Annotated in this window: 46 protein-coding genes (2 of these 46 running past the window's edge); 37 read left to right on the top strand and 9 right to left on the bottom strand. The window is 53.1% G+C overall.

Annotated features, from left to right (window positions below; translation table 11 throughout):
- A protein-coding gene (locus ACFPOF_RS17835) for a hypothetical protein (RefSeq protein WP_378135036.1) crosses the window boundary here: on the bottom strand, positions 1-107 show its beginning. The gene continues 337 nt to the left of window position 1, outside the view; 107 of the gene's 444 nt are visible here — the first part of the coding sequence; it begins with the start codon at positions 105-107; its stop codon lies beyond the left edge, outside the window.
- 49 nt (positions 108-156) lie between these two features.
- Here ACFPOF_RS17835 and purS point away from each other — a divergent pair, with 49 nt between their 5' ends.
- The 9 genes from purS to purD all read left to right on the top strand — a co-directional run bounded on the left by purS (position 157) and on the right by purD (position 10,374).
- Positions 157-399, top strand: a complete 243-nt coding sequence (purS, locus tag ACFPOF_RS17840) for a phosphoribosylformylglycinamidine synthase subunit PurS (protein ID WP_209747905.1) — start codon at positions 157-159, stop codon at positions 397-399.
- Positions 400-406: 7 nt separating this feature from the next.
- Positions 407-1,099: a phosphoribosylformylglycinamidine synthase subunit PurQ gene (purQ, locus tag ACFPOF_RS17845; protein WP_378135038.1), complete on the top strand. Its 693-nt coding sequence runs from the start codon at positions 407-409 to the stop codon at positions 1,097-1,099.
- Entirely contained in the window at positions 1,077-3,332 is a 2,256-nt protein-coding gene (gene purL / locus ACFPOF_RS17850; protein ID WP_378135040.1) for a phosphoribosylformylglycinamidine synthase subunit PurL, read from the top strand. The genes purQ and purL overlap by 23 nt, the downstream gene beginning before the upstream one ends.
- Positions 3,329-4,837: an amidophosphoribosyltransferase gene (purF, locus tag ACFPOF_RS17855; protein ID WP_378136038.1), complete on the top strand. Its 1,509-nt coding sequence runs from the start codon at positions 3,329-3,331 to the stop codon at positions 4,835-4,837. The genes purL and purF overlap by 4 nt, the downstream gene beginning before the upstream one ends.
- Positions 4,838-5,419: 582 nt before the next feature.
- Entirely contained in the window at positions 5,420-6,466 is a 1,047-nt protein-coding gene (purM, locus tag ACFPOF_RS17860) for a phosphoribosylformylglycinamidine cyclo-ligase (RefSeq protein ID WP_378135042.1), read from the top strand.
- Entirely contained in the window at positions 6,463-7,104 is a 642-nt protein-coding gene (gene purN, locus ACFPOF_RS17865) for a phosphoribosylglycinamide formyltransferase (RefSeq protein WP_378135044.1), read from the top strand. The genes purM and purN overlap by 4 nt, the downstream gene beginning before the upstream one ends.
- Positions 7,105-7,145: 41 nt before the next feature.
- Complete coding sequence (locus ACFPOF_RS17870; protein ID WP_378135046.1) at positions 7,146-8,339, top strand: phosphoribosylaminoimidazolecarboxamide formyltransferase; 1,194 nt, start codon at positions 7,146-7,148, stop codon at positions 8,337-8,339.
- A 20-nt stretch (positions 8,340-8,359) separates the two neighbouring features.
- Positions 8,360-9,106, top strand: coding sequence for an IMP cyclohydrolase (locus tag ACFPOF_RS17875; protein ID WP_378135048.1), 747 nt, complete (start codon positions 8,360-8,362; stop codon positions 9,104-9,106).
- A 2-nt stretch (positions 9,107-9,108) separates the two neighbouring features.
- Positions 9,109-10,374 carry a phosphoribosylamine--glycine ligase gene (purD, locus tag ACFPOF_RS17880; RefSeq protein ID WP_378135050.1) on the top strand — a complete coding sequence of 422 codons (1,266 nt, stop codon included), beginning with the start codon at positions 9,109-9,111 and terminating at the stop codon, positions 10,372-10,374.
- A 228-nt stretch (positions 10,375-10,602) separates the two neighbouring features.
- Here the strand turns inward: purD and ACFPOF_RS17885 are convergent, their stop codons facing one another.
- Positions 10,603-11,196, bottom strand: a complete 594-nt coding sequence (locus ACFPOF_RS17885; RefSeq protein WP_378135052.1) for a Uma2 family endonuclease — start codon at positions 11,194-11,196, stop codon at positions 10,603-10,605.
- Between the two features lie 244 nt (positions 11,197-11,440).
- Between ACFPOF_RS17885 and ACFPOF_RS17890 the strand changes: the two genes are divergently transcribed.
- The 4 genes from ACFPOF_RS17890 (at position 11,441) to ACFPOF_RS17905 (ending at position 15,168) form a co-directional block, all read left to right on the top strand.
- On the top strand, positions 11,441-12,262 hold the full coding sequence (locus tag ACFPOF_RS17890) for an alpha/beta hydrolase family protein (RefSeq protein ID WP_378135054.1): 822 nt from the start codon (positions 11,441-11,443) through the stop codon (positions 12,260-12,262).
- 77 nt (positions 12,263-12,339) lie between these two features.
- Positions 12,340-13,170 carry a class I SAM-dependent methyltransferase gene (locus ACFPOF_RS17895; RefSeq protein WP_378135056.1) on the top strand — a complete coding sequence of 277 codons (831 nt, stop codon included), beginning with the start codon at positions 12,340-12,342 and terminating at the stop codon, positions 13,168-13,170.
- A 121-nt stretch (positions 13,171-13,291) separates the two neighbouring features.
- Positions 13,292-13,999: a tyrosine-protein phosphatase gene (locus ACFPOF_RS17900; RefSeq protein WP_378135058.1), complete on the top strand. Its 708-nt coding sequence runs from the start codon at positions 13,292-13,294 to the stop codon at positions 13,997-13,999.
- Positions 14,000-14,067: 68 nt separating this feature from the next.
- Positions 14,068-15,168 (top strand): DUF3048 domain-containing protein, encoded by a 1,101-nt coding sequence (locus ACFPOF_RS17905; protein ID WP_378135060.1) that lies wholly within the window; start codon positions 14,068-14,070, stop codon positions 15,166-15,168.
- Positions 15,169-15,233: 65 nt separating this feature from the next.
- Here ACFPOF_RS17905 and ACFPOF_RS17910 read toward each other — a convergent pair whose 3' ends face one another.
- On the bottom strand, positions 15,234-17,489 hold the full coding sequence (locus ACFPOF_RS17910) for a helix-turn-helix domain-containing protein (RefSeq protein WP_378135062.1): 2,256 nt from the start codon (positions 17,487-17,489) through the stop codon (positions 15,234-15,236).
- Between the two features lie 325 nt (positions 17,490-17,814).
- On the opposite strand from ACFPOF_RS17910, the gene ACFPOF_RS17915 reads away from it, so the two are divergent.
- The 5 genes from ACFPOF_RS17915 (at position 17,815) to ACFPOF_RS17935 (ending at position 26,257) form a co-directional block, all read left to right on the top strand.
- On the top strand, positions 17,815-18,735 hold the full coding sequence (locus ACFPOF_RS17915) for an ABC transporter permease (protein ID WP_378135064.1): 921 nt from the start codon (positions 17,815-17,817) through the stop codon (positions 18,733-18,735).
- An 11-nt stretch (positions 18,736-18,746) separates the two neighbouring features.
- Complete coding sequence (locus tag ACFPOF_RS17920; protein WP_378135066.1) at positions 18,747-19,634, top strand: carbohydrate ABC transporter permease; 888 nt, start codon at positions 18,747-18,749, stop codon at positions 19,632-19,634.
- Between the two features lie 60 nt (positions 19,635-19,694).
- Positions 19,695-21,290, top strand: coding sequence for an ABC transporter substrate-binding protein (locus tag ACFPOF_RS17925; RefSeq protein WP_378135068.1), 1,596 nt, complete (start codon positions 19,695-19,697; stop codon positions 21,288-21,290).
- 84 nt (positions 21,291-21,374) lie between these two features.
- Positions 21,375-25,148, top strand: coding sequence for a discoidin domain-containing protein (locus ACFPOF_RS17930; protein WP_378135070.1), 3,774 nt, complete (start codon positions 21,375-21,377; stop codon positions 25,146-25,148).
- Positions 25,149-25,171: 23 nt separating this feature from the next.
- Positions 25,172-26,257, top strand: coding sequence for a Gfo/Idh/MocA family protein (locus ACFPOF_RS17935; protein ID WP_378135072.1), 1,086 nt, complete (start codon positions 25,172-25,174; stop codon positions 26,255-26,257).
- Positions 26,258-26,379: 122 nt separating this feature from the next.
- On the opposite strand, the gene ACFPOF_RS17940 is transcribed toward ACFPOF_RS17935, so the two are convergent.
- Together ACFPOF_RS17940 and ACFPOF_RS17945 are read right to left on the bottom strand one after the other, a co-directional pair.
- Entirely contained in the window at positions 26,380-26,964 is a 585-nt protein-coding gene (locus ACFPOF_RS17940) for a TetR/AcrR family transcriptional regulator (protein ID WP_378135074.1), read from the bottom strand.
- A 151-nt stretch (positions 26,965-27,115) separates the two neighbouring features.
- Positions 27,116-28,678, bottom strand: a complete 1,563-nt coding sequence (locus ACFPOF_RS17945) for a cellulase family glycosylhydrolase (RefSeq protein WP_378135076.1) — start codon at positions 28,676-28,678, stop codon at positions 27,116-27,118.
- A 286-nt stretch (positions 28,679-28,964) separates the two neighbouring features.
- Between ACFPOF_RS17945 and ACFPOF_RS17950 the strand changes: the two genes are divergently transcribed.
- The 3 genes from ACFPOF_RS17950 to ACFPOF_RS17960 all read left to right on the top strand — a co-directional run bounded on the left by ACFPOF_RS17950 (position 28,965) and on the right by ACFPOF_RS17960 (position 32,667).
- Positions 28,965-29,264: a hypothetical protein gene (locus tag ACFPOF_RS17950; protein WP_378135078.1), complete on the top strand. Its 300-nt coding sequence runs from the start codon at positions 28,965-28,967 to the stop codon at positions 29,262-29,264.
- A 261-nt stretch (positions 29,265-29,525) separates the two neighbouring features.
- Complete coding sequence (locus ACFPOF_RS17955; protein WP_378135080.1) at positions 29,526-31,754, top strand: glycosyl hydrolase family 95 catalytic domain-containing protein; 2,229 nt, start codon at positions 29,526-29,528, stop codon at positions 31,752-31,754.
- Between the two features lie 19 nt (positions 31,755-31,773).
- The gene (locus tag ACFPOF_RS17960; RefSeq protein WP_378135082.1) at positions 31,774-32,667 is read left to right on the top strand and encodes a metallophosphoesterase family protein; all 894 of its coding nucleotides are present in this window, start codon (positions 31,774-31,776) and stop codon (positions 32,665-32,667) included.
- A 681-nt stretch (positions 32,668-33,348) separates the two neighbouring features.
- Here ACFPOF_RS17960 and ACFPOF_RS17965 read toward each other — a convergent pair.
- Complete coding sequence (locus ACFPOF_RS17965) at positions 33,349-34,911, bottom strand: response regulator (protein WP_378135084.1); 1,563 nt, start codon at positions 34,909-34,911, stop codon at positions 33,349-33,351.
- On the bottom strand, positions 34,904-36,742 hold the full coding sequence (locus ACFPOF_RS17970) for a cache domain-containing sensor histidine kinase (RefSeq protein ID WP_378135086.1): 1,839 nt from the start codon (positions 36,740-36,742) through the stop codon (positions 34,904-34,906). Before ACFPOF_RS17970 ends, ACFPOF_RS17965 begins: the two co-directional genes overlap by 8 nt.
- Before the next feature lie 173 nt (positions 36,743-36,915).
- Between ACFPOF_RS17970 and ACFPOF_RS17975 the strand changes: the two genes are divergently transcribed.
- The 5 genes from ACFPOF_RS17975 to ACFPOF_RS17995 all read left to right on the top strand — a co-directional run bounded on the left by ACFPOF_RS17975 (position 36,916) and on the right by ACFPOF_RS17995 (position 43,012).
- Positions 36,916-38,280, top strand: coding sequence for an ABC transporter substrate-binding protein (locus tag ACFPOF_RS17975; RefSeq protein WP_378135088.1), 1,365 nt, complete (start codon positions 36,916-36,918; stop codon positions 38,278-38,280).
- Between the two features lie 122 nt (positions 38,281-38,402).
- Positions 38,403-39,275, top strand: coding sequence for a carbohydrate ABC transporter permease (locus tag ACFPOF_RS17980; RefSeq protein ID WP_378135090.1), 873 nt, complete (start codon positions 38,403-38,405; stop codon positions 39,273-39,275).
- Positions 39,275-40,099, top strand: coding sequence for a carbohydrate ABC transporter permease (locus ACFPOF_RS17985; protein ID WP_378135092.1), 825 nt, complete (start codon positions 39,275-39,277; stop codon positions 40,097-40,099). The genes ACFPOF_RS17980 and ACFPOF_RS17985 overlap by 1 nt, the downstream gene beginning before the upstream one ends.
- Before the next feature lie 17 nt (positions 40,100-40,116).
- Positions 40,117-42,240, top strand: coding sequence for an alpha-galactosidase (locus tag ACFPOF_RS17990; RefSeq protein WP_378135094.1), 2,124 nt, complete (start codon positions 40,117-40,119; stop codon positions 42,238-42,240).
- 142 nt (positions 42,241-42,382) lie between these two features.
- Positions 42,383-43,012, top strand: coding sequence for a trimeric intracellular cation channel family protein (locus ACFPOF_RS17995; RefSeq protein WP_378135096.1), 630 nt, complete (start codon positions 42,383-42,385; stop codon positions 43,010-43,012).
- Positions 43,013-43,387: 375 nt separating this feature from the next.
- Here the strand turns inward: ACFPOF_RS17995 and ACFPOF_RS18000 are convergent, their stop codons facing one another.
- Positions 43,388-44,884 carry a DHA2 family efflux MFS transporter permease subunit gene (locus ACFPOF_RS18000; protein WP_378135098.1) on the bottom strand — a complete coding sequence of 499 codons (1,497 nt, stop codon included), beginning with the start codon at positions 44,882-44,884 and terminating at the stop codon, positions 43,388-43,390.
- Between the two features lie 187 nt (positions 44,885-45,071).
- Between ACFPOF_RS18000 and ACFPOF_RS18005 the strand changes: the two genes are divergently transcribed.
- The 4 genes from ACFPOF_RS18005 (at position 45,072) to ACFPOF_RS18020 (ending at position 48,821) form a co-directional block, all read left to right on the top strand.
- Positions 45,072-45,932, top strand: coding sequence for a TetR/AcrR family transcriptional regulator (locus tag ACFPOF_RS18005; protein WP_378135100.1), 861 nt, complete (start codon positions 45,072-45,074; stop codon positions 45,930-45,932).
- A 213-nt stretch (positions 45,933-46,145) separates the two neighbouring features.
- Positions 46,146-46,760 carry a DUF47 domain-containing protein gene (locus ACFPOF_RS18010; protein ID WP_378135102.1) on the top strand — a complete coding sequence of 205 codons (615 nt, stop codon included), beginning with the start codon at positions 46,146-46,148 and terminating at the stop codon, positions 46,758-46,760.
- A 31-nt stretch (positions 46,761-46,791) separates the two neighbouring features.
- Positions 46,792-47,793: an inorganic phosphate transporter gene (locus tag ACFPOF_RS18015; RefSeq protein WP_378135104.1), complete on the top strand. Its 1,002-nt coding sequence runs from the start codon at positions 46,792-46,794 to the stop codon at positions 47,791-47,793.
- 68 nt (positions 47,794-47,861) lie between these two features.
- Positions 47,862-48,821, top strand: a complete 960-nt coding sequence (locus ACFPOF_RS18020) for a DUF1861 family protein (protein ID WP_378135106.1) — start codon at positions 47,862-47,864, stop codon at positions 48,819-48,821.
- Between the two features lie 99 nt (positions 48,822-48,920).
- Here ACFPOF_RS18020 and ACFPOF_RS18025 read toward each other — a convergent pair whose 3' ends face one another.
- Positions 48,921-49,421 (bottom strand): hypothetical protein, encoded by a 501-nt coding sequence (locus ACFPOF_RS18025; protein ID WP_378135108.1) that lies wholly within the window; start codon positions 49,419-49,421, stop codon positions 48,921-48,923.
- Between the two features lie 173 nt (positions 49,422-49,594).
- On the opposite strand from ACFPOF_RS18025, the gene ACFPOF_RS18030 reads away from it, so the two are divergent.
- The 7 genes from ACFPOF_RS18030 to ACFPOF_RS18060 all read left to right on the top strand — a co-directional run.
- Entirely contained in the window at positions 49,595-49,915 is a 321-nt protein-coding gene (locus tag ACFPOF_RS18030) for a YerC/YecD family TrpR-related protein (RefSeq protein ID WP_378135110.1), read from the top strand.
- A 252-nt stretch (positions 49,916-50,167) separates the two neighbouring features.
- Positions 50,168-51,955, top strand: coding sequence for a sensor histidine kinase (locus tag ACFPOF_RS18035; RefSeq protein ID WP_378135112.1), 1,788 nt, complete (start codon positions 50,168-50,170; stop codon positions 51,953-51,955).
- Positions 51,956-51,981: 26 nt separating this feature from the next.
- Positions 51,982-53,601: a response regulator gene (locus ACFPOF_RS18040; protein WP_378135114.1), complete on the top strand. Its 1,620-nt coding sequence runs from the start codon at positions 51,982-51,984 to the stop codon at positions 53,599-53,601.
- 189 nt (positions 53,602-53,790) lie between these two features.
- Positions 53,791-54,777 (top strand): ABC transporter permease, encoded by a 987-nt coding sequence (locus ACFPOF_RS18045; RefSeq protein WP_378135116.1) that lies wholly within the window; start codon positions 53,791-53,793, stop codon positions 54,775-54,777.
- A 13-nt stretch (positions 54,778-54,790) separates the two neighbouring features.
- Positions 54,791-55,717 carry a carbohydrate ABC transporter permease gene (locus ACFPOF_RS18050; RefSeq protein ID WP_378135118.1) on the top strand — a complete coding sequence of 309 codons (927 nt, stop codon included), beginning with the start codon at positions 54,791-54,793 and terminating at the stop codon, positions 55,715-55,717.
- A gap of 93 nt (positions 55,718-55,810) precedes the next feature.
- A complete protein-coding gene (locus ACFPOF_RS18055) occupies positions 55,811-57,310 on the top strand; it encodes an ABC transporter substrate-binding protein (protein ID WP_378135120.1) in 1,500 nt (499 codons plus the stop codon).
- 214 nt (positions 57,311-57,524) lie between these two features.
- Positions 57,525-57,671, top strand: partial view of a sirohydrochlorin chelatase gene (locus tag ACFPOF_RS18060; protein WP_378135122.1) — the start only. 690 nt of this gene lie beyond the right edge of the window; only the first 147 of its 837 coding nucleotides appear in the window; it begins with the start codon at positions 57,525-57,527; its stop codon lies off the right edge, out of view.

Genomic DNA, 57,671 nt, shown 5'->3' on the forward strand with positions numbered 1-57,671 from the left:
TCGGCGTCCGGCTGTGGAGCCAGCGAACTTCGCACAAGTCGCGCCAAGCTCGCACTCGATCGCAACCGTCCCACGTACTGCATCAACAAACAGTTAACAAGCTTCATTTTCCAATAGCAACACCACCAACACCCATAATCAGGAGGCTCATCCCCCATGAAAGCTAAGGTATACGTGACGATCAAGCAGAACGTGCTCGACCCGCAAGGAAATGCGGTACAAGGCGCGCTCCATACGCTCGGTTTCGGAGAAGTCGGCAAAGTGAGAATCGGCAAATATCTCGAAATCGAACTCGACACGAACGATCGCGCGCAAGCGGAAGCGAACCTCAAGACGATGTGCGAGAAATTGCTGGCGAACACGGTCGTCGAAGACTACCGCTTCGAATTGGAGGGCTGAGGCGCTCATGAAATTCGCTGTCCTCGTATTCCCTGCTTCCAACTGCGACATTGACTGCTACAAGGCTGTAGAAGACACGATCGGAGAGTCCGTCGATTACGTGTTCCACACCGCGACCGACTTGTCCGCATACGACGCGATTCTCGTGCCGGGCGGCTTCTCCTATGGGGACTACCTGCGCTGCGGCGCCATCGCCCAATTCGCGCCGGTTATGGCCGAAGTGCGCAAAGCGGCTGAGCAAGGCAAGTTTATTCTCGGCATCTGCAATGGCTTCCAGATTCTTACCGAAGCAGGTTTGCTGCCAGGCGCGCTTATTCGCAACAACTCGCTGAAGTTCCGTTGTCATCAAGTCGGCCTCAAAGTCGAGAACACGAACACCGCCTTCACGAAAGACTACAAACAAGGCGAAGTGATCCAAATCCCGATCGCACACGGCGAAGGCAACTACTACGTGGACGACGAGACGTTGGCGAAGCTGAAAGCGAACAACCAGATCGTTTTCCGCTATGCGGACGACAATCCGAACGGTTCCGTCGACAACATCGCCGGCATTAGCAACGAAGCGGGCAACATCGTCGGCATGATGCCTCACCCGGAGCGGGCGATCAAAGAAATTCTCGGCTCCGCGGACGGCGCACGCATGTTTACATCCGTACTTAACGCTTGGAGGGAACGCAATGGCGCAGCAAGTATCCGCTAAGGAACCGACAGCCCTGCAAATCGCGGAGCAGAAAATATATAAGCAATTCGGCGTATCGGAAAAAGAATACGAGCTCATCTGCGACTTCATGGGTCGTCAACCGAACTACACAGAGATCGGCGTATTTAGCGTCATGTGGTCCGAGCACTGCGCGTACAAAAACTCGAAGCCGCTGCTGAAACGTTTCCCGATCAGCGGCCCTAAAGTGCTCATGGGACCGGGCGAAGGCGCGGGTATCGTCGACATCGGCGACAACCAAGCGGTCGTGTTCAAAATCGAATCCCATAACCATCCGTCCGCAGTCGAGCCCTACCAAGGCGCGGCGACCGGCGTCGGCGGCATTATCCGCGATATTTTCTCGATGGGCGCTCGTCCGGTGGCGATGCTGAACTCTTTGCGTTTCGGCAAGCTGGAAAGCGAACGCGTCAAATATTTGTTCGAACATGTCGTCAGCGGCATCGCCGGCTATGGCAACTGCATCGGCATCCCGACCGTTGCGGGCGAAATTATGTTCGACGAAGCGTACGAGGGCAACCCTCTCGTTAACGCGATGTGTGTCGGCCTGATCGACCATGACAAAATCCAACGCGGCGTCGCCAAAGGCATCGGCAACCCGGTGTTCTACGTCGGCCCGGCAACGGGACGCGACGGCATTCACGGCGCGACTTTCGCGTCGGAGGATCTTACGGCGGAATCCGAAGCGAAGCGTTCGGCGGTACAAGTCGGCGATCCGTTCATGGAGAAGCTTGTTATGGAAGCGACGCTGGAGCTAATTGACTCCGGCATCGTGCTCGGCATTCAGGATATGGGCGCGGCAGGCCTCACTTGCTCCAGCGCGGAGATGGCGAGCAAAGCGGGCAACGGCATGGAGCTGTACCTCAACGAAGTGCCGCAGCGCGAAGAAGGCATGACGGCATATGAAATGATGCTGTCCGAGTCGCAGGAGCGCATGTTATTCGTCTGCGAACCGCAGCATGAAGAGCAGGCTAAAGGGATTTTTGCCCGTTGGGGACTGCACTGCGCGAAAGTCGGCAAAGTATCCGACGACGGCCGCTTGAAGCTGTTCCACAAGGGAGAGCTTGTCGGCGACATGCCGGTTAAAGCTTTGGTCGACGATTGCCCGATTTATGAGAAACCTTCTAAAGTACCTGAATATTACTTGCAGAACGGTTCCATCGACACGAACGGCTACGAGCAAGTATTGGATCTGAACGATGCTTTGCTGAAAGTGCTCGGTTCCCCGTCGCTTGCGAGCAAAGAGTGGGTATATAACCAATACGATTACATGGTACGTACGGAAACGGCGGTTCGCCCAGGCTCGGACGCGGCGGTCGTTACGATTCGCGGTACGCGCAAAGGTTTGGCGATGACGACGGATTGCAACGGACGTTACGTGTATCTCGATCCGGAAGTCGGCGGCCGCATCGCGGTTGCGGAAGCGGGACGTAACATCGTCTGCTCCGGCGCTGAGCCGCTGGCGATTACGGACAACCTCAACTTCGGCAGCCCTGAGAAACCGGAAATTTTCTGGCAGATGGAGAAAGCGGTCGACGGCATGGCGGAAGCTTGCCGCGTGCTAGAGACGCCGGTCATCGGCGGTAACGTGTCGCTGTACAACGAGAATACGAAAGGCGCGATTTACCCGACGCCGGTCGTCGGCATGGTCGGCCTCGTGCACGATACGGATCACATTACGACGCAAGAGTTCAAGTCGGCGGGCGACGTTATTTTCCTGCTTGGCGAGACGAAAGCGGAAATCGGCGGAAGCGAATTCCAATATGCCGTTCACGGCGTAACGGAAGGACGTCCACCGGAGCTGGATCTGGCAGTGGAGAAAAAGCTGCATGGCGCAGTGCTTGGCGCGATTCAGCAAGGGCTTGTCGCTTCGGCGCACGATTTGTCTGAAGGCGGATTGGCGGCGGCTCTGGCGGAAGCGGGATTCGGCCGCGGCCTTGGCGCCGACGTGACGTTCGAAACGAATTTGCGTCCGGACCTTGCGCTGTTCAGCGAATCGCAATCGCGCATTCTGCTGACCGCAACGCCGGAAAATGCGGACAAGCTTGCTTCGGCGATCAAAGCTGCGGGCGTGCCGTTACAACGTCTTGGCACAGTCGGCGGCGAGAAGTTGATCGTTCGCTTAGGCGGCCACGAGGCGATTTCCGCTGAGATTGCGGAGCTTCGCAAAGCGTGGAAAGAAGCGATTCCAAGCCGGATGAACGGCAAAAGCGCATGAGTCGGAACGGCGGCAGCAGCTTGGCGAACGGGGGGAACGAAGTGGAGCGGCTCTGGACAGGCGACTACTACAACGAGGGCAATAACAGCAAAGAGTCGATTTTCGATAAATTGAAGGAAGAGTGCGGCGTATTCGGGGTGTTCGGTCACCCCGACGCGGCCAACCTCGCCTATTACGGTCTGCACGCGCTGCAGCACCGCGGCGAAGAAAGCTGCGGCATCTGCACGTCCGATGACGGCAAGTTTCATTTTCATCGTGGGATGGGGCTCGTGAAGGAAGTATTCGATCGCGACAAGCTGGAGTCGTTGACGGGAGCGCAGGCAATCGGCCACGTTCGCTATTCGACGTCCGGCGCAAGCCAGCTTGGCAACGCCCAGCCGCTCGTGTTCAAGTATCGCGGCGGCGACCTCGCGGTGTGCACGAACGGGAACCTGGTGAACGAACCTGGTATCCGCAAGGAACTGGAGGAGACAGGTTCGATCTTTCAGACGACGAGCGACACGGAAGTGATCGCCCACTTGATCGCCCGTTCGCCGAAAGACATCGTCGAAGCGGTCAAGGATGCGTTTGCGCGTTTGATCGGCGGCTATGCGTTTCTGATTCAGACGCAGGGCATGCTGATCGCGGCATGCGACCCGCACGGCTTGCGGCCGCTCGTGATGGGACGTCTGGGGAACGCGTATATTTTCGCATCCGAGTCGTGCGCTTTGGAAACAATCGGGGCCGAGTACGAGCGCGACGTGCAGCCGGGCGAATTGCTCGTGCTCGACAAGGACGGCTTGCGCGAGGAACGGTTCGCGCCAATGGAACGCCGGGCGATCTGCGCGATGGAGTATATCTACTTCGCGCGTCCGGACAGCGACATCTACGGCGTCAACTTGCACATGTCGCGTAAACGCATGGGCCAGACGCTCGCGCAAGAGTCGTTCGTCGATGCGGACATCGTTACGGGCGTGCCGGATTCTTCGATCTCCGCCGCTATCGGCTACGCTGAGCAGACGGGCATTCCGTACGAGCTCGGTTTGATCAAGAATAAGTACACGGGGCGTACGTTCATCCAGCCATCTCAGGAGCTACGGGAGAAGGGCGTCAAGATGAAGCTGTCGGCCGTTCGCAAAATCGTCGAAGGCAAGCGCGTCGTCATGATCGACGATTCGATCGTGCGCGGCACGACGTCTTTGAGAATCGTGAACTTGCTGCGGGAAGCAGGCGCGTTGGAAGTCCACGTCCGCATCACGTCGCCGCCGTTCATGAATCCGTGCTACTACGGTATCGATACGCCGAACCCGGCCGATCTGATCGCCTCCAGCAAGACGGTCGAAGAGATTCGCCAAGCGATCAACGCGGACTCGCTGTACTTCTTGAGCGAACGAGGCTTGATCGATTCGGTTGGCGGTCACGACAACGAGAAAAACCGCGGGCTGTGCCTCGCGTGCTTCAATAATGATTACCCGACGCAAGTGCGATTCGAGGATGCTAAGCTGACTTCGTGCAGTTGCGATTGAGCCTCGTGCAGGCTCGGCGTGGCTTACAGAAGCGGAACGGGGCTCGCGTGGCGAAATAAGCGGGAAAAACCGGCTTACAGACGTCGAACGGAGCTCGCGTGGTGAAATAAGCAGGAAAAACCGGCCTACAGACGTCGCATGGAGCTCGCGTGGCGAAATAAGCAGGAAAAACCGGCTTACAAGCGCCGAACGGAGCTCGCGTGGCGAAATAAGCGGGAAAAACCGGCTTACAGACGCCGAACGGGGCTCACGTGGCGAAATAAGCGGGAAAAACCGGCTTACAGACACCGAACGGAGCTCACATGGCGAAATAAACAGGAAAAACCGGCTTACAGATGCCGAATGGAGCTCACTTGGCGAAATAAGTGGGAAAAACCGGCTTACAGACGCCGAATGGAGCTCACATGGCGAACTAAGCGGGAAAAACCGGCTTACAGACGCCGACCGGGACTCGCATGGCGAAATAAGCGGGGAAAACCGGCTAACGAGCGCCGCGCAAAGACTTGCAGCATGATCCGAAACATTTAGCTGCCGTTAACTAACCGTGTAACGGGCAGAAACTATCCATTGGGAGTGAAACCTGTGTCCGAAGCGTACAAACAAGCCGGAGTCGACATCGCGGCCGGCAACGAAGCGGTCGAACGGATGAAGAAACACGTCAAGAAGACGATGCGTCCGGAAGTGCTGACAGGGCTCGGCGGATTCGGCGGGCTGTTCGGCTTGAACAAAGACAAATACGAAGAGCCGGTACTCGTCAGCGGCACCGACGGCGTCGGCACGAAGCTGAAGCTGGCTTTCGCGATGGACAAGCATGACACGATCGGCATCGACGCCGTTGCAATGTGCGTCAACGACGTTATCGTCACGGGCGCCGAACCGCTTTTCTTCCTGGATTACCTGGCTTGCGACAAAATCATTCCCGAGAAAATCGAAGCGATCGTCAAAGGGATAGCGGATGGCTGCGAGCAAGCGGGTTGCGCGCTGATCGGCGGCGAGACGGCCGAAATGCCGGGCATGTACAGCGAAGGCGAATACGATATTGCAGGCTTCACGGTCGGCATCGTTGATCGGAAGAAAGCGGTGGACGGTTCGACGATTCAAGCGGGCGACGTTGTGCTCGGACTAGGATCGAGCGGCATTCACTCGAACGGCTTCTCTCTCGTACGCCGACTCCTTCTCGAACAGAAGGGTTACGCGCTTACCGACAAGCCTGCCGAACTCGGTGGCAAGACGCTCGGCGATGTGTTGATCGAGCCGACTCGCATTTACGTTAAGCAAATTCTGAAGCTGCTCGAAAGCATCCAGATCAAAGGGATGGCTCATATTACGGGTGGCGGCTTCATTGAAAATATTCCGCGTGTGTTGCCGGAAAGCGTTAACGTCGACATTACGCGTGGTTCGTGGCCGGTACTGCCGATTTTTGGTCTGATGCAGCAAGCAGGCGGAATTAGCGAACGTGACATGTACACGACGTTTAATATGGGCATCGGCATGGTGTTCGTCGTTCCAGCGGAACAAGCGGAGCAAGCGCTCGCGCTAGCGAAGGAACAAGGCGAGCAAGCTTATCGCATCGGTACGGTGACGACTGGTTCGAAAATCGTGACGTTCGAAGGCGTTGAGCTTCCATGAGTCAGGTACAAGAAGGTCGGACGCCGCTGAAAATCGCGGTGTTCGCCTCCGGCAGCGGTAGCAATTTCCAGGCGCTTGTCGAATCGCTTCGCGCCTCGAACGCCCCCGCCGCCGAAATCGCTCTGCTTGTGTGCGACAAGCCGCAAGCGAAAGTTGCCGAGCGCGCCGAACGGCTCAGCGTGCCGGCTTTTCTGTTCAGTCCGAAAAATTATCCCTCGAGGGAAGCCTATGAAAAGGAAATCGTCGCTAAGCTCGAAGAAGCCGGAATCGGCTTAATCGTGCTTGCGGGTTACATGAGGCTCGTGACCGACACGCTGGTCGCTCCCTACTACGGGCGCATGATCAATATTCACCCGGCGATTCTCCCTTCATTTCCTGGCTTGAATGCGATTGGTCAGGCACTCGAACACGGCGTGAAGGTGACGGGGGCGACGGTGCATTTCGTGGATGGCGGCATGGATTCGGGACCGATTATCGCCCAGCGCGTCGTCGAAGTGCGCGAAGAGGACACGGAAGATTCGCTGGCTAAGCGGATTCAAGCGGTCGAACACGAGCTGCTGCCGCAGTCGGTACGCTTAATCGCGGAAGGTCGCGTATCGATTGACAAACGGAAAGTGAACGTTCGTCTCGGGGATTAACACCGACGTCGAGCGCTATACGAAAGGACGATAACAAGCGAATGAGCGAGAAACACGAAATTTCCGAAATTGCGTTGCGTTACGGCATGAACCCGCACCAGAAAGAAGCAAAGCTGTTTTCAGCGGACGGCAAGAAGCTTCCGCTGACCGTCGTTAACGGCGATCCCGGCTTCATTAATCTGCTCGACGCGCTGAACGCTTTCCAACTTGTACGCGAGCTTCGCCAAGCGACCGGTCTTCCGGCTGCCGCTTCGTTCAAGCACGTGAGCCCTGCGGGAGCAGCCGTCTATGCACCGATGTCGCCTGAGCTTGCGAAGGCTTACTTCGTCGACGGCGCTGAGCTGTCTCCGCTTGCGACCGCCTATGCCCGTGCCCGTGGCGCCGACCGTATGTCCTCTTTCGGGGATGCGGCCGCGCTCAGCGACGTTGTGGATGCTTCGACTGCGTTGCTTCTGAAGCGCGAGGTATCCGACCTCGTAGTGGCGCCGGGATATACGCCTGAAGCTCTTGAGATTTTGATGCAAAAAAAGGGCGGCAAGTATTTGATTTTGCAGATCGATCCGGACTATGTACCTGAGACGATTGAAACCCGCACCTTGTTCGGCATGAAGCTGCAACAAGAACGCAACAGCGCCGTGCCTGACGCATCAACGGTGTTCGACAAAGTCGTGACCGCGAACAAGGATTTGCCGGAAAATGCGAAACGCGACTTGCTCGTCGCTCTCATTACGCTGAAATATACGCAATCCAACTCCATCTGCTACGCATTGGACGGTCAGACGATCGGGATTGGCGCAGGCCAGCAATCGCGTATTCACTGTACGCGTCTTGCGGGAGACAAAGCCGACCGCTGGTTCTTGCGTCAGCATCCGGCGGCGCTGAACATGAAGTTCCGCGAAGGTCTCGCTCGCGCCGAGCAGAACAACGCGATCGACTTGTGGCTGGAGGACGAAGTCACTCCAGTAGAGCAAGCGGCATGGGAAAGCTGCTTCGATGAAGTGCCTGCCCGTCTGACTCGGGAAGAAAAGCGTGAATGGCTGAAAGGTCTTCAAGGCGTCTCCTATGGCTCCGACGCGTTCCTGCCGTTCCGTGACAACCTTGATCGCGCCAGCCGCAGCGGCGTAAAATACGTCATCCAGGCCGGCAGCTCCCTGCGCGACGAAGAAGTCGTGCAAGCAGCGAACGATTACAGCATGGTCATGGTTTACTCGGGCGTGCGCCTGTTCCATCACTGATCGGGGAGGAGTCGACGAAAATGACTGCAAATTGGCAAGCGTTGGCGGACTCGACCGTCAAGCAATTGGAAACGAACGTTTATCCGGGTCGCGGCATCATCATCGGTTTAACGCCGGATGCGACGCGATACGTGCAAGTTTACTGGATTATGGGCCGCAGCGAGAACAGCCGCAATCGTATCTTTGTGCCGGAAGACAACGGATTTCTGCGCACGGAAGCGAGAGATCCTGCGAAGCTGTCCGATCCCTCTCTTATTATTTATTATCCGCTCCGGAACGAGGGCGGCGCACATATTGTCACGAACGGCGACCAGACCGATACGATCTGGGAAGCTTTGCGGAGCGGCCGCACGTTCGAACAAGCGCTGGCGACGCGTACTTATGAGCCGGACCCGCCGAACTTCACGCCGCGTATCTCGGGTTTGGTCGATCTGAACGACACTCAGAACGCGTACAAGCTGTCCATCCTCAAATCGAACGAGAACGACGAGAGCCAGACGAAGCGGCATTTTTTCCACTACGAAAAAGCGATCGCCGGTTACGGTCACTTCATCTCGACGTATGTCGGGGACGGCAATCCTTTGCCATCTTTCGCGGGCGAGCCGCAGTTGGCTCCGCTGTTCGACGATGAGAAGCAAACGGCCGAGTTTTATTGGAACTTGCTGAACGGGGAAAATAAAATCTCGCTGCTCGTTAAATCGATTCGTATCGCGGACGGAACGACCTCGCTTACGGTTATCAACAAAGATGTTGAAGGAGGGGCTTGATCGTGCGCATTCTCGTTATCGGACGAGGCGGGCGTGAGCACGCCATCATCTGGGCGCTCAAGAAAAGCGCGAAGATCAAGCAAATCTATTGCGCACCGGGCAACGCCGGAATCGCGCAATTGGCAACGAACGTGGATATCGGCGAGCTGGAGTTCGACCGTCTTGTCGGCTTTGCGCGCGATAATGTGATCGACCTCGTTGTCGTTGGCCCCGACGATCCGCTTGCAGCGGGTATCGTCGACGAGTTCGAAGCGGCGAACATTCCGGTGTACGGTCCACGCAAAAACGCGGCGGAGATCGAAGGCAGCAAAATCTTCATGAAAGACTTGCTGCGTAAATACAACATTCCAACGGCCAAGTACGAGACGTTCACCGACTATGATTCGGCGGCGGCATACTTGAAGGAGCAGCCGCTCCCGATCGTCATTAAAGCGGACGGCCTCGCGGCGGGCAAAGGCGTGTCCGTCTGCTTCACGCGCGAAGAAGCCGACAAGGCGCTCGCCGAGACGATGGTCGACAAGTCGTTCGGCGCGGCGGGAGACAAAGTGGTCATCGAGGAGTTTCTCGCCGGCCAGGAAATGTCCATTCTCGCATTCGTCGACGGTGAGACCGTCAAGCCGATGTCGCCTGCGCAAGATCATAAGCAAGTGTTCGATAATGACCAAGGTCCGAACACGGGCGGCATGGGCACGTACTCGCCGCTTCCGCATATCGACCAATCGATTATCGACGAGGCGATCGAGAACATCATTAAACCGACGGCGCGCGCGATGGTGTCCGAAGGTCGTCCATTCCGCGGCGTGCTGTTCGCGGGACTTATGATCACAAAAGACGGTCCGAAGACGATCGAGTTCAACGCTCGTTTCGGCGACCCGGAGACGCAAGTCGTGCTGCCGCGCCTCGAAACGGATTTGCTGGACATTTTCCTCGCTTCGGTCAACGGTACGCTTGATCAAGTCGAGATGAAATGGAGCGACGAAGCTGCTGTCTGTGTCGTGCTTGCGTCCGGTGGTTACCCGGGCTCATACCCGAAAGGATTGCCGATTTCCGGTCTCGACAAAGTTGACGTACCGGGTGCGCTCGTCTTCCATGCGGGGACGGCGATGAAAGACGGCCAATTCGTCACGAACGGCGGTCGTGTGCTTGGCGTCGTTGGACGCGGCGCCGGCATCGCCGAAGCGCGTGCCAATGCATATAAAGCCGCTGAAGGCATCGCCTTCGAAGGCCAAATCAAACGGACGGACATCGCTGCTAAAGCACTGGTCTAGTCCAACCTCGAATAGCCGCCGGGCCTCGCGCCAGGCGGCTATTCTCTATAAAAAAGCGATTTGCGGTGTGCGAAAACGTAACCGATCGCGAACGCCGAGACGACGATAAGCAGCGCGATCTCCGCATGACCCGACAACCAATCGACGAACTGTTTCATACGCTTTCCTCCGGGGCCAAGATGTGTATATCGCTTAGGCTTCCCCGTTTGCGTTTTTTCATTTTGAATTTCACTGAAGACGACGTAACAATTCGTCCGCGAACAATTCGTTGATCACGAAGGAGACGCATGGCAGCTTGTCCGAATCGATGCGTTCGTCGTCTTCGAACACATTGCCGAGCGTATACCGGCCGTCGGCCAACGCATATTGCTCCAACGTCCGCGCCGCTGGGTCAATGACCCAATATTCGGGCACGTCATGCCTCGCATAAATTTGCATCTTCCGGACTTTGTCCCGCTTGTGCGAGCTTGGCGACAGCACTTCGACGATAAGATCGGGTGGACCTTCGATACCGCGCTTGGTAATGATGTCCATACGGTTGCGATGAACCATAATCAAGTCCGGCTGCAGCACATTCGTCTGACTTAGAATGACGTCTAACGGAGCAACCAAAACAATATAGTCCGAGTCGCAGCTTTGCGTAATCAGCAACAACAGTTTGGTATTGATCACCTGATGCGGAATGGACGGTCCCGACATCAGCTCCAGCACGCCGTCGAAAATTTCGTATCGATTGCCGTCGTCCGGCATTTGCGCATACGCATCGTAGGTCATCGGCTGTTCGCGGACGCGCTCCGGTTGATCTTTCTTTTTCTCGCTCATCGTCACATCTCCCAGTTAAATAATCAAAAAAAGCACCCGGCCAACCTGCACGTCCCATGTGCGGTTTAGGCGAGGTGCTTCCTCATTTGTCCATCAATAACACCATCATAGTGGAGTCTCCAAATACTGTCAAGTTTGCGGAGATGCCCTCCGATCTCACAATCAAGGTTGACATCCCACACGCTACCATGTAAAATTAATTCATACTAAACATATCGGAATTAATAGAAATGAGGAATTCATCATGGAAAAACCGATCACGATCCGCCACGACGATATCGCGCTCACCGCTACGATCCACTACCCGGCCAAAGACGGCGGATGCGCGGAGAAGAAAATGCCGCTTGTCGTTATCTGCCACGGTTTCATCGGGAGCCGGATCGGCGTCGATCGGTTGTTCCTCCTTGCAAGCCGCCAGCTCGTGCGCCAAGGTTTTCTCGTCATTCGCTTCGACTTCGCAGGCTGCGGTGAGAGCGAAGGCGTCTACGGTGAACACGGCCTTGACTCGATGATCGCTCAGACACGTTCCGTGCTTGACTATGGCCTGGGCCTCGATTGCGTAGATCCGCTCCGGGTAACGCTGCTCGGACATAGCCTTGGCGGCGCGGTAGCTCTGCTAGCCGGCACTAGAGATCGCCGCGTAAAATCGCTTGCGCTTTGGTCACCGGTTGCTTATCCGTTTAATGATATCGTGCGCATCGTCGGTCGAAGCGTCTATGACGAAACGATTCAGAAAGGTTCGGCGGATTACTTGGGCTATAGACTGAAACCTGAGTTTTTCGAATCGTTGCAGCAACACCAACCGTTCCAAGAAGCTCCGAAGTTTCATGGCGACGTGTTCATCGCGCATGGCACTTCCGATGACGTTATTCCCGCCGATTATAGCTTTTTGCTCGAGAAGACGTTCTGGTTGCGCGGCGAAGGGCGTTGCGATAAGAACATCCTTTTCCAGGCGGATCATACGTATTCGAAAGGCCAGCACAAGGGCGAATTGTATCAATCCACACTTGAATGGCTCGCCAGTCACGAGAAACGTCAGCAGGATTGGCAGCATTGGAGTATTTAAATGCGGCTGCGGCGATGGCGTCCGGCATAATCGAACGCTCAACGGAATACGGTTAGGGGATGAGGGGAGCGGATGCGATGAGTGCGATCTATCCGATCTACATTAACTATCCGATCGTTCCGAAGCCTAGATTTGGCGGCGTTCTGCCGCGGCATGAGGCGTTGTATGAACTTATTAACGCAGGGCGTCGGCAATACGAGCAGCATCTAACCGCATGGAGCGCGGATCACGCGGACAAACTTGCGTCAATTGCCTGGGAGCAGGATCATTTCTTGCCCGGAGAGCCGGCTTGGGACAATCCGTGGTTCAGCAGTCTGGATGCGATTTCCCTGTACGGAATCGTCGCAACAAGCAAACCAAAGCGATATTTCGAGATCGGATCGGGCTTCTCTACGAAGTTTGCGCGACGAGCGGCGACTGACGCTGGCTATGGGCTGGAGGTCGTATCGGTCGATCCGCTTCCGAGAGACGAGATCGACGAGCTGTGCGATCGTGTCGTGCGCCAGCCGCTGGAGAACGCCGATTTGCGACTGTTCGATGAGCTTGAAGCCGGCGATATTTTGTTCGTGGACAGCAGCCATTATGTGTTTCAGAACTCCGACGCGAACATCGTCTTCCTCGAAGTGATGCCGAAGCTGAGAGCGGGCGTCCTTGTGCACTTTCATGACATTTTCCTCCCGGAAGATTATCCGGCTTCATGGTCGGCGCGTTTCTATAACGAGCAATATATGCTTGCAGCGACACTGCTAGGGCAGCAGTCGGCTTACGAGATTGTGTTTCCGGCGTATTTCATCAGCCAGGACGTGGCGCTTGCGCAATTGGCGCAGCCGCTCGTCGACCGGATTGGAAGCAAGGCCGCTCAGTCATTGCAGCCATCAGGCGGGTCATTCTGGATTCGCAAGAAATAAGCCGAAGGAAGCGATATGTGACATGCAAATGAGAAGACGACAGCCGCTCCGGCATAGAGCGAATGTCGTTTTTTTCTGTTAAGATAAGAAAACATATAGAGGAATGGGAGAGAGAGACGGCATGATCGATATTCATTGTCACATTTTGCACGGAGTGGACGACGGGGCGAAAGATATGGAAGAATCGGTGGCGATGGCGCGCATCGCTTACGAGGACGGCATTCGCGATATTATCGTGACGCCGCATTTCAACGATACGTTCCTCGTGGAAGCCGACCTGATGCTGCGCAAGTCGGAAGAGTTGCAGAGGGAGCTTGATCGTCAAGGCATCGCGATTCGCATGCATCCCGGTAACGAAGTGCGGTTCGAAGGCAATGCGTTGTTCACGGATTATAAACGGAGCGGCAAGTTTGCCTATTTGGGCAGTCCGGCCAAATACTTGCTGTTCGAGCAGCGCTGGACATTCTATAACGACGAAACGCCTGAGTTCATCGAGCGGTTGCTGCATGACGGGGTTACGCCGATCATTGCGCATCCGGAGCGCCATTTCTTTTTTCGAGATACGCCGGAGCTACTGCTTGAACTGATTGAGCTAGGCGCTTGGACACAAGTGTCGGCGGATAGCCTTGTCGGCAATTTCGGCCCTGAAGCGGCGCAGTTCGGGCAGTGGCTATGCGAGACGGGCAGAGCATCCACGCTGGCGACGGATTCGCACAATGTGAACCGCAAACCTAACTTGCGTGCGGGACATGACTTGTTCGTCCAATATGCCGGTGCAGAGGCACTTGAGGAGCTCGAAGCGAGAACGAAGCTGATTATTCAAAGCTAATCTTTATCCTAGGCTTGCGATATGGTTTAATGAGATAAAAGATTAAACGACCCGAAGGGAGATCAGGCATGACGCTACGCAAGTCGCTTCAACAGCGCAAACGTATCGCATTGCAATTCACGCTGGCCGCTGCTCTGGCAACGGGATTGACCGCGTGCAGCGGAGGGGGAGACGAGGCGGCAACCGCAACTCCTGTCCTTACGCCCGTACCGACGGAGAGCGCGGCTTCGCCATCGGCATCGGCGTCCACGGACGTGCCGTCCGCAAGTTTTATCGCTCCCTTGACCGGCTTGCCGGTGGACAAGGAAGTGACGAATCGGCCTTTTTCCGTCATGATCAACAATTTGGCTCCGGCGCGCCCGCAGTCGGGATTGACGCAGGCGGACACCGTCTGGGAACTGCTCGCGGAGGGCGGCATTACTCGGCTCGTCGCTATTTTTCAGAGCAAGTCGTTTACCGATCCGATCGGCCCCGTTCGCAGCATCAGGCCTTATTTCATCCAAGTTGGCGAGTTTTACAGCGGCGTTCTTGTCCATGTCGGGGCGAGCAACGATGCTTTCGCTATTTTGCGCAAGCAGCATAAGGAAGACCTCGACGAAATTACGAACGCAGGCGCTTATTTTTACCGGGACAAGTCCCGCAAGGCGCCGCACAACGTATACACGACGCTCGAGAAGCTCCAGGCGGGAGCTGCGAAACATAAATACAAGGATACGGCGACAGTGCCGCTGATCAAGTTCGACAGCAACCCTGCATCGCTCGCTTCGGCTGCTGCGGCTTCGAAGATCGACATCAAATTTATGCTTTCTGATTATAAAGTTACATACGAGTACGATGCGCAGAAATTGGTGTACAACCGTTTCATCAACGGCAAACCGCACATCGACAAAAACAACGACCAGCAGTTGACCACTACGAATCTCGTTGTGCTGAACGCCAGACACGACATCAAGGACGATGTCGGTCGGCTAGTCGTCGATCTGGATAGCGGCGGCGACGCTTTATTGTTCCAGCAAGGCAAAGTGATTTCCTGCAAATGGGAGCGCAAAAATGGGGACGTCATCCGGCTCGTGAAGGACGGGGAAGAGCTGCCGTTTTTGCCGGGCGTTACCTATTATCATGTCGTGCCGAGCTCTTCGAAGTTGGACAAGCATGTGACTTATCAGTAGCGCAAAAAAATGGCTTTCCATCGGTGACTCACCGAAGGAAGGCCATTTTTTTTCACCCGGGGTGTTCATTCCACTTGCTTATTCGCCTGCCTGAACTCGTTCGGCGTAATGCCGGTATATTTTTTGAACACCGTATAAAAGTAGGAACTATTCGTAAATCCCGTTTGCTCGGAAATATCGTTTACAGAAGAGTGTGAAGAAATAAGCAATTGTTTCGCTTTCTCAATCCTGATCTCATTAATATAATCAATGATCGATTTTGAGGTTAACTTCTTGAACATGCGCCCCAGATGGGTAGTCGATATTTTCGAGAGCTCTGCAATTCTGGTAATGGAAAGACTTTGCTCCATGTACTTGTCATTGATTATTTTCGTTATTTTATCGACAAGCTCATCGCTTTTCAGGCTTTTCCGTTCTTCCAGTTTTTTGCCGATATCGTCAAATCGTTTGTAGAAGTAATGATTGACTTCTTCAACCGATTCCATTGCGCTTAAGTTGATATTGCCAGTATCCATGTAGAATGACGAAGGCGAGCCGGCACCTCTTTCAATGGATTCGATAACTGAACTGACAGCATATTCAATATGGGAAATAGCCGAACGAAAAACAGGAAATGAATACCCGTTCGTTCCGTTGACAATATCCAGATAGGTCGTCTTCGCATGGTCCAGTTTTCCGAGTTTAAGCATGTCCGTCAAATACTTTTCTTTTTGCACGGGATACGCATATTCGATTAACTTCAGTTTGTTCGTGTCCTCTGCAAATACCGTGCATCGGCTACCGTAGAATATACGATATAGTGACGCATTGACGGCTTCGTCATATAGAACGCTAATGCTGCTGATTGTATCGCCAATAGAGCTGACTGCGGCGGACACGGATATGTCGTAAGGATTGAAAACGGCCTCCTGAACCTCTTGTACCCTCTCCTGCACGAGCTTGTGCAATTCGTCAGGAGAAGGATCAGGGACGTTAAATACAACCGTGATCTGATCGTCAGCGGAATCGATGGCCTCGCCCTTGCAATGCGCCGCAAACAAAGGAGAAATCCTATTCATCATGGCGTATTTTTGCGCGTTTCTGTCTTCGTAGTTGTATTTGGCGCAGTAAGCCGAGAAATGGTCGATGCGAAAAATAATAAGCATAAAACTGGATTCCGTAAGCAGCTCGACATGGAAATGTTCCAGCTTGTGCAACTGATCCTCTCTGTCATCATCGGTTTCATTGTGCAATAAGCTTCGCAAAAAATCTTGCCTGGCCGTCAGGAAACGTTTTTTTTCCTCTTTTTCAAGAATCGTTAGTTTCTTTGTAAGAAGATTAATAGGTTTATATAACCTGTTAGATATGAGGAAAGAGAATAAAAAGCCTGCCAATAAAATAATCAGGCAAACCGCTACGGTTTTTGTTTTCATGCTGTCAATTTTGCCAACGACGTTCGCGTATGGAGTAACACGAACAAACTTCCAATCGAACAAGTCCGAGTTGAGGTAAGTAACAAGTGATTTAACCCCGTAAACATCGCCCACAAAATACCCAGACTGCTCTTTGGCGGACAAGATCTTCTGAATATAGCCATACTCCGTCAGATTGTCCATCATGCCGTGGTTCAAGCTACGGATGACGGTTTCCCCCGCATTATTAATGATGAACGTATCGCTTGACGGAATCGAATCGAGCGAATCGATGGTTTCGCGCATCCAGTCCTCGGAAATGTTAAGGACGATGGCATTGTCCAAATCCCTCTCATTGGTTAAATCATAAAGAATAAAAGAATAAGCATTCAGAATTCGATCCTTGTCGATGCCGGTCAATGAAACGCGGGAGCTTCTCGGGATGAGGTCGGGAATTTTTTGGTTTTGGGCACGATCAAGAATGTTCACGATATCGTGATCGAAAAATTCATTCTTGCTATACTTAACCTTCACATTGGAACTGCTTACATAAAAATTTTTGGTAAGTCCATTATAAATATAAATGGAATCGATAAAGGGAGAGGTATTCCGGTAGGAAGAAAGCTGGTTGATCGCTTGAGATTCATCCAAAGAAACCGGTTTATAAGTAAGCAGATCCGATATTCTTGTATCAAAACGAATTTGAAAAGCGAGCGTTTGGGCAGTATTGCGCATCAATGTAGCGCTGTAGCCGACTTGCTTCAGATTTTCCTTGTTCAAATTGTAGTAGATCTTTAAACCGATGTTTTCAAAATTGATGTACAGGATCGTAGAAAGCGTCAGGATGGTGATTACGATCGTCAGCACAAATGAGAGCGCTATCTTTGCGTAAAGTGTATTCGCTTTGAAAAATTTAGGCAACGTAAGCAATTTACACCCTCCATATATGCAAGCCAGATTCTAGGGTTGCGCGATCTTGTTTATATGATACCTAGTTTACTCATTCCTTTGTCAAGCGAATTGTACTCCCTCGTCAAGCAATTGGAGTAGGGAGTCGCAATTTTAAATGCGCTGTGCCATTAGAGGATCCGCAATGTCAAAAAAGTGAAGTTGCATGCAAGAAAGTGAACACGGCTCGCTCCGGATATTGAACAGGGCATCGCGTATTTGGAGTATGTTTCTCTGAAGGGGGTGGCTTATACTTCTTCACATGGCAACCCGAAGTCAACGATTGAACCTTGAAAGGAAGTTGCAAATGTCAAATGGTTCCTACATGAGAGAGCTGATCAAAAATAAAGTGCTTTACCTGATGACGCTGCCGGGCTTACTCCTTATACTCCTTTTTAGTTATTTACCGATGGGTGGTTTGATCATAGCGTTCAAAGATTATCGATTCGATAAAGGGGTCTTCGGAAGCGCGTGGTCGGGATTGCAGAATTTTGAGTTTTTCTTTTCCTCGCAAGATGCGTTACGGGTGACATTCAACACGCTTTATATGAATGCACTTTTTATTGTTACTGGTACGGTTATGTCGATCCTATGTGCCCTATTGGTCATCGAATTAAAAAATAAAATCGGCAAAAAAATCATTCAGACAACTCTGCTCCTTCCTTATTTTATCTCGTGGGTTGTGGTCGGTTATTTCGTGTTCGCCCTGCTGAACAATCAGATCGGAGTCGTAAACCAATTGTTGACGCGGATTGGCGTCGGCAGCATCGACTGGTATTCCTCGCCGCATTATTGGCCGGTCATCCTGGTACTCGTGAGCATATGGAAAAATACGGGGTACTCGGCGATCATCTACCTTGCGGCGATCATCGGAATCAATGAGGAATATTATGAAGCTGCGCGAATAGACGGCGCCAACCGATTCCAGGAAGTAATGAAAATCACGCTTCCCCTGATTGCTCCGATCATCTCGATCTTGACCTTAATCGCGATAGGAAAAATCTTCTATGCCGATTTCGGGTTGTTCTACAACGTGCCGAGGAATATAGGCGTTCTCTATTCGACTACGGATGTGATTGATACTTATGTTTTCCGGGCGCTAAGGAATACCGGCGATATAGGCATGTCTTCTGCGGTCGCATTCTATCAATCGACGGTGGGCTTTGTGCTTGTGCTGTTTTCAAATTATATCGTCAGGAAGATCAACCCTGAAAATTCTTTGTTCTGAGGAGATAAGAGATGAGAAGCGCGATAAACCGCAAAAACCGTTTGAGCCAAAGTATCATTTATGCCGTATTGATCTTTTTTTGCCTTCTATGCATCATTCCGTTCCTCTTAATCTTGTCGATTTCATTGTCCGACGAGCAAGCGATTTCAGATTCAGGCTACTCTATTTTTCCAATCCACTTTACGACATACGCATACGAATATATTTTTAAGTTCCCGGATCTGATTCTCAATGCCTACCAAGTCACTACGCTCGTTACGGTTATCGGTACGGTACTCGGCTTGTTGGTAACGGCTATGCTAGCCTATCCGCTGTCGAGAAATCATTTGAAATACCGCAATGCGATTTCCTTTTATATCTTCTTTACACTGCTTTGCAACGGAGGCATGGTTTCCTGGTACATCATCACGACCCAGTATTTGCACTTGAAAGAGAACATATGGGCGTTGATTATTCCCTATCTTGCGAACTCCTGGTACGTGCTGCTCTTGAGAAATTTTTTCAGAGCCGTGCCGGATGCGTTGATTGAGGCGGCCAAGCTGGAGGGGGCCGGGGATTTCAGAATATTTTATCAAATTGCTTTGCCGCTCGCCAAACCCGGATTGGCTACAATAGCGCTCTTTATCGCACTTGGGTATTGGAACGACTGGTGGCTGGGGCTAATGCTCATTACGGGGAATGAAAGCGCTGTACCGTTGCAGCTTCTGCTTTACCGGTTGATGTCGACCTTGCAATTTCTGCAGTCGAATCCGGAAGCCGCGAGCAAGGGCATTATGATTCCCGGAGAAAGCGCGAGAATGGCCACTTGTGTACTCGTTATCGGGCCGATCATCTTCGTGTACCCGTTCTTTCAGAAGTATTTCGTGAAAGGCCTAATCGTAGGCGCAGTCAAGAGCTAGGCTTTACTCGGCATAGCCGGTGAGCAAATAGAGGAAAGAATCGATAAAGGGAGGAAAAGCATGGTGACCAAAAGTACGAGACTTAGAAGAAGAAAAATTTTAGGGTTGGGGGTTACGGCGACGCTTGTCTTCAGCGTTATGTTGGCCGGTTGCGGAGACAAAAAGAATACGCAGGGTAATGAGAACAGTTCATCTCAACCTTCTCAACCGTCGCAATCAACTCAACCGCCGCAGTCGGCATCCGCGGCAGATGACCTGAAGCCAGTCGAATTAAAGTATTACGTAGCGGTCGCCCCACAGAAAGATTGGAGCGAGGTAAATGCGAAGATTAACGAAATTACAAAAGCCAAAATTAATGCGACAGTGAAGCTGATCAACATCCCGTTCGGCGATTGGACGCAGAAGATGAATGTATTCATGGCTTCCGGGGAAGCGTTTGATCTAGCCTTTACCTGTCCTTGGCTGGGGCCGACGTATTATGACGCTGTCGCCAAAGGCGCGTTCTTGCCTCTGGATGATCTGCTGACCCAGTATGCGCCGAAACTGAAAGCTTTGGTGCCTGATATTGCATGGGATGCCACGCGTGTTAACGGCAAAATTTACGGCGCTATCAATTATCAGATTATGGCCATGCCGTATGGGGTTCTGATCGATCAGTCGCTGATGACGAAGTATAACTTCGACTTGGCGAAAGTTACGAAAATCGCGGACCTTGAACCTTTGCTGGAAGCAGCGAAAAATGGCGGGGACATCAAACAAGGCATAAGCCCCGAGCAACCGACATCGGCGCCTCCCGTACTGGGATACGACAGTATCGGAACGCAAATGGATCCGGGTTGGGTTAAACTAACCGACCCTTCGTTAAAGGTTGTCAACCAGTATGAAACGCAGGAGTTCAAGGATATTTTGACGCTATATCACAACTGGTTCAAAAAAGGGTATATCCGGAACGACATTTTGACAGCTGCGGCTAATTTCCAAAATGACTTTGATAACGGAAAATATATTGGCAAATCCGTCATCCCGGGAGGACTGAACGGCGATGTAACAGCAAGCGCTATGAGCAAAGTTGGACAAAAGTTCAAAATGCAGCCGCTGATCACCCCATTAATTACGACGGACCGAGCGATTGCGACCATGACGGCGATCAGCAGAACCTCCAAAAATCCCGAACGCGCCATGATGTTCCTTGAACTATTAAATACGGATCCGGAATTGTACAACACCCTTGCATTCGGGATTGAAGGGAAACATTGGGTGAAGACAGGCGACAAGCAAATCGATTACGGCCCGGGACTTGATGCGAATACGACAGGTTATGCACCTAATGTGAGCTGGGAATTCGGTCGTCAGGCTTTAGCATATTATTGGCCTGGCGAAACGGTGGGCATCTGGGATCAGGCAGAAGAAATGAATGCGACAGCCGATCATTCTCCATTGCTTGGCTTTAACTTTGACCCGACGCCTGTCAAGAGCGAGATCGCCAAAATCTCTTCCGTCACGACCGAATTGCTCGTGCCGTTAATGACCGGCGCGCTTGATCCCGAGGTGTATTTGCCGCAATTTCTCGATAAGCTTAAAAATGCCGGCGCCGATCATGTCATCGCAGAGAAACAGAAGCAGCTTGATGCCTGGAAGGCTAGCAATAAAGGATAGAGTGAATGGAATTCAGATAGCCTGAGGGTCCCTCTTCCGCTACGCGGAAGAGGGGATCGTAAATCATGAAAGGGGAGAGAAAGCATGCGCAAGAAGATATTATGTCTGTTGGTTATGATGTCTATGGCGGCTTCGTTTCTCATTCCGATGAAACAGGCAGCGGCAATGCCTCAAACTGTTTTCTTCGTTTCGCCGTCAGGCAACGACAGTAACCCCGGAACTGAAGCTTTGCCGTTCCGCACGATTGAAAAGGCACGTAATGTTGTACGGACGCTAAATAGCAATATGACCGGCGATATCCTTGTCTATCTGAGAGGCGGAACCTATTCGTTGACAGACACGCTGGCGTTCTCCTCTAATGACTCGGGTACCAATGGACATAACGTCATCTATAAAAATGTTGCAGGCGAGACACCTGTCCTCAGCGGCGGCACAACAATAAGCGGATGGACCTTGCACGATGCGTCCAAAAATATATACAAAGCCAGTGTCGGTTCGTTGGAAACAAGACAGATCTACGTTAACGGAGTTCGCGCAATTCGCGCCAGATCTGAGGGAGGACTTCCGGGAGCCGCCAAACATTATGATGCCAATAATAAATTTGACGGTTACACGACAACGGATGCTTCGATGCAGAACTGGGGAAACAAAAGCGATATCGAATTTGTGTTTTACATCCTTTGGACGCAGAAAAGCTGCCGGGTCGGGGATATTTCCGGCAATGTCGTAACGATGATTCAACCGTGCTGGAGCATGACAGCCAGCGATTATGTCAACAACCCGAATTACATCGAGAATGCCTATGAGCTGCTGGATTCGGCAGGGGAGTGGTATCTGGACAAGAACGCGCAGATGATCTATTACAAGCCGCGTGCAGGTGAAGACATGAGCACGGCCGACGTTGTCGCCGGAAATCTGGAAACGCTTGTGAGCGGGCAGGGGACGAAAGAAAATCCGGTCCATCATCTCCAGTTTGAAGGTATTACCTTTGCACATACGACTTGGTTAAGACCAAGCAGCGCTGCAGGAGCTCCCGACCTTCAGGCCAATTTCATGTTTGATTCGGTACCTCCTATGCCCTACCACGCCGGAATGGATAGCTGGGTTAAGCCGTCGGCGGCCGTTGATTTTACCCATGCCAACCATATCGTCATACACAGGAATAAATTTACGAAGCTTGGGGGGAGCGGTCTGTCATTCGGGACAGGCAGTCAGGATAATACGATAACGGGCAACGAGTTGTTCGACATCTCCGCCAACGGTATCGATCTGGGCGGGATATCGGCGGAGGATCATCACCCAACCGACGCCAGGAACGTAGTGAAAGGGAATAACATTTCCAATAACTATATCCATCATACGTCTGTTGATTATAAGGGCGGAATTGCGATCTGGGTAGGTTATGCGCGCGATACGATGATCGCCCACAATGAGATTTCCGAGGTTCCTTATACCGCGATCAGCATCGGATGGTCATGGGGGTTTAACGATTGGCCCTATTATCCTTTCGCCGCCGAATTGAATGCGGACATACCCAAGATAGAGGGCGGCAATAAACCGGCCAGCATCGGGGATAACGTCATCTTATCGAACCATATTCACGACTTTGGCAGCGACGATCTGATCGATCTTGGAGGCGTATATCTATTAGGCTCCCAGGAAGGCGTGCTCGTTGCCGGCAATGTCATCCATGACGACAGGCGGCCGTACGGCGCCATCTATCATGATAGCGGGAACAGATGGATTACGCTCAGGAACAATATCACTTACGGCAATAGCAATAATTTTTTGTTCTCGGGCAGCAGCAACGACGCGGAATTTAACTATTGGGATACATCCGCCAATAATATCCTGGATTACTTGAGGCCCAACGATTCCGTGTTCCAGAATAATTTTGCCATCGGAGACGGAAATGTTCCTTCTTATATTCTGGACAATGCGGGATTGGAAGCCGAATACAGCGATTTATTGTCTTATCCAACCGTCAATGTGGCAATAGGCAAGAAAACGGCAGCCTACTATACCGATGGCAGCCTTGCAACGATGCAGGCCGGAATGACGGCGGATAAAGCAGTGGATGGCAATAAAGGCACTGCGGCGCAGGCTACTAATCAAATGCTCTGGATCGAGGAGGTCGACCTTGGCGCGATCTATACGGTCAGCAAGGTGACCACCGTATTTGACGGACAGCAGCATGCCTACGCTACGGATTATGAGATACAAGTATCGGAGACAGGGGGAAATGGCAATTTCACCACCGTGAAGTCCGTCAGCGGAAATTCGGGAATCGTAAGCGAACAAACCTTTGCGGCGGTCAACGCGCGTTATGTGCGGATCAAAGCGGTCAAACCGGATACAATGGGCCAGCCCGGTGGACAAATGGCGATTTCGGAGCTGCAGGTTTACGGCAGGCTTCAAAGTACGCCTTCTCCTCTTCCCAACCAAACCGTTTCCCTAAAGCCCGATTATAATCTGGCATTGAATAGGCCGGCAGCCGCCTATTTCCTCGATGGCAGCCCTGCTACGATGCAGGCGGGAATGACGGCGGATCAAGCGGTGGACGGCAATACCGGCACTGCGGCGCAAGCATCCGGTCAAATGCTATGGATCGAGGAAGTCGATCTTGGCCGGGTATACAATATTAATCGCGTAACGGTCAATTTCGACGGAAACCAGAATGCCTATGCTACGGATTACGAGATTCAAGTATCGCAGACAGGGGGAAATGGCAATTTCACGACAGTGAAGACGGTCAACGGAAATGCAAGCCTTGCAAGCGAACAAACCTTCGTGCCGGTCGGCGCCCGATATGTAAGAATCAAAGCGTTAAAGCCGGATGCGGGTGGCCAGCCGGGCGGGCAAATGGCGATCTCGGAGATTCAAATCAACGAGTATAAAAATTTGGCCTATAAGAAAACGGCGAAAGCGTATTTCTTGGACGGTTCCATTGCGCAGATGCAAGCGGGCCACACGCCGGACGAAGCGGTAGACGGCAATGTAAACAATTACAACTTCTCGCAGGCAAGCAATCAATGGCGATGGATTCAGGAAGTGGATCTTGGGGCTCTATATGACATCAATATGGTCAAGATTTACTTCAAAGACGAGAATAATGGCGACGGGGATTACGGATTTGCAACACAGTATGAAATACAAGTTTCGCAGACTGGCGCGGCGGGCAGTTTCACAACCGTCTGGAGCACGTCCGCGGATAACTTCAGCAGAGAAATCGAGAATTATTTTACGCCGGTAATGGCGAGATTTGTGCGGATTCAGGCCAACAAGCCGGATGGACCGGAGCAATTCGGCGGGCAAATGAGCATTCGGGAGATGCAGGTATATGGCGTAGATAACGCTCTGTTCCTGTCGAACATCACAAGCAACGGCAATTCCAACAAGTCCCATTATGTGAACCTCTCGAACCAGAGCTTTACTTTCCAGGCGGGAGACGTGATCTCCTATGACGTTAAACTGTTGACCGATTCGACGGACATAGGCGGAATCGACATCCTGAACAGCGATTCTACGCGCTTCAAGGATGCGACCTGGTCCGATCAGCATGGCGTAACCGGCAAGCCTACGGGAGATTTGCGGTCGTACGCATATGGAAAGTGGTACCACAGAGAACTGACGATTCCAAGCTCGATGGCGGGCAAAACCTCGTCCAAATGGCTGCTTGCGCTGGAAAACGATTCTCCCAATACGCTGCTGCAAGCCATGTACGACAATATTGTCGTCAAAAGAGCGGGGAATACGGTATTGACCGTCTATAAAGACGGAAGTCCAAATCAAAATTCGGTTTACAGCAGCAGCGGCTTTGCGTATAGTTCGACCGGTGTCGGAGTCATGCAACGATAGTGAAGAAAAGGAGAGAGACAAAAATGAAAAAAATCAGAATGGGTGTAATCGGCTGCGGAGGAATTGCGAATTCGTCGCATTCGCAAGGGCTTGTTCAATTAAAAGAAATAATGACGGTTACGGCTACCTGCGACCGCAATCTGGATCGCGCGGAGCATATGGCTCAGCTTGTGGGCGCGAGCAAAGCTGTGACGGATTATCGCGATATGTTGGACGATGTGGACGCTCTACTGATCGCGTTGCCGCACGACTTGCACTACGAGGTGGGGCTGGCGTGTTTGAAAGCCGGCAAACACGTGCTGATGGAGAAGCCGCTTGCCAACACGGAGGACGAATGTGCGGAGCTGATCCGTACGGCGGAAGCGATGAACCGCGTGCTTATGACGGCCTATCCGGTGCCGTTCTGGCCGGTGATCGAGAAGATGAAGGAACTGATCGACAGCAAGGCGTACGGGGACATTTTCCAGCTGTCCATCTGGACCGAGCAATTGACGTTGGCGGAACCGGGACATTGGAGCAGTTCGGCGAAACGGCTGGGCGGCGGGCAGTTTTTCAGCCATGGGTGCCACTACGTCGACCTGATGCTGCGTATTCTCGGCAACCCGGTCAAGGGCGTGCATATGGGAACGAATCTCGGTACGCCGTGGATGGAGAAGGAAGGCACGAGCAACGTCACGCTCGAATTCGAGAACGGCGTGCTCGGTTACCATTTCGGCACATGGGGCGCGCGAGGATCGCGGCTGGGCTACAGCATCCATGCGCATTGCACGGAAGGGATGCTGGAAATGCACCTGGGCGAAGGAAAGCTGTATGCGCACTCGAACATGAAACAGGAGCATGGCGATTTGGAAACGGGGTCTACCTGCAAGATGCTGATGGAAATCGAGGAGCCGGGTAAAATGACGCAGCATGAAACGCGGAACTTTATCGAATGCATTACGAGCGGCAAGCGGCCGATCGTGGACGGACCGCGCAGCATCCAGGGGCTGCGGGTAATCTGGCGCCTGTACGAAGCCGAGCAGAACAACGCCATTGCGGATTTGCGCGGCCTCGGGCTGGACGAGGAATGGGACAACCCGGCTTTGCGGACGAGTTTCCAACTGACATAGGCGGTTCGAAGGCATCCGTTGGGATGCAGTAGCGACGCACCGAAGAGAACAGTAAAAGGATGGCCTTCGGCGCCGACTCATGCCGGAGCGAGGCCATCCTTTTATGTGTGTATGCGCAGCGATTATCGTGTTTTGAGCAGTGCAGGCAGGACAAAAGCGTCGATCGTTTCGTGTAATAGCTCGGCGGTCGCTTCGCCTGAGTCTCGTCTTCTGATGACGTACATCGTCGCGCTTTCGATCATACCGAGCATGCTTGCGGCGGCAAGCTCGTAATGGAGCGGGTTAAGCTCGCCGTCCGCATGCCCTTGGCGCAAAATGTCCGCGAGAAACGCGACGTATTCGTTCTTGAGCGCGACAATTCGCGTCAACACTTCCGTCTCGATTCCGTTCGTGATCTCGTTAGAGAGAATATGAACGAGCTCGCTGTACTGCAGGAATAATTCGCAATGTTTGCGGACGATGCTGCGAATCTGGTTATCCGGCGACTGGTTCTCGTCGAGCACTTCGCGGATTTGATTTCTCAGCAACTGGAAGCCTTCCGTGACGATCGTCTCGAACAGCTCCCCTTTGCCGGTAAAGTGGTAATATAAGGTGCCCTTTGCTACGTTTGCTTCTTTGGCGATGTCGTCCATGCTCGTTCGATGGTAGCCTAGCTCGGAGAAAAGCTTGACCGAAGCGTCGATGATTTTATTTCTGCTTACCGACATGTTCGTTCGATTCCTTCCCGGTAACGATTTGACAGCATTATACCATATCGCCGGGCATTAGGGCGTGTCTGAACACTCGCTCAGGGTCATTTTTCACCGCCTTTTCGCCCCCTGCTTCGTCACTTTTGCTCGACGTACCCCCGGTACGCCTTCACAAAAGTTCCTTGCATGGAACGAAAATTCGGCAAAATCTGCTCCCCTCGGAGTATTCAGACACGCCCTGGCCGATTGCAAGCGATCTTCGGCCAGCCCCGGTTGGCGGAATGGTCAGTATGCCGGCTTTCGTTCCTTTAATAGGCGCCCAGTGGATTGAACTTGAAGGCGGCGACAGAGAGAGAGTTGACTTGCTCATCGCCTCCATGTCCGGTACGTATACGCGAGTTGGTGCTCCGATTATTTTGTTCTCGTCCCATACCATCTTGAAGGCATTCCGCACGCGATCGAACTCATAGCTTAGAAGTGTGCCCGCTGTCTCCATCGGATAAGCGCGGCAGACACCGTGGAACGAAGAGTATTGATCCATTTCCGGATACAAATAACACCAATATGCATCGCTGCATAACAACCTTTCGAAGTTGCGCTGAACGTGCACGGAAGCGTCCTCCGCTTCATGCGATTCCCCGTACGCCCCCCATTCTCCGATGAGCATCGGCATGTTTAACCTTGTTCTCGTTATCTCGTGGCTATCGAAAATAAAGCTGACCCGGTCGCCGTTCGCGGCATGTACGTAGTCCGAGTCCGTGACGAGATCGTAGCCGTGAGGCGCGAACGCTTGCTGTGCGTCTCGGATGCCTGCTGCGTCTTGGACCGGCTCGATTGCGCTCGGCACACCAAGATTGGAGAAGTAGTTCGTCTCCAGGAACAGTAGTCGTTCAGGATCGGCCTGACGTAATCTGGCAGCGGCTTTGCGGTAGAATGCAGAAAGCTGGTCCCGCTCGAACGGGATTTGAGCAGGTGCCGTTTCTTGCATAATGTCCCGGTAGTCGTCGATAGAATCGAGGAATCCGAGCGCTTGCATTTTACTGTCAGGGTCGAGCCACATGTTCATTAGTTCATCGTTGCTAGGAGGCACCTTTCCCATACGTTCGCCGGCCAATCTGCCGTAAGACGAGAACATTGCGCCGACCATTTGCCGCACGTCCGATCCGATGAACGGTTCGTTCATCAGGTCGTAGCCGACCAAGTTGGGCTCGTCTCTCAGTTGCTCGACAACATAATGCCACGCTGAAATATAGTGATCTTGAAGTCCAACTCCGTCTACTGCCGGGGTGTTGGACCAGAAATGATCGAAAGCGGTTTGTACCGCGCGATTGAACAAATAAGCGTCGCTCCACAACTCGGTACCCTCGTAGACATGACCGTCCGTCAACGTTGCCCATGCCGGGGCGCCATCGCCAAATAACGAGCTGTAAAGATCTTGATGCATGTCCAGCATGACGTAGATGCCGAAGCGGTGAGCCATCCGGAATTGTATTCGCACAGTCTCGATGTATTTCGCGTCGTATTCTCCGGGCTTTGGTTCAATTCCGTCCCAGATGATGCCGAGCCGGATGAAGTTAAAGCCCCATTGCTGCAGTTTCTGAAAGTCAAACTCGGTCCACGACTCGCTATAACCTTTGCTCTTGTCTTTGCAGACCATGCTGATGCCATGAAGAATAACGTGCCGTCCTTGCGCGTCCAGGAAGCGGGAGCCGTCCGCGATGATCGGTTTCATGGGAATTCCTCCGATTCGTTATTTGATATGACTAGTCAGTACAAAAAATATAATAGGTATGCATGGCGGATGTCAACTGGCGGTTGGTGAGGGGGAGATATTGGTGCTGGGATTAGTTAGACTGACTCAAACTGCGGCGGCCTTCAGGGGCTCTTAGCAGGTGATTAGTTAGACTAATGCAAACCTGCAGTGGAACATTTTTGTGGAGGCTATTGACAACATGGGTGAGGTTGATTTATTTTTAAACTGACTGGTCAGTACAAATTTATTATAGGAGGAATTGACAATGGATTACAAAGTGAAAGCGACCTTTAACCCGCCCGCAGGTAAACGCGGTGAACGAGTGAGACTAGAAGTTGAGTACGAAAGCGCGGAAGACATTGGAATGCTGGATAGGTCCGTGCTTCGAATAGGAAGCAACGGCATATTCGATGTCATGAAGCAGGAAGGCGACCGGAAATTCTCATGGACATACGTCATTCCGTGGGAGGCGCCGATACGGTCGTACGACATCGAGTTCTATGCGCTTGATCCGAAAGGGCAGAAAGGTCCCGTGCAGACCGTTCGCTACCAGGTCACCGGCTGACGTTTGTGCTTTTACCGCCACATAGGCTTACAGGGATCAAAGTTTCTCTGAATCCGTCGAGTAGCTATCAAAGATGTAACTGCAGCCAATAGAAGGAGCTTGGGCGGGCTGCTTAGTGACGTAACTAGTACCCGCCCAAGCGCATTTAACGATAGGAATTAACGATAGGAATTCACTGGAGCCCGCCGAGTCAGTCAGTTATAATGAAAGCGCTTGGAGGAATGAAGTGCCGAGCGTATCATCAGCGGGGGGCGAGCGCAATTGGGAAGCATTGAACATCATGCTAATCGGGAATGGAAGATTCCAGGCACGATCGAACGTTGGGATGAGGCATTGCCGCTTGGGAACGGGCTAATCGGCTGTCTGGTCTGGGGAGACGGCGAACCGCTCAAGTTTAGTCTCGATCGGGGGGATTTGTGGGACGAGCGTCCTGCCCCACAGACAGTCGCGGAAGACTTCACGTACATAGAACTAATCCGTCTCGTCGAAGCGGGTAAACAGGATGAAATCCTGTCGCGCTTCGACGACTTCTTTTCGGCTTATCCGAATCCGACGAAGCTGTCTGCTGGACGACTTGAGCTCCGTTTCGGGCAGCAGGCCGAGCATACCGAGAATCTGCTGGATATGAACGATGCAGTAGCGAACGTCAAGATGCACTTTCATAACGGAAGCTGCGTCGTGCGAAGCTATTGTCATGCCGTTGATGGGCTCGGTTATATTCAGGTCGTAGGAGATGGTTGCGAGCCTGCGCTGCAACTCGTCGCGCCAAGTTACGCCGGGGAGACGGAGGAGCGGGCCGATACTCGCTCGTCGTTCGACATCCGGCTCGAATCGCTGGGTTACCCGGCGGCGGAATACGCAAAGAGCGAAGAGCTTTCTTGGTTTGTACAACGTACGGCGCATGACCTCGAGTACGCAATTATCGTCGCTTCCCGCAACGTAAAACCCGGCATGTGGGAATACGTCTACGCCATCGCACAGAACAATGAAGGCAACGATTGGCTTGAACAGGCGAAACGCCGCGTCTCAACTGCCTCTGGCACTGGCTTCGATGCAGCGTTGACCTCCCATCGTTTATGGTGGAAGTCGTATAACGAGCAAAGCGATATTTTCTTGCCTGATGCGCTCGCGGAACGCAATTGGCGGATGACGAATTATTTGTTCGGTTCCGCCGCTCGCGAAGGAGCGCCGCCGATGCCGTTGCAGGGCGTATGGACGGCGGACGAAGGCGTGCTGCCGCCGTGGAAGGGCGATTACCACCACGACTTGAATACCGAATTAAGCTATTGGCACGGATGGAAAGCGAACAGATTGGAAGGCGGCAAAGGGTTCGTCGATTACTTGTGGAATTTGCGCCCGCAAGCGAGCGAATTTGCAAGCCGTTTCTTCGATGCTCCCGGCATCAACTTGCCGTCCGTCATGACGTTGGACGGTCGGCCGCTCGGCGGCTGGCCGATGTACAGCTTAAGCATCGCCAATCAGATGTGGCTGTGCCAATCGTTCGATCATTACTGGCAATATAGCGGGGATGAGAATTTCCTGAGGGAGAGGGCGTATGTCTTTTTCTCGGAAACGGCGGCGTGTATGCTCAGATGGCTGAAGCCGGGCGAAGATGGGAAGCTGAGACTTCGGTTGTCGAGTTCGCCGGAGATACATGACAATTCGCTGGCATCCTGGCTGACGCCAAATAGCAACTATGATCTCGCGTTACTGCGTTATTTGTTCGGACGACTCGCGGATATGGCGAAACGGCTCGGCTTGAACGAAGATCACGACAAGTGGATCGAAATATTCGCCACACTGCCTGAATTAGCCGTGAACGAAGCTGGAGAGCTTATGATATCGCCGGACGAATCGCTTACGGAAAGCCATCGTCACCACTCACATGCGATGTCGATTTTCCCGTTGCAGCTTCTTTCCTATGAGAGAGACGAACAGGAACGCCGAATTATCGACGGAACGATCTCCGGGCTGGAGAAGCTGGGAAAAGGACGGTGGACTGGTTATTCATTCGCCTGGATGGCGGCCCTGTATGCCATGCAAGGAAACGGCGAAGGTGCTTGGTACCATCTGGAAACCTTCTGGCGCCACTTCTGCTCGCAGAACGGTTTCCATCTAAACGATGATTTCCGTTGCACGGGACTGACTCAATCCCACGGCCGACCGTTTACGTTGGAAGGCAACATGGCTGCAGCAGCAGCGCTACAGGAAATGGTGCTTCAAGATCAGAACGGCATCTTGCGCATATTCCCTGCCATACCCGAACAATGGAAACGTGAAGGGCTGAGCTTCCGTTCTCTTCGTTCTTTGCTCGGCGTGCTGGTCTCGGCAGCAATGACGAACAGGAAGGTTCAATATGTTGAACTGACTGCGTTACGGGATGTCGCTTTCGAGTTGGAAGATCCAACGGATGGCACAAAGTTCATTCATGTGACATTAGGCAAGGGCGAACGCTTGAAGTGGGAAAATCCAGCATTCATCGCGCAATAAACTGGCGGAGGACAACTAGATGAACAGAACAATGAAGTTTCGCGAAGACGGGTCTTTTACGATTATTCAATTTACGGATGTGCATTGGCAGGAAGGCGGAGAGCTAGACCGACAGTCGGAGGCCGTCATGAGAACAGTCCTCGATAATGAAAGCGCTGATCTCGTCGTCTTCACAGGGGATTTAGTATATCCATCAGGCAAAATCGACCCCAAGGAGTCGTTGCGGCAAGCGGTGGCTGAAGTCGTTAAGCGCGGTTTGCCATGGGCGTATGTGTTCGGCAATCACGACACGGAGAGGCACATTACGCGCTCCGAGCTGATCGAAGCGGCTATCGCCGAGCCCTATTGCGTTGCGGAACGCGGGCCAGTGCAGCTGACAGGGGAAGGCAACTACGTCATTGAAATCGCGAATGCGAGAGAAGAATGCAAGGCGGCCCTTTATTTTATGGACTCAGGCAACGTCTCCCCTTTGCTGTCCGTGGATGGATACGATTGGATTCGCCGGGACCAGATTGATTGGTATGAGAAAGAGTCGCGCGCGCTGGCGGAACGGTCGGGCGTTGCGGCGGTTCCTGCGCTCGCGTTTTTCCACATTCCGTTGCCGGAATACGACGAAGTGTGGAAAGCAGGCGAGTTTTACGGCACGAAATTGGAACAAGTATGCTGCCCTAAAGTCAATTCGGGATTGTTCACGGCGATGCTGGAGCGGGGCGACGTCATGGGTACGTTCTGCGGACACGACCATGTGAACGATTACTGGGGAAACCTCCACGGCATTCGGTTATGCTACGGCCGAGCGACGGGACTGAACACGTATGGCCGGGATGACTTTGAGCATGGCGCGCGTATTATCCGGCTGCAAGAAGGGCAGCCCGGATTCGAGACTTGGCTCAGGTTGGGAACGGGAGAATAGATCGAAAAACAGGAAGCTCATGTGGGCTGATGTCTGGATGCGAAAACCCCGATGAAGTGTTCGAACTTCATCGGGCTTTTCTCTATGAGCGCGTAATTTAAGAACAAGATGAGCGCAAAATTTTCGCACACATGGGCTAGAGTCCCTCTACCTGCGGATCACCTCGCGCCTCGCTTTGTACGATATTTCGTATAAACGTCCTCAGACAGACTCCACGTACTCCGCTTTGTACGATATTTCGTACAAACGCTCTCAGACAGACTACCACGTACCCTGCTTTGTACGATATTTCGTACAAACGCTCTCAGACAGACTACCACGTACCCTGCTTTGTACGATATTTCGTACAAACGTCCTCAGACAGACTACCGCGTACCCTGCTTTGTACGATATTTCGTACAAACGTCCTCAGACAGACTACCACGCACCTGCTTTGTATGATATTTCGTATAAACGTCCTCAGACAGACTACCACGTGCGCAGCTTTGTACGAAATTTCGTACAAACGCTCTGGCTATCGAGGATGAACGCGAATTTTCACATACATTCGGCCCAAGTCCCTACGGCCACCGCGGAGTTAGCGGCTGACGGTGTGTTACCGACGGGGGGGCGGGCTGGTATCGGACATTTGTTTGTTGATTGCGCCGACTTCGTTTTTTCGGATATTGTCTTGCGATCAGGTCAGTTATCTTTCAGCGATTCCCGGTATTCGGACGGGCTTTGGCCCGTCATGTTCTTGAACGCCCGCGAGAAGTAATGGGAGTCTGAGTAGCCTACGATTTCGGAGATGAGCTTGAAATCCAGGTCGGGCTTCGTCTCGATCAATCGTTTCGCTTCCTGAATGCGCAGCGAGGCGAAATACTGCATCGGGGGCTCGCCTTTCATCTTTTTGAATACTCGAATCAGGTATGAAGGGTTGAAGTTGAATTTGTCCGCCAGGTCGGTCATGCTGATCGGCTTCGCCAAGTTGGCGCGGAAAAATTGCTCCATACTCTCCACGAGTCCTTCTGTGGAAAGGGGCGTTTTGCTCTGCGGCTGCAGCAACGACTGCATCGCATGCAAGACGTTATGCCGAAGCTCGTCCCAACTGCCGGACACGGCGACCAGCTCGTGTAATTCCTGAATTGCGGTCGCTGATGCCTGTTCAGCATCGGCTCCGAGACGTCCCATCAATCCTCTCGTCAATTGGGAAAGCGCCTGCTCTACCTGACGTTGAGGCATTCTATCGTTGTGCCAAACCCCGAACAATCCGCGAAGCTCCTCGTCCAGCCATTCGCTGCGCTGATCGCTTTCAAGCTTGCGAACGGCATTTAACGCGTCGAGCGGAAGGCTGGATGCGGCAACGTCAGACGGTCGCTTCTCGTCGCGTCGAATGACGGCCGAACGAAACGGAACAAGCTCGTTGTCGAGCGCCGTTGCCAGATGGCGCGCCTTGTCCCGCAAGGACGATAGCGACACGGGAGAGGAGTCTGTACATATGGTTGCCGGTACGGAGCTCAGCACGTACTGGGTCAGAACTTCCCGTATTTTCTCCGCCGCCTGGCCCTCGTCCAGTCCGTCCTCCCGATCTTTGGCGACGACGAGCCACTTCTTGTTGGCGATTTTGTCATCCAGCACCCATCCGCGGCTTTCTTGAGCCAAACACTGCGACAGAAGAGATGTCCAGTCGACTAAACTCCATAAACGATGGAAGTATTCGGCGTCGAGCACTTCAATCGCGCGTTCGTAGAGATTGCCGAGGCAGATCAAATACAGCTGAAGTTCGCTTGCCGCAAGGCGCGGCGGAAGCTGTTCCGGAGGTTTCATTCCGCTCATACAGCGAAGCAGCGTCTCTCGTTCCCTCTCGACCGCCTTCAAATCCAGCTTGATTTTCAGACTTTCGACCGTCTCGGTCAGCGCATCCATTCTAAGAGGTTTAAGCAAATAGTCGGTGACGCCGAGTTTGATCGCTTGCTGCGCATAGGCAAAGTCGCTGTAGCCGCTCACGATGACGATTTCCATCTCCGGGTGCAAGGAGCGAGCTTGCCGGATCAGTTCCAAACCGTCCAGCACGGGCATGCGGATGTCCGTGAACAGCGCGTCCGGCTTTAGCGAAGCGACTAAACCAAGCGCATCTTCTCCGTTCATGGCCGAAGCAACGACGTTAAAGCGCGAGTCGGCTTTGCCGATTTTGTCGATCGTGTCCTCCAGAATGATATGTTCGTCTTCAGCTACGACTACTCGGTAGAAGCCGTTCTCACCCATTGTTGTGATCCTCCATCATGACGCTGCCTCCGATCGTGACGATCATGCCTTGATCTTCCGCGCGCGCGACGTTAAAAATGGCTTTCTCGTTATAGAGCAGCTTAAGCCTGAAATACGTGTTAACCAACCCGATCCCGTAAGCCGGCTCGGATTCCCGGTCGAAATCGAAGCTTTCGTTTTTGATTTTGCTTTCGAGCTCCTGCAGCTTCGATTCGTCGAAGCCCGTGCCGTTGTCGCGAATGGCAATTTCCCACCCGTAAGCGGAACGTTGGCCCGTAATGACGATGTGCCAAGGGGGGCGGCCTTGAAAGGCGTGCTTAAAGCAGTTCTCGACGACAGGCTGGACGATTAGCCTAGGTACTTTAATGTTGCGCATGTCCGCAGGCACGTCGATGATATAGGAAAATTGGTCGGCGTAACGGATTTTCATCAGCGCCAAATACTGTTGCAAGTAGTCCAGTTCGCTCGCCAGTTCGACCGGCTTCGAGCTTTCGACGGTAATGTACCGGAGCATGTCCGATAAGCTCTGGCACATGCCGGCAATTTCCGCCTGGTCGTTCTTCTCGGCTTTAATGCTGATCGTCGAAAGCGTATTGTAAAGGAAGTGCGGATTCATCTGCGCCTGTAGCGCCAGCATACGCGCCTGGATCTCGTGCGACCGGGCGGATACGACTTCGTCGAGCGACACTTTCAAGCGGGCGCACATTTCCACGAAAGATTGGTTCAGTTCCTCAAGCTCGTTAAGCTTGTTCAGCTTGGCGGAGGAATGGAGCTTCGGTTCCAACGTGTCCAGGCTTAAGATGCGGATCGATTTGCGAATTCGTTTGATCGGAATCGTCAGCCCTTTGGACACGAAGAAGGTCAGCATCATCGTCACGAACAGGATGGCGATGCCGATCAACAAGAGACGATCCCGAAACGTACGGATCGGCTCGAGCAGCGTCGATTCCGATTGCGCGAGGACGACCGTCCAACCCGTAAACTCGGAACGGGAAAACGCGAGAATGTCGTGTCCTTTCGGCTCGAAGCTTTGCGTTCGGACGGTATCGTGCAAGGCTGTGTTGCGCTTAAGCGCGTCCCAGTAATAGGCGGATTGCGCCGTTGAATAACCGCCTTCGGGGCGGTACGGATAGGCGAGATTACCGTCCCCATCGAATACGTAAGCCTGGATTTTACCTGTGGTCGTCTGGCCGGGGAGCTGTACGGAGCGCTCGATCAGCTTAACGAATACGTTGTAATCTTGCTGGATCTCGACAACGCTGTCCACCTTCGCCCCGAATATTTCGGCGAACGCACGGCTTAGCGAGATGACCGTCATGTCGGAATTGTTCCAATCATTGCGGCGAGGGAGCGCGATGGACTTTTTCCCGTCCCGAAGCAAAGCGCGCTGCACCCAATCCTTTTTCGCTAGAATGCCGGGATCGAACGCATACATATCATACTCTTTGCCGAATTCGACGAACCGCCCGTTTTTGCCGAACAAGTTCATCTGATAGAACTGGGAAGGCGTCCCGGTAATGGAGAACAGCAAGCTCGAGATGTCCCATTGGGTGCGAAGCTCGCCTGCTTCGGTGCCCGCAGGTCCGGAGAAGAACAGTTGCTTCACTTGCTCGGAGATGATGACCCGCTCGGCGATGGAGTCCATGTTCCGAAACGCGGTGTCCAGCTTATCCGACAAGTTAAGCGCGAGCTGCCCGGTGGATTCCGAAGCTCTTTGCTCTAGTATGCGTGACGTCGTGAAATAAAACGATAAAATAAACACGACGATAATCGTCAGGATTAAGCTCGAGTAGCTGAAAAAAAGCTTGGATTGGATGCTCTTGAACTTCATGGCGCCAACCTTCCTTATTGGAAAAAGGGTATGTGTAACATTGTGAAAACGTTTTTGTAACAAGTCAATATTGTCCACGCCATTTGGTCACTTTTATTTATTTCATAAATATCCTCTCGGCTTTACGATAAAGAAGCAATTCATCCGACACACGATAAAGGGAGGATCTGCAATTGGTACAGAAAATCAGATCAAAAACGGCGGCACTGACGATGACAGCAGTTATCGCGGCAACGCTGCTGGCCGGCTGCGGCAGCAATAACGACAAGGCGTCGGAAAGCCCGAAAGCAAGCGACAGCTCATCGCCGTCCGCATCGGCTTCCGCTTCGACGGAACCGAAGAAAGACGTTACGATTACGTTCGCTAGCTCGCAAGGGTGGGTGAACAAAGGCTCGAAGATCGATTCTGAGCTCATTGACGCGTTCACCGCAGAGACAGGCATTCATGTCGACCTGCAGCTGATGCCGGACGATCAATACGCGAACGTATTGAAGACAAAGCTTGCTTCCGGCGAAGTTCCCGATATTTTCATGGTCGGCGCGGGTGCGGGAGCACAGAAGTTCTTCCCTGAGAAATATTTCGCTGATTTGTCGAACGAGCCGTGGGTATCCCGCTATGCGAACTACGCGAAGATCGGCACGACGATCAATGGCAAAATCAACGGCTTCATGACGTGGAACGTTGACGGATGGGGCGTGCTGTACAACACGGCTATTTTCGAGAAATACAACCTGGCTGTGCCGAAAACGTTCGACGAGCTGACGAAAGTCAGCGACACGCTGATCGCGAACGGAGTGAAGACGCCAATCTTCATGCTCGGCAAAGAAGCTTGGTACTGGGCGATCTGGCTGTCGCAATTCGGTCCGGCCGCCGAGAAAGCGCATCCGGGACTGTATGACAAGCTGAACAAGAACGAAGCGAAATTCGCCGACATTCCGGAGTTCGAGACGTTCCTGACGCAGTTTAAGCAAATGTACGACAAAGGTTATTTCGGTAAAAACTCGCTGTCCAACGCATGGGATTCCGGTTATGAAGCGATGGGCAAAGAGCAAGCGGGCATGATTCTGATGTACCAGTCTTACCAAAGCGAAGTGACGGCGAAGTATCCGGAGTCCAAAGCGGACCAGTGGAAAATGTTCCCGATCCCGCTTGCGGGCAACGATATGTACTCGCACTCGGCGGGCGGCAACATGCGGGTGGCGTACAAAGACTCCCCGAACCTGGACAGCGTAAAGAAATTTTTCGACTTCCTGGCCAAAGCGGACAACTTGAACAAGTTCTACGCGGGACGTCCGGACTTGCAAGGCAATCCGTCCTTCACCGACGTGGCGGGCAAGCCTTCGGAAGCGGGCAAATCGATCGTCGCCAACTCCCCGGGCGGAGAAGGCATCGACCTCGAATACGGCGTCACGTTCTGGGACAACACGGCTGTCGGCAAGTACATTCAGGAAATGATGCTCGGCGGCAAAACGCCGAAGCAAGTGCTGGAAGCGATCGACAAAGACCGCGGCAGACTGTTCGCGGCGGTTAACCAATAATCGATTGCGAGAGTGGAAGGTAGATATCCGGCCGGAATGACGGGGTTGCACATGACGATCCGATTTCCGGCCGGTTTCTTTTTCTAAAAGGCGGACAAAAAACAAACCGTGAGGTATGCCCGATGTATGTAACTAAAATCTATTCCAGAAAATTCGTTTTGCCGGCGCTTCTGCTTTTTTTCGTTCTGTTCCTGCTGCCTAGTTTTATGGGCTTCTACTATTCGTTAACCAACTGGAATTCCATGAGTGATGAAATCAAATTCATAGGGCTGCAAAACTTCAAAGATCTGTTCATGGACAGCGGCAGCTTTATGTTTATTAAAAATACGTTGTTGTTCGCCGTCTTCTCCTCCTTATTCAAAGTGCTGCTCGGATTCGGGCTGGCGCTGATGCTGAACGAAGGTATCCGGACGAAAAACGCGCTGCGGACGATTTACTTTTTGCCGATTATTATCTCGAACCTGATCGTCGGATTGATGTTCCAGCAAGTGTTCCACCCTACGAACGGTATTCTGAACCAGTTTCTGAATACGATCGGACTGGGCAGCATGGCGCAAGCGTGGCTCGAAGATCCGAAATGGGTCATGTGGGCGACCACAAGCGTGGAAATCTGGAAAGCCGCGGGTTTCTGCATGGTCATTTTCCTGGCAGGTCTGCAAGCAGTGCCGAAGGAAATTCTCGAAGCCTGCGACGTGGATGGCGGCAATTATTGGAGCAAGCTGACTCGTATCGTCGTGCCGTTCATTATGCCTTCCATTCTAATCAATACGTTGCTTAGCCTGATTTCCGGCTTTAAGGTATTCGACGTCATCTTCGCGTTGACGAACGGCGGGCCAGGCAGGGCGTCGGAAGTCGTTAACATTACGATCTTTAACCAATTCTCGATGGGGAATTACGGGTACAGTACGGCACTCGGCGCGGTCATGTTCATTGCGCTCGCGATACTGTCCATCGGTATCATCGCGATCTTCACGAGAAAGGAGTCTGAAGGCTGATGCAGAAAAAAATGCGAATGCTGAACCTGACCAAGGAAATCGCGGCTTGGGTGATCAGCTTGATCATTATCATTCCGTTCATGATGGTGCTGCTGAATTCCGTCAAATCGGTCACCGAGTCCGCGACGATGAGTCTGAATTTGCCTTCGGTATTCCACTGGGACAACTACCTGGAAGTGCTGAAGGGCGGCAAAGTGTTTAAGGCTTTCCAGAACAGCTTGCTGATCTCGGGCGTGACGGCGATTATCACGCTTGTCGTATCGGCGATGGCGGCGTTTGTCCTCTCCCGTAACCGGAAGAGGTCGAACATGCTGATCTATTCGATCTTCTTGCTCGGGCTCGTTGCGCCGATGAACTACGTCTCGACGATGAAAGTGATGCAGATGCTGCACATCATCAATACGTACACCGGGGCGACGCTTCTGTACTCGGCATTGTTTATTCCTTTCACCGTATTTCTGTATTACGGATTTGTCGGCGGCATTCCGAAGGAACTGGACGAATCCGCTGTCATCGACGGCTGCGGCAGCACGAGGCTGTTTTTCCAAATTATTTTCCCGCTACTCAAGCCCGTCACCGTTACGGCAATTATCATCAACTTCTTGAACAGTTGGAACGATTTCGTCATTCCGCTCTACTTCCTGAACTCATCGGCTAAGTGGGGCATGATCATGACGATGTACAACTATTTCAGCACATACATTAGCTCGTGGAACTTGGTTAGCGCCGCGATGGTGCTGAATCTGCTGCCGATCGTGACAGTGTACATCATCGGGCAGAAATATATCGTGTCCGGCATGACGGCCGGAGCGGTTAAAGGGTAACGAGGGGGAAGTCGGTCGTGTCCATTCAAATCGACGAGAACAAGCGGCTGTTTGCCATCTCAACGGACCGTACGTCCTACGTGTTCGGGGCCGACGCCAAAGGGAATCTGCTTCACCACTATTGGGGGGACAAAGTTCGGATCGAAGACTGCGCGAACTTGACGCAGGCCTTTTACCATTCTCACTTCGATGCGGAAGTCGAGCGGGAGAAGGAAGAGATCAGCCCGTGGGGCGGGCTTAACTTCGTCGAACCGAGCCTGAAAGTGCGGTACAGCGACGGCGTAAGGGATTGCAGCTTGCGGTATGCCGAGTATGCGCTGGCAGAAGAAGGCGGTATTGAAACGCTGACGATTACGATGAATGACCCGCATTACCCGCTCGAAGCGAAGCTCGAATACCGGGTGATCGCCGATCTGGATCTGATCGAAAGACGGGTGCGCATTATTAATGAAGGAACCGAAGACATTCGGATCGAAGCCGCCCATTCCGCCGTCTGGTGTATCCCGTCGCTTCAGGCTTACCGCCTAACTCACGTGGCGGGGAAATGGGAGAGCGAGACGAACGTCAGATCGACTGCGCTGACCGAAGGGAAAAAGGTGCTCGAAAGCCGAAGAGGCATTACGAGTCATCATGCCAATCCATGGTTTGCGATCGACGACGGACATACGGATGAAACGTACGGACAAGTATGGTTCGGTGCGCTGGCGTGGAGCGGCAATTGGAAAATAACCGCCGAGCAAACCGCCTTCGGCCATGTTCGGGTCGTCGGCGGCGTTAACGATTTCGATTTCGAATGGCTGCTGCAGCCGGGAGAGACGTTCGAGACGCCCGTGTTTACCGGTGGATATACAGGACACGGGTTCGGGGACATGAGCAGGAAGTTCCACCGGTATCAGTTGACGCATATTCTGCCATCCGGTTTATCGAGCGGGCCGCGCAAAGTGCTGTACAACTCTTGGGAAGCGACGACGTTTGACATTCGGGTAGAAGAGCAGCTTGCGCTAGCCGACAAGGCGGCCAAGCTCGGAGCGGAGCTGTTCGTCGTGGACGACGGCTGGTTTGGCAAGCGCAACAACGACCAAGCTGGTCTTGGCGACTGGTATGTAAATGAAGAGAAGCTGCCGAATGGCTTGGGCGAGCTGATCGGGCCGATCAACGCCATGGGCATGGACTTCGGCCTGTGGGTCGAGCCGGAGATGGTGAATCCGGACAGCGATCTGTACCGGGCACACCCCGACTGGGTGTATCACTTCCCGAACCGCGACCGGTCGACGGCGCGCAATCAATTGGTGTTGAACCTGGCCCAGCCGGAAGTGAAACAGTTTATTCTTGGCTTTATGACGAAGCTGTTGTCCGAGAACAACATCAAGTTCATTAAATGGGATATGAACCGGGCGATCAGCGAGCCCGGCTGGCCGGAAGCGCCGCCGGAGCGGCAGCGCGAAATATGGGTTCGGCATGTACAGCATTTGTACGAAATATGGGCGGAATTGCGGCGCCAATTCCCGGATGTCGCTTTCGAGTCGTGTTCGAGCGGTGGGGGAAGAATCGACTTCGGCATATTGCGCTATGCGGATCAAGCATGGGTAAGCGACAATACCGATGCGTTCGACCGGCTGGCGATTCAGGAAGGCTACTCGTACGTCTACTGCCCGAAGGCGATGATGAACTGGGTAACAGACTCTCCGAGCCATGCCAATCGGCGGGCGGTGACGTTGAAATACCGGTTCCATTCGGCGATGGCCGGGTCGCTTGGTATCGGCGGGAATCTGAATCGGTGGACGGAAGACGAGCTGAAGGAAGCGGGCGAACTGATTGCCGTGTACAAGGAAATCAGGCCAATCGTTCAGCACGGTCGCCAGTATCGGTTGCTGGCGCCGAGAGAAGGTTCGCTGTCTGCCCTCCAGTATGTAGATGACGACTGCAGGGAATCGGTTCTGTTCGTTTTCCTGCAAGCGCAGCAATTCGGAGACGGCCAGCCTCGCGTGCGTGTCGCTGGACTGGACCCCGAGCGGGTCTATCGCGTGGAAGGCGATGAAGCATTCGAAATGAGCGGAAGCGGGCTGATGAACATCGGTGTGCCGGTAGCGCTCTACGGAGATTATGATAGTGCGATGATTCGGATACGTGCGATTGACTAGTTTGCTAAGAACGGATAAGTAATAAGGTTTGCGAATTCGCTGCGTTAAAGCGTTGCCGGATATCCATCGTCGCAGCCTCCCGATTGTGATAGAATAGGGACGTTTGCACACGAGGACAATCGCGCGAGGTGTACGATTTCGCATGCTTCTCATTAATCTATTCATCTACTTAGGCATTATCGCGGCAGGCGTGTCGGGAGCGCTCGCCGGCATTAAGAAAGAGCTCGATCTGTTCGGCGTCGTCTGTCTGTGTGTGGCCACTTCGCTGGGCGGCGGTATCGTTCGTGATCTTCTGATCGGCAAAGTCCCGCCTGCGGCTTTCACGGATGCGACGCTTTTTCTCGTCAGTCTGGGCGCGGGGCTGCTAACGTGGATTTTCTATCAGAAAATCAAACGGCTGAACCAGCTAATGATCGTCAGCGATGCCGTCGGCCTCGGCGTATTTACGGCGGTCGGCTCAAGCACGGCCATGTCGCTCTATAGCGGCAACTCCTTCTTGATTTTGTCCATGGGGCTGATTACGGGCATCGGCGGCGGAGTTCTTCGCGATATTTTCTCGAAGGAAATCCCTTACGTGTTTAAGAAGGAAGTATACGCCATCGCGTCGATCGTCGGTGCCGCCAGCTATATTTTCATTCATGGTAAAGTATCCGAGACGTTCGCCATGTACGTCTGTTTGTTCGTCACGTTCGCGATTCGGATTATTGCGGTTATTTTCAAAGTGAACTTTCCGGTCTACCGAGAGAAGACGGACATGCCGGTGGATCAGTAGCGGGAGCGGCTCTTTGCGTGTTGTGCAAAATGGACTGCCTTAAAGTGCTCGCGTGACAGGGGAACATTCTTATTCAAACGCAAAGGACCTCAGCCCACCTGAAGTGGGGGCTGAGGTCCTTTAACGACGATGGTTTCGAATGAGTGTCGACTGATTGACAACTGGCCGAGCGCATGTGTATGAAAATTCATACAAAATCGGGCGGATCAGCAACTGGCCGAGCACATGTGTATGAAAATTCGTACAAAATCGGGCGGATCAGCAACTGGCCGAGCACATGTGTACGAAAATTCATACAAATCGAGCGGATCAGCAACTGGCCGAGCGCATGTGTATGAAAATTCATACAAAATCGAGCGGATCAGCAACTGGACGTCAGTGCCCCATCATCATGGATGCATCGGAGTCTGCAGCGGGTTTACCCAGTACGACCGGTTCGGCCTTCACTTTCGGCTTACGAAGAATTAAGCTCACCACGACGCCGACGCAAGCGATGCTCGCAGTCAGGAAGAACGTGTCGCCGAACGCCGCGGTCGAACCCGCGACGGGTTCGGTGCCGGCTGCCAGATGATGCGTAATCCGGGAGCTGAGGTACCCCGTCATGCCCGCGATGGCGAACGACATGACCACTTGCTGGCTCGCCGTCGTGAGCGGCGTGACGCGGCTCACGAGATTACGCGGAGCCGAATTCAGCACGTGCGTGTTCAGCGCCATCATCGACAGGCCCATTCCCATGCCCATCATGGCAAGCGGAAGCATGATCATGAATCTTGTCGTTTCCGTATCGATCGTTGACAAGATGAACAAGGCGCCGGAGATGATGCCCAGGCCGACGAAAGCGAGCGGGCGAGCGCCGATTTTGTCGAACAGGCGGCCGCCGATCGGCATGAACAGCGCGGAGCCGATTGCCATCGGCAATGTCGTCAGACCGCTTTTCAATGGCGTATAATGTAGAATGTTCTGCAAGTAGAGCGGCACCATGAGAATGGAACCCATCAACGCGATTTGGGACAGCCAAGTGAGGATGACCCCGCGTACAAAGTCCGACGAGCCGAATACGCGAAGCTCCAGCAACGGCTGCTTTTTATTTAGCTCGACGAAAACAAAGATGATAAGCGCGATGCCGCCGACAATAAGGCCGGTCAGTGTCGACGTCTCGGTCCAGCCTTTGCTGCTCTCGCTGACGCCGTATGCGAGCATCGAGAAGGCGATTGGGGCTAGAACCATGCCAAGCACGTCGAGAGCGGGGGTCTTCTGACGATCTCCAACTGGCAGGAACTTCATCCCGACGAACAATGCGGCGATGCCGATTGGCAAGTTAATCATGAAAATCCAGTGCCAAGAAGCGATACCGATCAGCCAGCCGCCGAGAATCGGTCCAGCCGCGGGGGCGAGAAGCATAGGGATGCCTAGCATACCCATGACGGAGCCTCTCTTCTCGGGCGGAGCGAGCTTGAAGATCATGGCGAAGCCGATCGGGGACACCATGCCGCCGCCGAGTCCTTGGATGACCCGGAACAATACGAGCTGTTCAGGCGTCTGGGCGATCGCGCACAGCACGGAGCCAAGCGTGAACATGGCGATCGTTATAAGGAAAATCTTTTTGGAGCCGAATCGGTCGGTCATCCAGCCGGCTAGCGGAATGACTGCCGCCAGCGCCAGCGTGTAGCCGGTAATCGTCCACTGGATCGTGCCGAGCGAAGTATCGAAATAATGCTGAAGGTTAGGAATGGCGACGTTAACGACGGTACTGTCGAGAATGACCATGATCATCCCGATGATGACGGCAAGAGCCGGCAAGATAATGGACTTGATCGAGAATTCCGCCTGCGGCGCAGAGGCGCCAGACGGCGAAGCTGTTGTCGTGGACATGAACACGTTCCTTTCTAATTGACGCTTGATCTTGACGGACGTAGCGTAAATGCCTATCATTGACTTATCGGTTTCCAGAAAAACCTGAGAGTCACGGAGCGACAAATCTCATTCTACAGATTTTCAGGAAGATGTCAAACCATTTTCGAAACGAGGGAATCCTTTGAGCATAGCGAAGCAAACTATCATGGAATCGGCAATGAGATTTTTTTCCGAGAAAGGCTACGACGGCACTTCCATTCAAGAGATCGCCGACGATTGCCGGATCGCGAAAGGCTCTTTATATAAATTTTTCCCCTCTAAAGAAGATCTTCTATTGGAGATCTATTTGACGCAGGTGAATAAGCTTTACGACAAGCTTGACGCGATTCGTCGGGACAAGGCGCTTGACCCGCGGGACGCCTTAATCCGGGAAATCGAATGCAATTTCGACTTTTTCCTGGAGAACAGATTCATCATGAGAGAGTTCAAGACACTGTCGTCAACGTCGAACAAGATCGGCCCCTTCATGCACAGAATGCGTTCCGGTTTGCTTGATTCTTGCCGGAACGGCCTGCTGCAATATGTGGGCAAGGACCTGGAGGCGCACATTTGGGAGATGGTATGCGTCTTTAGCGGAATTATGAAGGAATTCATGCATCTGGTCGTGTTCGACAACAAACCTCTTAACGTCAGGGATCTGTCGGCGTTCATCGCGGATCGGATCGACAGCTTGGCAAGCGATATCCGAAGGAATCAACGGGAACCCGTCGTACCGGGCTCGATCATGGAAGAGCTGCTTGTGGCGGGACATTCATGCTTCCGAACGTCGCCATTGGATCTACGGACGGAGCTGCTGCGGTCGGCGAGAACGACGATCCAGGAATTGGCGGTGACCAATCATCGCAAAAAAGAGCTGGAAGAGGCGGTCGCGTTATTAGAGGCGGAATTCGAAGGCGAAGAGCCGAAGCCGGTTATTCTCCATGCGCTGCTGCAGTTTTTGTCGATCGAGTACCCGCTCGCATGCATCGCCAAGCAACTGGAGAAATATGTGACCCCGCATTCGTGACGGAAACATCGCGAGAAAAAAGGGAGTAGCTTTGTCGATTGTAGGTCAAACTTAAAAAAAGTGTCACATGGCATAGGTCCAGGGCTATACAAAGACCATATGCCGTGTGATAAAATAAATAAGTTAACGGGACGTAAACTTATGGTTATCGGAATGTTAATGGAAGGCGCGAGAACGTAAAGCAGATACATACTTGTGAAAGAAGGGCTACCCGTGTTCCGGAAAAAAGACATTTTTTTTAAGACGCTGGAGGAAATGGCGGACCTCATCGTTCAGACGGTCGATCGTTTCGCGACGGCGGTGAACGGAGATTTACCTGATGCGACAGCGTTCGCGAAGGAAATGAAGGAATTCGAACATAAAGGGGACAAGCACACCCACATTATTCTGACCGAGCTGAACAGGACGTTCATCACGCCGATCGAGCGCGAGGACATCATGGAGCTCATCAAGAAATTGGATGACGTCCTCGATGGCATCGAAGCATGCGCTTCCCGATTCGAGATGTACCAAGTAACGAAAGCCGATCCTTATATCCGCAAATTCGGAGAATGCTTACGCCGCAGCGGACAAGAGATCAAATCCGCGATTTACCTGCTGTCCCAGAAAAAGCTGCTCGCCATTCAGCCGCATTGCGTCACGATCAACGAGCTCGAGAACGAAGGGGACGAGCTGATGCGTCAAGGCATCAAGCATCTGTTCCAGAACGTGAAGGATCCGATCGAATTGATCAAGCACAAGGAAATTTACGAACGCTTGGAGCAAACGACGGACTCGTGCGAAGACGTCGCGAACACGCTGCAATCTATCATTATGCGCAATTCTTGATCGGCGCAAGCGGGGACGGAAACGAATATATATGGATTATACACATTGGTTAGTCGTATTGATCGTCATTCTAGCGTTAGGCTTCGACTTCATTAACGGATTCCATGACACGGCCAACGCCATCGCGACTTCCGTATCCACTCGTGCGCTGACGCCTCGTCGAGCGATCTTGCTTGCCTCGTGCATGAACCTGGTCGGAGCATTGATGTTCACCGGCGTCGCCAAGACGATCGGGGGTAAAATCACCGACCCGTTTAAGCTCGAGCACGGCTTGACGGTTGTCATTGCAACGCTGCTCGCTGCGATCATCTGGAATTTGATCACGTGGTGGCTGGGCATTCCTTCATCTTCTTCGCATGCGATTATCGGCGCCTTGGCGGGAGCTGCGATCACGTCGGAAGGCTGGGAAGGCATTAATTATTCCGGTTTTATCGTCATAGTGAAATGGCTCATTCTTTCTCCGGTTGTCGCGTTCGTTATCGGCTTCTGCATCATGTTTATTCTGAAGCGGATATTCGCTCGTTCGAGCCCGCATCAGGTGAACAAAATGTTTCGGGGAGGCCAAGTGCTGACTGCGGCATTCCAATCGTTCACTCACGGTACGAATGACGCGCAGAAGGCGATGGGTATCATTACATTAGCACTCGTAACGGCCGGCATTCAGGATACGCTCGACATCCCGCTGTGGGTAAAGCTGTCCGCCGCGTTCGCTATGGCGCTTGGCACTTCGGTCGGCGGATGGAAGATCATCAAGACGATGGGGACGAAAATTTTCAAAATCGATCCGATGAGCGGCTTCTCCGCCGATCTCGGCTCTGCGTCCGTCATTCTGGGCGCGACGCTGTCCCATCTGCCGGTGAGTACGACTCACGCGATTACGTCTTCGATTCTCGGCGTCGGCTCGGCGAAGAAATTTTCTAACGTCAATTGGAGCATGGCCGGCCGTATTGTCGTCACTTGGGTCATCACGATTCCGGTCGTCGGCGTGCTGGCGATGTTGCTTTATTCCGTTCTGGCACTATTCCTCCACTAGGGCACGACACGCCCTGAATCGGATTCGCATCTGGACGCCGTCATCTCACCTTGGGCTGGAGGACACCTATGCTTGCATACACGGATCAGGCTAAGTCGAGCGTCGAACTGTTGCGGGAATTCATGGCGGAAGGTTCCGAAGCCCAAGGTCGCAAGCTGACGTTCTCAGGCGTAGGTAACCGCGACGTCTATAACATCTGCGCCCCGTTCCTCGATCGCGGAGAGCCGGTTATCGCCGGCAGGGTGGAGGACCGGGATAAGGAATCGTCCGAGGTTATGTTTTTCGTCGAGAGGCGGGGAGAATGGGTGCCGCGCAACGGTGCGCCAGTGTTCGCTCTGCAAGATCCATTCTTTACGTTTATCGCGGGCGAACTTGTCTTCGGAGGCGTCGAGGTGTACTTCGATGGAGACGATCCGCATTACGTAACGTCTTGGCGAACCGTGTTCTACCGCGGCGCTTCGATTGACGAGTTGGAGCTGTTCGCCCAAGGACCGCTGACGATGAAGGACATTCGGCTTATCGAGCTGGGGAACGGCAGGATCGGGATGTTCACCCGGCCGATGATGGTCGAAGGCGCAAGGGCGCTCATCGGTTATGCGGAGATCGGCAAGCTGGAAGAGCTGAACGAGGAGTCGATCAACGGGGCAACGCTGCTGCGGTTGCAGTTTATGCCTGACGAATGGGGCGGCGCGAACGAGGCCCATCTGCTGGAAGGCGGATGTATCGGCGTTCTCGGACATATCGCCTGGATGGAAGATAACAACATTCGCCATTACTATCCGATGGTGTTCGTCTTTAACCCCGAGGATGGTCGCTATACGCCGATCAAGCTGATAGCAGTCCGCAGCATGTTCCCGGATGGATCCGCGAAGAGGCCGGACCTCGAGGACGTCATCTTCAGCGGCGGACTGATCCGTAACGGCGACGGGACGGCTTCCTTATATGCGGGAGTCAGCGATGCGGAAGCTCACGTCATCGACATTCCGGACCCATTCCTGGAATATGAGCGGCTATTTGCTCAGCGGTAACACAATCGGCCTCAAGCGTAAAGGAAAGACGCTTGAGGCCGATTTGCGGTTCTTGGACGTGGCTGAAAATCTGGTGCCTTCGGAGTATTCAGACACACCCTAGGTTGTTTTTTTCACCTTGGCGGGTGAGCTGAGTTTCGTTCTCGATCCGGAAGAAGTTCTACTGCGCCGAGTGCGGCGATTACGACTGCCGCTGCTTCTGCGCCTACGTCTGCGCGGGGAGCCGGAATCTTTGGTGGCCGCTGCCGCTTTCCCGCTTTTGCTCATGAACAGCTTGATCATCGGCGCCACCTGCTGCATCGTCGACATGAACTTCTGCACTTTGCCCATCGTCGACAATATGCCTTCGATGCCGCCCAGGCGGTCGACCATCGCCTTCAAGTCGCTCAGGTTGGAGATGCCCGTAACGTTCGACAGGTTAAACGGGAGCGAGAAGCCGGCTTTGGCCGGGGCCGCGGGTGTAATCTCGCCCGCGGGGACGAGGGTTGCCGCATTTATGGACGCGGGAGAAGGATCGGGCGCGCCTTCGGGCCCGGGGAACTCGCTGGCGCTAAAGCCGTTCATCCAGTTGCGCAAGTTGGGCGGTTCCATTTCCCTCATGAAGTCACACCCTTTTTTACTGTCAGCTTATGACGGCTTTCGCCTCCGGGCGTGGACGAATGCCCGCATGCGGAAACATTTTACCTCTGCAATGCGTGAATACGGCGAAGCTTGAAGATTCGACTTGTACGAAGTACAATGAAAGCATAGGTGAGAGGAAGGGATGCTACCGCATGCAACTGAAGAAGCTGAATGATGCGACGATAGATCAACTGTTCGAATCCATTCTGACCTTGAAGAACGTGGAAGAGTGTTATGTGTTTTTCGACGACCTGTGCACCGTGAATGAAATCCAATCGCTGTCCCAGCGGCTTGAAGTGGCGAGAATGTTGGGCAAGGGGCATACATACAATCAAATCGAGACCGAGACGGGCGCAAGCACGGCGACGATCTCCCGCGTGAAGAGATGCCTGAATTATGGGAACGACGGCTACAAGCTAACGCTTGACCGCCTCGGCCGCTTCGGCAACGAGCTGAAGGCAGAGACGGAGTAAGGAACTAAATAGGTTATTGTGGTGGAGGAGCTGGTTTCCTATTTAAGGGAATCGGCTCCTTTGCGTTGGAGTCGAGTGCGGCGGGGGACGGAGTTAGCGTCTCTGAGTCCGCTATAGGCGGTCGGCGGCGTCTGGAAAGCAGCATTCAGAAAAACGTTTTCTGGAACACAACGGAAATGATTGCCGCTTTCATAGAGCTGCGATATGCTAGGAGCGACAAGATTGTACACTAGTTCCAAGGGTGGGAACGCTATGAAGTATTGGCAATCTGTGCGTTTCAAGATCGTTTTCGGCTTTCTGCTCATGATCGCGCCGATGGTGCTGTTCCTTGTCTACAACAACGTCTATGCGACGAATGTCGTTCGGGACCAAATCTCGCTGCATTATAACAACCTGATGGAACAGCAAGTGAAGAACAATGACGCCATTTTGCTGGAAACGATGCGTTATTTGTATCGGATGAGATACGAACCGGACATCCAATCTCTTCAGACGCTTTCGCTGGCAGAAAATGATTCCGAATATACGATGGTCAAGATGGAATTGACGCAACGGTTCCTTCTCGACACCGGCTATTACAATAAAGTAGATACGTTCTTCGTCTATTCGCGCAAGGACGACGATATGTTTTTCTCCACGCAATACAGCTTCCACTTCGCAGAGGTGCAGACGGCGCTGCTTGACTACACGAAGCAGCTTGCCCACAACGGTGTTCCCCCAGAGACGCAACGCTGGGAGCGTTTCTCCATCCCGAACGATACGAACTATTTGATTAAAACGGTAGAATCGGATTTGGGCTCGGGCATCTATATCGGCGCTCTGGTGCAGATTGATCGGCTGAACGAGGAAGTGAGCCACTTCGACGTTGGCCCGGACGGCGCGACTTTTGTCGTCGACCCCGCCGGCAACGCGTTGACGAATTCGCCTCTTCCGGTCGTACAGGAAACGATCGTCCATGACGAGATCGTCGAGATGACGAAGCAAGGCCGAACAACGTGGAATAAAAATCAATACCTGGTCATTACGCAGCCCTCGAACATCTCGGATATCCACTACATGATCGTTATTCCAGAGAAAAACATCCTGAAAAACTTGCCCTTTCTCCAAAAAATGCTTTACGTCTGGATTCCGCTTATCGTCGCTATCGTCTTGTCGTTATACTTGGTGTTCCTGCAGAGGGTGATGTTCAAACCGCTCGTGAATCTCGTGCGCGGGATGCGCAAGCTCGGGCAAGGGCGATTCGACGTCCGGATGTCGGTCAATACCGACAACAGCGAGTTTTCTTTCATGTCGGGGACGTTTAACTTGATGGCCGAGCAGATCGAGAAACTGAAGATCGATGTCTACGAGGAACAGATCCGCGTTCAGAAAGCGGAATACAAGCATCTGCAGATTCAGATCAATCCGCACTTCTACATGAACAGCTTAAACATCATCTATAACCTTGCCGCGCTGAAGGACTTCAAGTCGGTCCAGAAGCTGAGCTTGCACTTGGCCGATTACTTCCGCTTCCTCATGCTGGGCCACCGCACGGTGCTGCCTCTCGAGGACGAGATCAAACATATCGAGCATTACTTGGAAATTCAGAAAATCCGCTACGTCACGAAGCTGGAGTACGACATCGAGGTGCTTCCCGAACACATGGCCGTGCAGCTATCTCCATTGCTTTTACAGCCTTTCGTCGAAAATTCTGTTATTCACGGCTTTTATAAGAAAGTCCAGGACGGCTTGCCTTTCCGCATTCGTATCGCCTCGGCGATCGACGAAGAGGAGCCCGAACGGTTTATTAGGCTGACGATCTCGGACAACGGGCCCGGTTTTCCCGAGCCTCTTCTGGAAAGCTTGCAAAGCGGAGCCCATTACGAGACTGAAGGTGAAGCTCATCTTGGCATATGGAACATTATTCGGCGGTTCAAAATGTTATACGGCGACGACGGAGGCATTACGTTCATGAACGGAGAATTCGGCGGAGCGATCGTGAAGGTTCGGCTGCCGATCCAACGTCCGAACAAATTCGAGGCCGAACAAGAGGCGGGTTAGCCAACAGGAAAACAAGGGGGATTACGATGGTAAGCATGCTCGTCGTCGACGATGAAATCTACGCGCTGAAAGGCATCACGCAAGGGATCGATTGGAGCGACCTGCCGATCGATTCGATATGGGAAGCCGAAGACGTGGGACAGGCAACCCGTCTGCTCGAAGAGCAGGCGGTCGATCTCGTCATCTCCGACATTGAGATGCCGGGCTTAAACGGCATGGAGCTGCTCCGCTGGATCAAGGAGCATCGGCCGCAGACGTTAACCGTTTTCCTGACCGGCCACGCCAGGTTCGACTACGCGCAAGAGGCGCTGCACAACGGTTGCTTCGATTACGTGCTGAAGCCGGTCGACCATGACGCGTTGAAGGAGATCGTAAAGCGCGCCGTCGCGGAGATCGGCAGAAGACGGGAACGGATGAAATTCGAAGAGCTGATGGACACGAACCGGAGGCAGTGGGCCAATCAGCTCCCCATTCTCGTCGAGCGTTTCTGGCAGGAGCTGTTGGCAAATCGAGTACGGTTGTCTCCCGACTCGCTGAATCGCGAATTCGAGTATTATGACATTCCGCTCGACGCGGGCGGTCGTCTGTTACCCGTCTTGCTCAGCATCGAGCAGATGGACATAGAGCTGGACGCCCGAGACGAGAGCATCATGGAATACGCCCTGCGGAAGGCGGCGGCGGAGACGATACTCGGCGAGCAGCCGGGAACGGTGCTGCAGGATCGCAACGAGCTGAACATGGCTTTACTGTACTTGAAGGAGGGCGAGACAGCCGACCGGGCCGAGCTGCTGAGACGCTGTGCGGAATATGTTCAGGCTTGCGAACACTACTTCCATAGCAAGGTGAGCTGTTACGTCGGCGACGAGGTCGGCATCGGCGAGTTAGCCGGTGCACTCGAGCGCCTGCAGCAGATGGAGCGGGCGAACGTCTCCGCGCCGCAATCGGTGCAGGATGCGTTATCGGCGGGGCAAGGGGAGGGCGTCGGCAATGGGACGGGGGGCGTCGCGCTGCCTTCGTTCGCGGATTGGGGGATGCTGCTCGACAACGGCGGATACGAGGAGCTCATCTCGAGAATCGAGGAGACGCTGAAGCTGTGGCAGAACGAGTCGGCGAGCCGCGAAGTGCTTGAGCTGTTCCAGTACGGCGTGTTGCACATGCTGTACCAAGCCGCTTATCGCAAAGGCTTCTCCGTGAACGACGTGTTCGCCTTGCAGGAGCTGAAGGATGCCTTAGTTCCGCGATCCGCGCCGCAGCTCATGGCGTGGACGACGAAGGCGGTGCACAGATTAGGACAGGCGATCACCGAGCGCCATCGCGACACGTCGGCGCTGATCGCGAAGGTGAAGACGTTCATCCAAGACAACTTACATACCGAGTTGACCCGGGACGACATCGCCCATTCGATCTATCGGAATCCGGCCTATTTATCGCGACTTTTTCGCAAGGAAACGGGATTTTCCCTGTCGGACTATATCGCCCAATTGCGCATCGAGAAGGCCAAGCGCGCCCTTGTCGAGACGAACGATAAAATCAGCAATATCGCGGAAGACGTCGGGTATGCGCATTTCTCCTACTTCGCGAAGCTATTCAAGAAGACGACGGGACTGTCGCCTCAGGAATATCGCAAGAAGCATCAGAACGTATAAACCCTGCACGGTTCGGCATTCAGAAGAACGGACGGCGCGCGAGTGCCGTTCTTCTTCGTGTCCCGTACGGACACAATCATTTTCTATAAAATGTCACAGAAGTGCTAAGTTGGTCACCGCAGTAGATAGATGAACGAGGCCTCCCCCCATTACAATGAGCCTACAAGAGAGCTCAAGGATGGTGACGGGATGACATCTGCGACGGAGACGGCAGCCGTGAAGGCGACGCAGCCCAAGACGAGGTCGAGGCAAAATCTAGGCTATTGGAAAAGATTCGGCACCTTCTACATCATGATGGCGCCGGCATTGATCGTCCTACTGATGAACAACTACCTCCCGATGGTCGGGTCGTTGATCGCGTTTAAGCAGATCGAATATACGTCGGATAGCTTTATCCAGAGCTTCCTCGACAGCAAGTGGGTCGGCTGGGACAATTTCGATTACTTGTTCAGCACGACAGACTCGTGGATTATTACGAGAAACACGTTGGGATATAACGCGGTGTTCATCGTTCTGAACTTGGTATTCGGCGTGACGCTGGCGCTCCTCTTTAACGCGATGCGAAGCCGCAGGTTGGCCAAGTTTCATCAAACCGCGATGTTCCTGCCGTACTTCCTGTCGATGGTCGTCATTTCCTACTTGGTCTATGCGTTCCTCAATCCGGAGATCGGCATTATTAACAAAATCGTGCTGCCTTGGTTCGGTCTGAACCCGATCGATTGGTACACGGAGTCGAAGTGGTGGCCTTACATCCTCCCGCTCGTGAATACATGGAAGGGAATCGGATACTACGCAGTAATCTTCTTGGCAGCGATTATCGGGATTGACAACGAGTATTATGAAGCCGCAACCATTGACGGAGCTTCCAAGTGGCGCCAGATCCGGAGCATCACGATCCCGCTGATCAAGCCTGTCATCATCATCTTGACGTTGCTGCAGATCGGCCGCATTTTCTACTCGGACTTCGGACTGTTTTTCCAAGTGACGCGCAACTCGGGTATCTTGTACGATACGACGCTCGTTATCGATACTTACGTGTATCAAGGCTTTATCGTGAGCGGCGACATCGGGATGTCGTCCGCGGCAGGGTTATACCAGGCGGTCGTCGGATTCGTGCTCGTGTTCCTGTCGAACTTGGTTATCCGAAAAGTCAGCAAAGACGATGCATTGTTCTAGGAGGTGAGGGCATATGGCCACGGTTTCCGTCAAAAGAAAAAAAGGCGTCAACGAAATCTCGAACGCGTCCAACTTCGTCATTAACGGTTTTTTCTGGATCTACACGGCATTATGCGTATTTCCGCTCCTCCTTGTCATCGCCGTATCGTTCTCGGACGAGAAACTCGTATTGCTGAACGGTTACAGCATATGGCCGGAGAAATTCAGCGTCGGCGCTTACGACTTCTTGCTAAGCGATTGGCAGAGTATTGCGAGATCGTACGGCGTGTCCATCTTCGTCACGGTCGTCGGCACGTTAATCGCACTCACGACGATGGCGCTGTACGCGTATCCGATCTCGCGGCCGGATTTCAAACACCGCAAAACATTTTCCTTCATTATGTTCTTCACCCTCCTGTTCAATAGCGGGCTCGTTCCTTTCTATCTGACTTACACGCAAGGCTTTCATCTTCGGGACACGCTGCTCGTACTGATGATTCCTTATTTCGTGCAGCCGTTCTTCGTCCTGGTTCTGCGAACTTTCTTCACCAACTCGGTGCCGGGGGCTTTGCTGGAATCCGCGAAAATCGACGGAGCGGGAGAATGGCGAATATTCGTCCAGATCGTATTGCCGTTATCGCTCCCCGTGCTTGCGACCGTCGGTCTGTTCTGCACGCTGAACTATTGGAACGATTGGTTCCAGAGCCTGCTCTTCATTAATCAAGACAACTTGATCAGCATCCAGTACCGAATGTACAAAGCATTGCTGGACATTACGTTCCTGAGCGCCAACTCGACGGCTTACTCGGCGATTCTGGCCCAGAACCCGGACTTCCAGTTGCCGACCGAGACAGTCACGATGGCGATGGCCGTCGTCGGCATCGGGCCGATCATTTTCGCCTATCCGTTCTTCCAGCGTTTCTTCGTCAAAGGGTTAACCGTCGGAGCCATCAAAGGCTAGCGGGGAAGGTTCCCCGATCCGAAACGACTCTACCCGGTTATCGGCCGGTTGAGTATACATTCGCATCTTATTTGAAAAGGGAGGCAATATTGCATGTTAAAAGGCACTAAGCGGATCAAGACAAGTGTGGCCGTCGTGATGGGACTTTCCTTGGTCCTTCCGACGTTCTCGGCGAACGCGGCGACTTCGCTTCCGGAATACAAGCTTTCATTCTATTATCCAGGCTCCCCGGCGAAAGACGAAGCGAAGATCGAAGCGAAAATCAACGAGTACCTGAAACCGAAAATCAACGCGACGATCGATCTGCAACCGATCGACTGGGGTCAATGGGATAGCAAAATGAACTTGCTCAAAGCGAGCCGCGAGCCGATGGACATTATTTTTACGGCGCAATGGAACGGTCACGCGAACGACGTCTCGAAAAAAGTGTTTCTGGCGATCGACGATCCGAAAGGACCGGGGGGCAATCTGCTCCAGCAATACGGCAAAGATATTTTGAAATCGCTTGACCCGGCATTCCTGAAAGGCTCCAAAGTGAACGGACACAACTACGCCGTTCCGACGAACAAAGAATTGGCGGCCCAAGGCGGCGTGATCTACCGTAAAGACATCGCCGATAAGCTCGGTCTGACGGCGAAGCTGGACGCGGTCAAGTCGGTGAAAGATCTGGAGCCGATTCTGGCGGCGGTCAAATCGAAAATGCCTAGCATGACGCCGCTGTTCCTTCGCGATGGAGAAAACTTTAACGCCCACTACTTCATCCAGCACGATTTCCTTGGCGATACGACGATCGAAGGCTTGATTCGCAAAGACGGCACGAGTACGAAAGTCATCACGCGCTTCGACGACAAGCAATACATGGATCAACTGACGCTGACCCGTTCCTTCTTCAAAAAAGGCTACATCAACAAAGATGCAGCTACGACGCAATTGTCCGGCCAAGACGCTTTGAAGAAGGGCAACGTGTTCATGATCACCGCTTCCTTGAAACCGGGCAAAGACGCGGAAATCGCTATCGCCGCCGGTCTGGCAGGCAAGCTGAAGCAAATTAACATGACCGCTCGCACCGTATCCACGGGCGAAACGGCTGGCTCGATGCTCGGAATTTCCTCCACGTCCAAAGATCCTGCCCGCGCGATGATGTTCATTAACTTGCTCCACTCCGACAAGTACCTGAACAACTTGCTGAACTTCGGTATCGAAGGCGATCACTATGTGAAAGCGTCCAAAGAAATCATTAAAGCGGGTCCTAACGCGGCGAACTATAATCCGGGCGCGACTTGGATGTTCGGCAACCAATTCTTGAACTATGTCTGGGATACGGAAGCGGCGAACAAATGGGCACTGTTCAAAAGCTTCAACACCGGCGCGAAGCTGTCTCCGGCACTCGGCTTCACGTTCGACGCTCAACCGGTCAAATCGCAAGTCGCGGCTCTCGTAACGGTGCGCAGTAAGTATATCGCCGGTCTAGAGACGGGCGCGATCGATCCTTCCAAAGCGGCCGAGTTCAAGAAAAAAGAAGAAGCGAACGGCTTAAGCAAAGTGATCGCGGAGAAACAAAAGCAACTGAACGCGTTCTTGGGCAAGAAGTAATCAAACAGCTGAACGCGTTCCTGGGCCAGAAGCAATTCGATGATGTTAGTAGTACGCCGTCAGGCCCTCGGGCCTGGCGGTTTTCTATCGTTTGGCGAAGCTGTGACGGGACAGGTGATGGCGTTGACATTGGCTTAACGTTTCGCTAGCATGAGAAGGTAGTGTTTTATTTTCGGCTAATTGTCGTACGTTCTTGAAAGGGGCGCTTGGCCGCATGAAGCCCGGCTTGTTAGTGATCAGTCACGGCTCCAGAGACGCGGGCTGGGTGTCGCTTGTCGACGAGACGATAGAGATGGTTCGGGCCCGGATCGGGCATGCCGTGACGATCGAAGCGGCGTTCCTCGAGCTCGTGGAAGGCAGG

Origin of the sequence: Cohnella soli, from assembly GCF_042655525.1 — a bacterium.
In the GTDB taxonomy this organism is placed as follows: Bacteria; Bacillota; Bacilli; order Paenibacillales; family Paenibacillaceae; genus Cohnella; species Cohnella soli.

Bases quoted from the DNA above. Each gene is read 5' to 3' on its own strand.
- ACFPOF_RS18025 (WP_378135108.1), bottom strand. From the start codon at position 49,421: ATGAGGGAAATGGAACCGCCCAACTTGCGCAACTGGATGAACGGCTTT.
- ACFPOF_RS18020 (WP_378135106.1), top strand. From the start codon at position 47,862: ATGCTTGCATACACGGATCAGGCTAAGTCGAGCGTCGAACTGTTGCGG.
- ACFPOF_RS18030 (WP_378135110.1), top strand. From the start codon at position 49,595: ATGCAACTGAAGAAGCTGAATGATGCGACGATAGATCAACTGTTCGAA.
- ACFPOF_RS17885 (WP_378135052.1), bottom strand. From the start codon at position 11,196: ATGAGCGAGAAAAAGAAAGATCAACCGGAGCGCGTCCGCGAACAGCCG.
- ACFPOF_RS17940 (WP_378135074.1), bottom strand. From the start codon at position 26,964: ATGTCGGTAAGCAGAAATAAAATCATCGACGCTTCGGTCAAGCTTTTC.
- ACFPOF_RS18045 (WP_378135116.1), top strand. From the start codon at position 53,791: ATGACATCTGCGACGGAGACGGCAGCCGTGAAGGCGACGCAGCCCAAG.
- ACFPOF_RS17915 (WP_378135064.1), top strand. From the start codon at position 17,815: ATGTCAAATGGTTCCTACATGAGAGAGCTGATCAAAAATAAAGTGCTT.
- purF (WP_378136038.1), top strand. From the start codon at position 3,329: ATGAGTCGGAACGGCGGCAGCAGCTTGGCGAACGGGGGGAACGAAGTG.
- ACFPOF_RS18015 (WP_378135104.1), top strand. From the start codon at position 46,792: ATGGATTATACACATTGGTTAGTCGTATTGATCGTCATTCTAGCGTTA.
- ACFPOF_RS18040 (WP_378135114.1), top strand. From the start codon at position 51,982: ATGGTAAGCATGCTCGTCGTCGACGATGAAATCTACGCGCTGAAAGGC.
- ACFPOF_RS17980 (WP_378135090.1), top strand. From the start codon at position 38,403: ATGTATGTAACTAAAATCTATTCCAGAAAATTCGTTTTGCCGGCGCTT.
- ACFPOF_RS17965 (WP_378135084.1), bottom strand. From the start codon at position 34,911: ATGGGTGAGAACGGCTTCTACCGAGTAGTCGTAGCTGAAGACGAACAT.
- ACFPOF_RS18005 (WP_378135100.1), top strand. From the start codon at position 45,072: ATGGAATCGGCAATGAGATTTTTTTCCGAGAAAGGCTACGACGGCACT.
- ACFPOF_RS17985 (WP_378135092.1), top strand. From the start codon at position 39,275: ATGCAGAAAAAAATGCGAATGCTGAACCTGACCAAGGAAATCGCGGCT.
- ACFPOF_RS17945 (WP_378135076.1), bottom strand. From the start codon at position 28,678: ATGAAACCGATCATCGCGGACGGCTCCCGCTTCCTGGACGCGCAAGGA.
- ACFPOF_RS17995 (WP_378135096.1), top strand. From the start codon at position 42,383: ATGCTTCTCATTAATCTATTCATCTACTTAGGCATTATCGCGGCAGGC.
- ACFPOF_RS18055 (WP_378135120.1), top strand. From the start codon at position 55,811: ATGTTAAAAGGCACTAAGCGGATCAAGACAAGTGTGGCCGTCGTGATG.
- ACFPOF_RS18050 (WP_378135118.1), top strand. From the start codon at position 54,791: ATGGCCACGGTTTCCGTCAAAAGAAAAAAAGGCGTCAACGAAATCTCG.
- ACFPOF_RS17895 (WP_378135056.1), top strand. From the start codon at position 12,340: ATGAGTGCGATCTATCCGATCTACATTAACTATCCGATCGTTCCGAAG.
- ACFPOF_RS18000 (WP_378135098.1), bottom strand. From the start codon at position 44,884: ATGTCCACGACAACAGCTTCGCCGTCTGGCGCCTCTGCGCCGCAGGCG.
- ACFPOF_RS17870 (WP_378135046.1), top strand. From the start codon at position 7,146: ATGAGCGAGAAACACGAAATTTCCGAAATTGCGTTGCGTTACGGCATG.
- purS (WP_209747905.1), top strand. From the start codon at position 157: ATGAAAGCTAAGGTATACGTGACGATCAAGCAGAACGTGCTCGACCCG.
- purL (WP_378135040.1), top strand. From the start codon at position 1,077: ATGGCGCAGCAAGTATCCGCTAAGGAACCGACAGCCCTGCAAATCGCG.
- ACFPOF_RS17950 (WP_378135078.1), top strand. From the start codon at position 28,965: ATGGATTACAAAGTGAAAGCGACCTTTAACCCGCCCGCAGGTAAACGC.
- ACFPOF_RS17905 (WP_378135060.1), top strand. From the start codon at position 14,068: ATGACGCTACGCAAGTCGCTTCAACAGCGCAAACGTATCGCATTGCAA.
- purQ (WP_378135038.1), top strand. From the start codon at position 407: ATGAAATTCGCTGTCCTCGTATTCCCTGCTTCCAACTGCGACATTGAC.
- ACFPOF_RS17935 (WP_378135072.1), top strand. From the start codon at position 25,172: ATGAAAAAAATCAGAATGGGTGTAATCGGCTGCGGAGGAATTGCGAAT.
- ACFPOF_RS18035 (WP_378135112.1), top strand. From the start codon at position 50,168: ATGAAGTATTGGCAATCTGTGCGTTTCAAGATCGTTTTCGGCTTTCTG.
- ACFPOF_RS17930 (WP_378135070.1), top strand. From the start codon at position 21,375: ATGCGCAAGAAGATATTATGTCTGTTGGTTATGATGTCTATGGCGGCT.
- ACFPOF_RS17900 (WP_378135058.1), top strand. From the start codon at position 13,292: ATGATCGATATTCATTGTCACATTTTGCACGGAGTGGACGACGGGGCG.
- ACFPOF_RS17890 (WP_378135054.1), top strand. From the start codon at position 11,441: ATGGAAAAACCGATCACGATCCGCCACGACGATATCGCGCTCACCGCT.
- ACFPOF_RS17970 (WP_378135086.1), bottom strand. From the start codon at position 36,742: ATGAAGTTCAAGAGCATCCAATCCAAGCTTTTTTTCAGCTACTCGAGC.
- ACFPOF_RS17875 (WP_378135048.1), top strand. From the start codon at position 8,360: ATGACTGCAAATTGGCAAGCGTTGGCGGACTCGACCGTCAAGCAATTG.
- ACFPOF_RS17920 (WP_378135066.1), top strand. From the start codon at position 18,747: ATGAGAAGCGCGATAAACCGCAAAAACCGTTTGAGCCAAAGTATCATT.
- ACFPOF_RS17925 (WP_378135068.1), top strand. From the start codon at position 19,695: ATGGTGACCAAAAGTACGAGACTTAGAAGAAGAAAAATTTTAGGGTTG.
- ACFPOF_RS17960 (WP_378135082.1), top strand. From the start codon at position 31,774: ATGAACAGAACAATGAAGTTTCGCGAAGACGGGTCTTTTACGATTATT.
- purN (WP_378135044.1), top strand. From the start codon at position 6,463: ATGAGTCAGGTACAAGAAGGTCGGACGCCGCTGAAAATCGCGGTGTTC.